General features: G+C 64.4%; 48 protein-coding genes. 19 read left to right on the top strand and 29 right to left on the bottom strand.

Annotated features, from left to right (window positions below; genetic code table 11):
• Positions 1 to 235: 235 nt before the first annotated feature.
• From AC0L3A_RS18220 to AC0L3A_RS18195, 6 genes are all read right to left on the bottom strand, one after another.
• A complete protein-coding gene (locus tag AC0L3A_RS18220; RefSeq protein WP_007593731.1) occupies positions 236 to 940 on the bottom strand; it encodes an ABC transporter ATP-binding protein in 705 nt (234 codons plus the stop codon).
• Positions 924 to 1,655, bottom strand: a complete 732-nt coding sequence (locus AC0L3A_RS18215) for an ABC transporter ATP-binding protein (protein WP_007593737.1) — start codon at positions 1,653 to 1,655, stop codon at positions 924 to 926. The genes AC0L3A_RS18220 and AC0L3A_RS18215 overlap by 17 nt, the downstream gene beginning before the upstream one ends.
• Positions 1,652 to 2,635, bottom strand: a complete 984-nt coding sequence (locus AC0L3A_RS18210) for a branched-chain amino acid ABC transporter permease (RefSeq protein WP_473254869.1) — start codon at positions 2,633 to 2,635, stop codon at positions 1,652 to 1,654. Before AC0L3A_RS18210 ends, AC0L3A_RS18215 begins: the two co-directional genes overlap by 4 nt.
• The gene (locus tag AC0L3A_RS18205; RefSeq protein ID WP_007593739.1) at positions 2,635 to 3,513 is read right to left on the bottom strand and encodes a branched-chain amino acid ABC transporter permease; all 879 of its coding nucleotides are present in this window, start codon (positions 3,511 to 3,513) and stop codon (positions 2,635 to 2,637) included. The genes AC0L3A_RS18210 and AC0L3A_RS18205 overlap by 1 nt, the downstream gene beginning before the upstream one ends.
• 152 nt (positions 3,514 to 3,665) lie before the next feature.
• Positions 3,666 to 4,910, bottom strand: coding sequence for an ABC transporter substrate-binding protein (locus tag AC0L3A_RS18200; protein WP_007593741.1), 1,245 nt, complete (start codon positions 4,908 to 4,910; stop codon positions 3,666 to 3,668).
• An 89-nt stretch (positions 4,911 to 4,999) separates the two neighbouring features.
• Positions 5,000 to 5,815 (bottom strand): putative hydro-lyase, encoded by an 816-nt coding sequence (locus AC0L3A_RS18195; RefSeq protein WP_007593743.1) that lies wholly within the window; start codon positions 5,813 to 5,815, stop codon positions 5,000 to 5,002.
• Between the two features lie 120 nt (positions 5,816 to 5,935).
• Between AC0L3A_RS18195 and AC0L3A_RS18190 the strand changes: the two genes are divergently transcribed.
• The 4 genes from AC0L3A_RS18190 to AC0L3A_RS18175 all read left to right on the top strand — a co-directional run bounded on the left by AC0L3A_RS18190 (position 5,936) and on the right by AC0L3A_RS18175 (position 10,255).
• The gene (locus AC0L3A_RS18190; protein WP_007593745.1) at positions 5,936 to 6,853 is read left to right on the top strand and encodes a LysR family transcriptional regulator; all 918 of its coding nucleotides are present in this window, start codon (positions 5,936 to 5,938) and stop codon (positions 6,851 to 6,853) included.
• 32 nt (positions 6,854 to 6,885) lie between these two features.
• Positions 6,886 to 8,136 (top strand): Zn-dependent hydrolase, encoded by a 1,251-nt coding sequence (locus AC0L3A_RS18185; protein WP_007593747.1) that lies wholly within the window; start codon positions 6,886 to 6,888, stop codon positions 8,134 to 8,136.
• 12 nt (positions 8,137 to 8,148) lie between these two features.
• Positions 8,149 to 9,060, top strand: a complete 912-nt coding sequence (locus tag AC0L3A_RS18180) for an NAD(P)-dependent oxidoreductase (protein ID WP_007593749.1) — start codon at positions 8,149 to 8,151, stop codon at positions 9,058 to 9,060.
• A 121-nt stretch (positions 9,061 to 9,181) separates the two neighbouring features.
• A complete protein-coding gene (locus tag AC0L3A_RS18175; protein WP_007593751.1) occupies positions 9,182 to 10,255 on the top strand; it encodes a malate/lactate/ureidoglycolate dehydrogenase in 1,074 nt (357 codons plus the stop codon).
• Positions 10,256 to 10,449: 194 nt separating this feature from the next.
• Here AC0L3A_RS18175 and AC0L3A_RS18170 read toward each other — a convergent pair whose 3' ends face one another.
• Entirely contained in the window at positions 10,450 to 11,523 is a 1,074-nt protein-coding gene (locus tag AC0L3A_RS18170) for a tartrate dehydrogenase (protein WP_007593753.1), read from the bottom strand.
• 11 nt (positions 11,524 to 11,534) lie between these two features.
• Here AC0L3A_RS18170 and AC0L3A_RS18165 point away from each other — a divergent pair, with 11 nt between their 5' ends.
• The 3 genes from AC0L3A_RS18165 (at position 11,535) to AC0L3A_RS18155 (ending at position 13,989) form a co-directional block, all read left to right on the top strand.
• Positions 11,535 to 11,675 (top strand): hypothetical protein, encoded by a 141-nt coding sequence (locus AC0L3A_RS18165; protein WP_198288235.1) that lies wholly within the window; start codon positions 11,535 to 11,537, stop codon positions 11,673 to 11,675.
• Positions 11,676 to 11,680: 5 nt separating this feature from the next.
• A complete protein-coding gene (locus tag AC0L3A_RS18160) occupies positions 11,681 to 12,457 on the top strand; it encodes an SDR family oxidoreductase (protein WP_007593758.1) in 777 nt (258 codons plus the stop codon).
• A gap of 113 nt (positions 12,458 to 12,570) precedes the next feature.
• Positions 12,571 to 13,989 (top strand): amidase, encoded by a 1,419-nt coding sequence (locus tag AC0L3A_RS18155; RefSeq protein WP_007593759.1) that lies wholly within the window; start codon positions 12,571 to 12,573, stop codon positions 13,987 to 13,989.
• 70 nt (positions 13,990 to 14,059) lie between these two features.
• Here the strand turns inward: AC0L3A_RS18155 and AC0L3A_RS18150 are convergent, their stop codons facing one another.
• Positions 14,060 to 15,166 (bottom strand): amino acid ABC transporter permease, encoded by a 1,107-nt coding sequence (locus tag AC0L3A_RS18150; protein WP_219682666.1) that lies wholly within the window; start codon positions 15,164 to 15,166, stop codon positions 14,060 to 14,062.
• A gap of 2 nt (positions 15,167 to 15,168) precedes the next feature.
• Positions 15,169 to 16,356, bottom strand: coding sequence for an amino acid ABC transporter permease (locus tag AC0L3A_RS18145; RefSeq protein WP_473254868.1), 1,188 nt, complete (start codon positions 16,354 to 16,356; stop codon positions 15,169 to 15,171).
• 86 nt (positions 16,357 to 16,442) lie between these two features.
• On the opposite strand from AC0L3A_RS18145, the gene AC0L3A_RS18140 reads away from it, so the two are divergent.
• The 4 genes from AC0L3A_RS18140 (at position 16,443) to AC0L3A_RS18125 (ending at position 20,493) form a co-directional block, all read left to right on the top strand.
• Positions 16,443 to 17,315, top strand: a complete 873-nt coding sequence (locus tag AC0L3A_RS18140; protein WP_473254867.1) for a MurR/RpiR family transcriptional regulator — start codon at positions 16,443 to 16,445, stop codon at positions 17,313 to 17,315.
• A gap of 3 nt (positions 17,316 to 17,318) precedes the next feature.
• Positions 17,319 to 18,668 (top strand): aspartate aminotransferase family protein, encoded by a 1,350-nt coding sequence (locus AC0L3A_RS18135; protein WP_007593772.1) that lies wholly within the window; start codon positions 17,319 to 17,321, stop codon positions 18,666 to 18,668.
• 12 nt (positions 18,669 to 18,680) lie between these two features.
• Entirely contained in the window at positions 18,681 to 19,694 is a 1,014-nt protein-coding gene (locus tag AC0L3A_RS18130) for an amino acid ABC transporter substrate-binding protein (RefSeq protein WP_007593774.1), read from the top strand.
• 148 nt (positions 19,695 to 19,842) lie between these two features.
• A complete protein-coding gene (locus AC0L3A_RS18125; RefSeq protein WP_007593776.1) occupies positions 19,843 to 20,493 on the top strand; it encodes an aspartate/glutamate racemase family protein in 651 nt (216 codons plus the stop codon).
• Here AC0L3A_RS18125 and AC0L3A_RS18120 read toward each other — a convergent pair.
• A complete protein-coding gene (locus AC0L3A_RS18120; RefSeq protein ID WP_007593778.1) occupies positions 20,490 to 21,137 on the bottom strand; it encodes a TetR/AcrR family transcriptional regulator in 648 nt (215 codons plus the stop codon). The genes AC0L3A_RS18125 and AC0L3A_RS18120 overlap by 4 nt on opposite strands.
• A gap of 135 nt (positions 21,138 to 21,272) precedes the next feature.
• On the opposite strand from AC0L3A_RS18120, the gene AC0L3A_RS18115 reads away from it, so the two are divergent.
• Genes AC0L3A_RS18115 through AC0L3A_RS18095 form a run of 5 tightly spaced genes read left to right on the top strand, consistent with a single transcriptional unit; the run spans position 21,273 to position 26,035 of the window.
• The gene (locus AC0L3A_RS18115) at positions 21,273 to 21,482 is read left to right on the top strand and encodes a ferredoxin (RefSeq protein ID WP_007593780.1); all 210 of its coding nucleotides are present in this window, start codon (positions 21,273 to 21,275) and stop codon (positions 21,480 to 21,482) included.
• 57 nt (positions 21,483 to 21,539) lie between these two features.
• Positions 21,540 to 22,763: a cytochrome P450 gene (locus AC0L3A_RS18110; protein WP_007593782.1), complete on the top strand. Its 1,224-nt coding sequence runs from the start codon at positions 21,540 to 21,542 to the stop codon at positions 22,761 to 22,763.
• A gap of 33 nt (positions 22,764 to 22,796) precedes the next feature.
• The gene (locus tag AC0L3A_RS18105; RefSeq protein WP_473254866.1) at positions 22,797 to 24,119 is read left to right on the top strand and encodes an MFS transporter; all 1,323 of its coding nucleotides are present in this window, start codon (positions 22,797 to 22,799) and stop codon (positions 24,117 to 24,119) included.
• A gap of 3 nt (positions 24,120 to 24,122) precedes the next feature.
• A complete protein-coding gene (locus tag AC0L3A_RS18100) occupies positions 24,123 to 24,785 on the top strand; it encodes a sulfite oxidase-like oxidoreductase (RefSeq protein ID WP_473254865.1) in 663 nt (220 codons plus the stop codon).
• A gap of 26 nt (positions 24,786 to 24,811) precedes the next feature.
• Positions 24,812 to 26,035 carry a bifunctional alpha/beta hydrolase/OsmC family protein gene (locus AC0L3A_RS18095; RefSeq protein WP_007593789.1) on the top strand — a complete coding sequence of 408 codons (1,224 nt, stop codon included), beginning with the start codon at positions 24,812 to 24,814 and terminating at the stop codon, positions 26,033 to 26,035.
• A 10-nt stretch (positions 26,036 to 26,045) separates the two neighbouring features.
• Here the strand turns inward: AC0L3A_RS18095 and pdxR are convergent, their stop codons facing one another.
• Positions 26,046 to 27,476 (bottom strand): MocR-like pyridoxine biosynthesis transcription factor PdxR, encoded by a 1,431-nt coding sequence (pdxR, locus tag AC0L3A_RS18090; protein ID WP_473254877.1) that lies wholly within the window; start codon positions 27,474 to 27,476, stop codon positions 26,046 to 26,048.
• A 101-nt stretch (positions 27,477 to 27,577) separates the two neighbouring features.
• Between pdxR and AC0L3A_RS18085 the strand changes: the two genes are divergently transcribed.
• On the top strand, positions 27,578 to 28,492 hold the full coding sequence (locus AC0L3A_RS18085; RefSeq protein WP_007593794.1) for a DMT family transporter: 915 nt from the start codon (positions 27,578 to 27,580) through the stop codon (positions 28,490 to 28,492).
• Here AC0L3A_RS18085 and AC0L3A_RS18080 read toward each other — a convergent pair.
• From AC0L3A_RS18080 to AC0L3A_RS18005, 16 genes are all read right to left on the bottom strand, one after another.
• Positions 28,471 to 29,529 (bottom strand): YeeE/YedE family protein, encoded by a 1,059-nt coding sequence (locus AC0L3A_RS18080; protein ID WP_473254876.1) that lies wholly within the window; start codon positions 29,527 to 29,529, stop codon positions 28,471 to 28,473. The genes AC0L3A_RS18085 and AC0L3A_RS18080 overlap by 22 nt on opposite strands.
• A 2-nt stretch (positions 29,530 to 29,531) precedes the next feature.
• Positions 29,532 to 30,536, bottom strand: a complete 1,005-nt coding sequence (locus AC0L3A_RS18075) for a quinone oxidoreductase family protein (RefSeq protein WP_007593798.1) — start codon at positions 30,534 to 30,536, stop codon at positions 29,532 to 29,534.
• Between the two features lie 181 nt (positions 30,537 to 30,717).
• Positions 30,718 to 32,049, bottom strand: coding sequence for a phenylacetate--CoA ligase PaaK (gene paaK, locus AC0L3A_RS18070; protein ID WP_007593800.1), 1,332 nt, complete (start codon positions 32,047 to 32,049; stop codon positions 30,718 to 30,720).
• A 28-nt stretch (positions 32,050 to 32,077) separates the two neighbouring features.
• Positions 32,078 to 32,527, bottom strand: a complete 450-nt coding sequence (gene paaI, locus AC0L3A_RS18065; RefSeq protein ID WP_007593801.1) for a hydroxyphenylacetyl-CoA thioesterase PaaI — start codon at positions 32,525 to 32,527, stop codon at positions 32,078 to 32,080.
• A gap of 55 nt (positions 32,528 to 32,582) precedes the next feature.
• Positions 32,583 to 33,665: a 1,2-phenylacetyl-CoA epoxidase subunit PaaE gene (paaE, locus tag AC0L3A_RS18060; protein ID WP_219682679.1), complete on the bottom strand. Its 1,083-nt coding sequence runs from the start codon at positions 33,663 to 33,665 to the stop codon at positions 32,583 to 32,585.
• Between the two features lie 2 nt (positions 33,666 to 33,667).
• Positions 33,668 to 34,171, bottom strand: coding sequence for a 1,2-phenylacetyl-CoA epoxidase subunit PaaD (paaD, locus tag AC0L3A_RS18055; protein WP_007593804.1), 504 nt, complete (start codon positions 34,169 to 34,171; stop codon positions 33,668 to 33,670).
• The gene (gene paaC, locus AC0L3A_RS18050) at positions 34,165 to 34,941 is read right to left on the bottom strand and encodes a 1,2-phenylacetyl-CoA epoxidase subunit PaaC (protein WP_007593806.1); all 777 of its coding nucleotides are present in this window, start codon (positions 34,939 to 34,941) and stop codon (positions 34,165 to 34,167) included. The genes paaD and paaC overlap by 7 nt, the downstream gene beginning before the upstream one ends.
• Positions 34,942 to 35,071: 130 nt before the next feature.
• On the bottom strand, positions 35,072 to 35,359 hold the full coding sequence (paaB, locus tag AC0L3A_RS18045; RefSeq protein ID WP_007593808.1) for a 1,2-phenylacetyl-CoA epoxidase subunit PaaB: 288 nt from the start codon (positions 35,357 to 35,359) through the stop codon (positions 35,072 to 35,074).
• A gap of 10 nt (positions 35,360 to 35,369) precedes the next feature.
• Positions 35,370 to 36,362 (bottom strand): 1,2-phenylacetyl-CoA epoxidase subunit PaaA, encoded by a 993-nt coding sequence (gene paaA / locus AC0L3A_RS18040; protein WP_007593811.1) that lies wholly within the window; start codon positions 36,360 to 36,362, stop codon positions 35,370 to 35,372.
• 76 nt (positions 36,363 to 36,438) lie between these two features.
• On the bottom strand, positions 36,439 to 37,305 hold the full coding sequence (gene paaX, locus AC0L3A_RS18035; protein WP_007593813.1) for a phenylacetic acid degradation operon negative regulatory protein PaaX: 867 nt from the start codon (positions 37,303 to 37,305) through the stop codon (positions 36,439 to 36,441).
• A gap of 92 nt (positions 37,306 to 37,397) precedes the next feature.
• Positions 37,398 to 38,168 carry an esterase/lipase family protein gene (locus tag AC0L3A_RS18030; RefSeq protein ID WP_007593815.1) on the bottom strand — a complete coding sequence of 257 codons (771 nt, stop codon included), beginning with the start codon at positions 38,166 to 38,168 and terminating at the stop codon, positions 37,398 to 37,400.
• 200 nt (positions 38,169 to 38,368) lie between these two features.
• Complete coding sequence (locus AC0L3A_RS18025) at positions 38,369 to 39,655, bottom strand: DUF445 domain-containing protein (protein WP_354127710.1); 1,287 nt, start codon at positions 39,653 to 39,655, stop codon at positions 38,369 to 38,371.
• 169 nt (positions 39,656 to 39,824) lie between these two features.
• The gene (locus AC0L3A_RS18020) at positions 39,825 to 40,280 is read right to left on the bottom strand and encodes a phasin (protein ID WP_007593819.1); all 456 of its coding nucleotides are present in this window, start codon (positions 40,278 to 40,280) and stop codon (positions 39,825 to 39,827) included.
• Positions 40,281 to 40,481: 201 nt separating this feature from the next.
• Positions 40,482 to 41,075 (bottom strand): GNAT family N-acetyltransferase, encoded by a 594-nt coding sequence (locus tag AC0L3A_RS18015; protein WP_007593821.1) that lies wholly within the window; start codon positions 41,073 to 41,075, stop codon positions 40,482 to 40,484.
• A complete protein-coding gene (locus AC0L3A_RS18010) occupies positions 41,072 to 42,154 on the bottom strand; it encodes a PHA/PHB synthase family protein (protein ID WP_007593822.1) in 1,083 nt (360 codons plus the stop codon). Before AC0L3A_RS18010 ends, AC0L3A_RS18015 begins: the two co-directional genes overlap by 4 nt.
• Entirely contained in the window at positions 42,151 to 42,534 is a 384-nt protein-coding gene (locus tag AC0L3A_RS18005) for a hypothetical protein (RefSeq protein ID WP_007593823.1), read from the bottom strand. Before AC0L3A_RS18005 ends, AC0L3A_RS18010 begins: the two co-directional genes overlap by 4 nt.
• Before the next feature lie 170 nt (positions 42,535 to 42,704).
• On the opposite strand from AC0L3A_RS18005, the gene AC0L3A_RS18000 reads away from it, so the two are divergent.
• Together AC0L3A_RS18000 and AC0L3A_RS17995 are read left to right on the top strand one after the other, a co-directional pair.
• A complete protein-coding gene (locus AC0L3A_RS18000) occupies positions 42,705 to 43,619 on the top strand; it encodes an alpha/beta fold hydrolase (protein WP_007593824.1) in 915 nt (304 codons plus the stop codon).
• A gap of 149 nt (positions 43,620 to 43,768) precedes the next feature.
• On the top strand, positions 43,769 to 44,233 hold the full coding sequence (locus AC0L3A_RS17995) for a nuclear transport factor 2 family protein (RefSeq protein WP_007593825.1): 465 nt from the start codon (positions 43,769 to 43,771) through the stop codon (positions 44,231 to 44,233).
• 100 nt (positions 44,234 to 44,333) lie between these two features.
• Here AC0L3A_RS17995 and AC0L3A_RS17990 read toward each other — a convergent pair whose 3' ends face one another.
• Both AC0L3A_RS17990 and AC0L3A_RS17985 read right to left on the bottom strand, forming a co-directional pair.
• The gene (locus tag AC0L3A_RS17990; RefSeq protein WP_007593827.1) at positions 44,334 to 45,008 is read right to left on the bottom strand and encodes a spermine/spermidine synthase domain-containing protein; all 675 of its coding nucleotides are present in this window, start codon (positions 45,006 to 45,008) and stop codon (positions 44,334 to 44,336) included.
• 129 nt (positions 45,009 to 45,137) lie between these two features.
• The coding region (locus AC0L3A_RS17985) for a ferredoxin reductase domain-containing protein (protein WP_473254863.1) at positions 45,138 to 45,629 on the bottom strand (492 nt) is incomplete at its 5' end.

The raw sequence follows: 45,629 nt of genomic DNA, 5'->3' as shown, positions 1-45,629 counted from the left end.
GGCCCTCCGCGCGGCGCCCCCGGTAATGGGGGGGGCCTAAAACCCCTCTCTCCGCCCCCCCCCAAAAAAAAACCTGTCTTTTCCACGGATGCATTTCTGGATTGCTTCGCTGCGCTCGCAATGACGGTTGGCGCTACAGCCCCCGCAATCGTAGCCCGTATGAGCGCAGCGACATGCGGGAACGCTTGCCCCGGATATCGCTTCGCTCATCCGGGCTACGGCAGTGTGCCTGTAGCTACAGCCCCAGATACGCCTTGCGCACGTCGGGATTGCCTTTGATCTCGCTTGCCGCGCCCTGCATTAGCACGCGGCCGGTTTGCAGGATGTAAGCGCGGTCTGCGATTTCCAGGCATTCCGCCATGCGCTGCTCGACGATCAAGACGGTCATGCCGGCGTCGCGGATGCGTTTCACGGCCTGGAAGATCTCGTCGACCAGCTTCGGCATGATGCCCTGCGAGGGCTCGTCCAGCATCAACAGCCGCGGGCGCGTCATCAGCGCGCGGCCGATGGCGAGCATCTGCTGCTCGCCGCCGCTGAGCGTCTCGGCGCGCTGCTCCAGGCGCTCGGAGAGACGCGGAAACAGTTGGAACACGAGATCGAGCGGACTCTCGCGGTCGGCCTCGCCGCGGTAGAGATAGCTGCCGAGGCGCAGATTGTCTCGCACGGAGAGGCGCGGAAACAGTCGGCGGTTCTCCGGCACGTAGGCGATGCCGGTGGCGGTGATGTGGTGCTGCGCCATGCCGTCGAGGCGCTTGCCATCGAACGTCACCGTGCCCGAGCGCGGGCGCTCGGCACCGGCGATGGATTTCAGCAGTGTCGACTTGCCCGCGCCGTTGGCGCCGGCGACGCAGACGATCTCGCCCTTCTGGACCTCGATCGAGACCGCGGAGATCGCGACCAGGCCCTGATAGGCGGTCGTGACTTCACGCACCGACAGCATGACGATCTCCCAGATATGCGCTGATCACCTTGGGATCGCGGACGATTTCAGTGGGCTTGCCCTCGACCAGCACCTTGCCGAGGTCGAGCACGATGGCGCGGTCGACCAGCGGCATCACGATCTCCATGACGTGCTCGACCATCAGCACGGTGATGCCGGCGTCACGCACCTTGCGCACCAGCGCCACACCGGTCTGCGCCTCAGTCGGCGTCAGGCCGGTGAGGACTTCGTCCAGCAGCAGAAGTTTTGGTTCCGTCGCAAGCGCGCGCGCGACTTCGAGGCGGCGCTTTTCGGCCGGCACGAGGTCGCTCGCGAGCACGTTGGCGCGCGCGGCAAGGCCGGTGAATTCGAGCACCTCATGCGCCTTGCGGCGTGCCTCGCGCATCACGGTGTTGCGCACGAGAGCGCCGACGATGACGTTGTCGATAACGGTCATGGTCTCGAAGCTCTTGACGACCTGGAAGGTGCGCCCGACGCCGCGCTGGCAGCGCTCGGCGGCCGGCATGCTGGTGACATCCTCGCCGTCGAACCAGATCGAGCCTTGCGTCGGCGGCAGCACCCCGGCGATGAGATTGAATAGCGTGGACTTGCCGGCACCATTCGGGCCGATCAGACCGACGATCTCGCCGCGGCCGACCGAAATCGAAACGTCGCTGTTGGCGACGAGGCCGCCGAAACGCTGCCAGACGCCGCGGGTTTCAAGCAGTGGGGTCATCGCGTGGCTCCCTTCCGCTTCGCACGAGAGAACAGGCTCACCAGACCCTGCGGCAGGGCGAGCGAAATCAGCACGATTAGCGTGCCGTAGACGATGAGGTCGACGCCGCGGCCGGATCCGCCGATATAGGAGCGCGTCAGCTCCGTCATCGGGATCAGGATCGCCGCCCCTAACACGGGCCCCCAGAGGGTGCCGATGCCGCCAAGCACGGCCGGCAGCGCCATCAGCAGCGAGAACTGGAACCCCATGACGCTTTCAGGATCGATATAGGCGAGAAACTGCGCATAGAAGGCGCCGCCGATGGCAACGAGGAAAGCGGAGACGGCAGCCGCGCCCATCTTGGAGTTGAACACGACGACGCCGAGGCTCTCGGCCGCTTCCGGATTGTCCTTCACCGCGCGCCACCAGAAGCCCCATTTGGAGTCCTCCAGCCACCAGGTGACGAACCAGGCGAGGCAGCACAGCACAAGTGCGAAATAGAAGTATGGCAGCTTGCTGCGCATGAACTGGAATTTCAACCAGCTGTCGCCGCGCACCGGAATGGTGATCCCCATCGCGGCCCCCGCCCATTCCCAATTCTGGAACAGCAGCAAGCCGATCTCGGCGATGACGATGGTCGCGATCACGAAATAATGGCCGCGCAGGCGGAAGAAGGGATAGCCGAGCCCCATCGCGATTGCGGCCGCGACTGCGCCGCCGGCGAGCATGCCGAACCATGGCAGCACGCCGAACTTGGTGAACAGCAGCTCGGTGGTGTAGGCGCCGATGCCGAAATAGAGCGCATGTCCCAGCGAGATCTGTCCGCAATAGCCGGAGAGAATATTCCAGCTCTGCGAGAGCGCCGCATACATCAAAGTCAGGATCAGGATGTTCTGGACGTAGACGTCCTTGATGAACAGGGGAGCGAGCGCCGCCAGGGCGGTCAGCACCGCGGCGATGATGAGGTCGCGGCGGCGCCGCGCGGCAAAATCCTTGTCCATCACATCGATCCGAACAGGCCGCGCGGCCGGATGAAGACGACCAGCAGGTAGACGGCGTAAATGCCGACCGATTTCAGCGAGGGTGGCAGCACCAGCGCGGTGGTGGCCTCGACGAGGCCGACGATGATCCCGCCGGCGAAAGCGCCGAACACGCTGCCGAAGCCGCCGAGCGCGACCGTGACGTAGGCGATCAGCGCAAAGGACGCGCCGACGTCGGGGTAGATATAGAAGAAGCTTGCCATGATCGCTCCGGCGAGGCCGACCAGCGCGGCACCAAGCCCCCAGCCGAGCGCGAACACGCGGTTCTTGTCGATGCCGACGAGAGCCACCGCCCCGGGATCTTCACGGGTGGCCTCCAGCGCGCGCCCGAAATCGGTGCGATGGATGAAGAAGTAGAGCCCGGCGAAGGCCAGGATCGCAACCAGCGCACCCATGAGCTGCGGCTCCGGCAGGAAGACGCCGGCGATCGAGATCGTCTTGCCGCCGAGCCAGGAATGCGGAACGCTGCGATAATCCGGCGTGAAGAAGAACTGCGCGAGGCCGCGCATCACGATGGCGAGGCCGAAGGTGGAGAAGATCTGCACCATGCCCGCATTGGCCTTGGCCCGCATGGCGAAGCGTACGATCAACAAATAGACCACCGCTCCGAATACGAACAGGGCAGCGGCCACCAGCGGCGCCGACAGCAAGGGGTCGATGGCGAAAAACGTGAACAGGAAGAAGCTCACATACATCGCGATCATCAAGAACTCGCCATGGGCGAAGTTCACGACGTCCATCAGGCCGAAGATCAGCGCGAGGCCGACGGCGATCAGTCCGTAGAGCAGGCCCATGAGGAGGCCGCTCGCGAGACTTTGGATAATGGTTTGGGCTGTCAAAAGTCTGTCCCCCCAACTACGTCCTCATCCTGAGGAGCGCGCACCGCGCGCGTCTCGAAGGATGGCCCAGCCCTCGTCCTTCGAGACGCGGGCTGCGCCCGCTCCTCAGGATGAGGGCGGGAGCTACGATCTGTGCTCCCGCCCGCCGTGTCTTACTTCATCGGCCAGATCGCCTCGGCGATCGCGGCCTGCGGCGGGAAGATGGTGACGAACTTGCCGCCGACATATTGCAGCAGCACCGGGTCGGCGTCGTTGTTCTGGCCCATCTCGTCGAACTTGACGCGCTTCCAGGGCATGATGGTCTGCTCGCCCGGGATGTCGGTGGCGGCGAGCGCGTCGCGGATCTTCTCGCCGTCCGTCGACTTGGCGCGGCTGATGGCGTCGGCGAGGATGATCAGGCCCATGAACTGACGCGAGGTGAGATCGTTGAAATCCTTGCCCGACCGCGTCTTGAACATCTCGTTGATCTTGCCGACCATCGGGCGCTTCTGCGCGAGATCGAGCGAGAAGGTGCCGCGCGAGATCACGCCTTCGAGCTTGTCGCCGACGGCGTCATAGAGCGCCTTCTCGGAGAAGCCGGCGTCCTGCGCCACGATCGCGTTCGGCTTGTAACCGAGCTCGGCCATGGTCTTCACCAGCAGGATGCCGTCGGTGGTGTAGCTCGACGGCATCAGCACGTCGGCGTTGGCGCTCTTGAGCTGCTGCACCTCGGCCGAAAGCGAGGGCGAGTTGGCGCGATACTTGATGTCCGCGACGATCTTGTAGCCGCGCTCGCCGGCGATCTTGGCCTGGGCATTGGCGGAATCGGTGCCGAAGATAGTGTCTTCGTGGAACAGCGACAGCGTCTCGATCTTGGTGCCCTTCTTCTTCAAGGCATCGAAGAAGTCGAACATCGCGGCCGAGTACATCTCGTCGTGCGGGGAGGCGCGGAAGTAATATTTCAGGCCGCGGCGATGCAGGCTGGGTGAGGAATTGTCGGCCGAGACGAACGGGATCTGGTAGCGCTCGCAGATCTGGCTGACCGTGACGGCGACCGCGCTCTGATAGGTGCCGATGATGGCGCAGACCTTCTCCTGCGTGATCAGGCGCTCGGCTTCGGCACGGCCCTTCTGCGGATCGGCCTGATGGTCGGCGAACACGAGGCGGACTTTTGCGCCGCCGAGGCCCGGCAGGCCTTCGCCCTTGGCCAGCGGCAGGTCGAAATCCGTGGCCTTGTTGATGACCTCGAGCGCGGTCTCATAGGCCTTCTGCGCATCGACGCCCTGCTGCGCGCTGCCGCCGGAGAACGGATAGATCACGCCGATCACGACTTCCGAAGTCTGTGCGCGCGCTGCCAGCGGCACGAGCGCGGCCGTAGCGGTGGCTCCCAACAATACGTCGCGGCGAGTGATCGTCATGGCAAAGTCCCCTGTTACTGAATTTCGGCTGATCGAATGAAGCGATTGATGGGTGCGGTAAAGCTCGAAGAAGCAGCAAACGCTGCCCACTAAATCACGGCCATGGTCCTGTTCTTGAGATCCGTCACCAGCATCAGGCCCGGCGAATGCGTGATCGCGAACGGCAGCCTGGCAGCATTGATGACCGACTGCGGCGTCACGCCGCACGCCCAGAACACCGGGATCTCGTCGTCTGCAACCGGGACCGGATCGCCGTAATCGGGCTTGGCGATGTCCTTGATGCCGATCAGATGCGGATGGCCGAGATGCACGGGCGCGCCGTGCACGGCCGGATAGCGCGAGGTGATCTGCACCGCGCGGATCGCATCCGCCGGCTTGAACGGACGCATCGACACCACCATGGGACCGGCGAAGGGACCGGACTCGCCGCAGGCGATGTTGGTGCGATACATCGGCACGCGCACATTGTGCTCGATGTGGCGGATCGGCATGCCCTCGTCGAGCAGCGCCTCTTCGAACGAGAAGGAGCAGCCGAGCACGAAGGTCACGAGATCGTCGCGCCAGTGCTTTGTCACATCGGTCGGCTCGTCCACGACCTCGCCGTCGCGCCAGACTCGATAGCGCGGCACGTCGGTGCGGATGTCGAGATCCGCGCCGAGCGCCGGGATGTGCGGACTGCCGACGTCGGACATGCCGATGATCGGACACGGCTTGGGATTGAGCTGGCAGAAGCGGTGGAAGGCGCCGGCATATTCCGCCGGCAGGATCGCCAGATTGCCCTGGACGAAGCCGGGGGCAACGCCGGCGGTGGAGGCGACCAGCCCCTCGCGGTAGGCGAGCCGCGCCTTGCGGCTCGGGAGGGTGTCGGGCGTTTCAGTTTGCTGCACTGCCACCAAAACAGTCATGAGATCGACCTGCCTATAAACTCGACAAAGACAAGCCAACACCACGCGTGCTATAAAGTCTAATCTTCCTTTCTAATCAATATCGATAAATTTCATTTATCGGACGGGAAAATCCTTCCAATGCTGGACTTCAGATCGATCGAGACGTTTCTCTGGGTTGTGAAGCTCGGCAGCTTTCGCGGCGCCGCAGCACGCCTCAACACGACCCAGCCGGCGATCTCGCAGCGCATCGCCCAGCTCGAGCGCGAGATGGGGGTGAAGCTGTTGAACCGCGACCACCGCGTGGCCTCGCCGACGCCGAGCGGCCGGCAGATGATGGTCTATGCGGAGAAGCTGATCGGCCTGCGCGCCGCGATGATCGCCGAGATCGGCGACCGCTCGGCGATGCGCGGCGTGATGCGGCTCGGCGTCGCCGAGACCATCGTGCACACCTGGCTGCCGCGGCTGGTGAAGAGCATGAACGAGGTCTATCCGAACCTGTCGCTGGAGATCGAGGTCGACATCACGCCGAACCTGACCGCGCGCCTGCTTGCGCAGGAGATCGAGCTCGCTTTCGTGGTGGGGCCGCTCTCTGCCTCCGGGGTGCACAATCGCGTCCTCGCCGACTATCCGATCGGCTTTCTCGCCAGCCCCTCGCTCGGCCTTGGCCATGGACCGGTCACGCGGGCCGAGCTGGCGCGGTTTCCGATCATCACGTTTCCGCGGAAGACGCGGCCCTACGAAGTCGTGCGCGAAGTGTTCGACCGGCCGGAGCTGCCGCCGATCCGGCTGCACGCCTCCGCCTCGCTTGCGACCGTCATCCACATGGCGGTCGAGGGTCTCGGCATCGCCGTGATCCCCGACGCCATCGTCGAGAGCGAGCTCGCAGACGGGCGACTGCAACTGCTCGACACCGATCTCAAAATCGCGCCGCTGACATTCACCGCGAGCTGGCTCGCCTCGCCCGACGTCGTGGCGGTGGAGCGGGTCGCAGAGCTTGCATGTCAGATTGCGCAGAGCAGCCTCGCAGTTGACGCGCCCGCGCCGGCGCGTCATTGAAACAGGCGCCGGACAATTGAGAGACTGACCGCATGAGCCGAGCCGCCACCAATTTGCAAATCGATTCCGCCCGCCTCTGGGGCTCCATCCACGAGACCGCGCAGTTCGGCGCGACGGCCAAGGGCGGCGTGCGGCGGCTGACGCTGAGCGCGGAGGACAAGCTGGTGCGCGACTGGTTCCGCAAGGCCTGCGAGGACGCTGGCCTAGAGGTGCACACCGATGCGCTCGGCTCGCAATTCGGCCTGCGCAAGGGTCGCGACATGTCGAAGCTGCCCGTCGGCATCGGCTCGCATCTCGACACCCAGCCCACCGGCGGCAAATATGACGGCATTCTGGGAACGCTCGGTGCGCTCGAAGTGATCCGCACGCTGAACGATGCCGGAATCGAAACCGAAGCGCCGATCTGCGTCGTCAACTGGACCAACGAAGAGGGCTCACGCTTCGCTCCCGCGATGATGGCCTCCGCCGCCTATGTCGGCGACTTCACCACCGACGACATCCTGTCGCGCAAGGACGCCGATGGCACCACCGTCGGCCAGGCGCTCGACGGCATCGGCTATCGCGGCGACAAGCCGGTCGGGTTCCAGAAGCTCGGCTGCTTCGTCGAGCTGCACATCGAGCAGGGCCCGATCCTGGAGGCCGAAGGCAAGACCATCGGTGTGGTCGATTCCGGCCAGGGCGTGCTCTGGTACGACGGCAAGATTTCCGGCTTCGAGAGTCATGCCGGATCGACACCGATGCCGCTGCGGCGCGATGCGCTGGCGACGCTGTCCGAGATCGTGCTGGCGATGGAAGCCATTGCGAGGAAGCACGGGCCGAAGGCAGTCGGCACCATCGGCGAGGCCGTGATCGCAAACCCTTCACGCAACGTCATTCCCGGCGAGATCGCCTTCACCATGGATTGCCGCAGCGCGGATGACGCGATCATGGATGCGCTCGATCGCGATCTTCGTAGCGCGATTGCCGAGATCGCCGCACGCCGCAAGGTCGAGGTGAAGATCGACCTGGTCTGGCGCAAGCCGCCGACGCATTTCGATCCGAAGCTCATTGCAGCGGTGGAAAACGCGGCGAAGACGCTCGGCTACTCCTCTCGCCGCATTACCTCCGGCGCCGGCCACGACGCCTGCAATCTCAACACAATCATGCCCGCCGCAATGGTGTTCGTGCCCTGCAAGGACGGCATCAGCCACAACGAGCTGGAAGACGCTACGCAGCCCGATTGCGCCGCGGGCACCAACGTCCTCATGCACACGGTGCTGGCGATCGCCGGCGTCGCATCCTGACCGGAGAGAATCATGCGCGGAGTTTTCGTCGACGCCAATGAAGCCCTCGCCGTGATCTTGGAGCGGCTGGAGCAACCGGGCGATCCCAAGGTGCGGATCCACAGGGATCCCGACATCAAGCCCGAGCAATATCCCGAGATCCTCGACGGCGCCGAGATCGCGATCGTCGACCACACCGCGCTGCCGACCGATGTCGCAAAGAAGTGCGCGGGGCTGAAGCATGTCGTGTTCCTCGGCACCGGCGCGCGCAGCTACATGAACCCGGAGGAGCTCGCTGAGCTCGGCATCTCCGTGCACCTGATCAAGGGCTATGGCGACACGGCGGTGGCGGAATGCGCGATCGCGCTGATGTGGGCTTCGGCCCGCGTCATCGCGATGATGGACCGCGAGATGCGCGGCGGAAACTGGCTGCGCGAAGACGGCATGCAGCTCACGGGCAAGACGCTCGGCCTGATCGGCTTCGGCGGTATTGCCGCGGAGGTCGCGCGCATTGCCTCGGGCAGCGGCATGAAGGTGATCGCCTGGAACCGCTCGCCGAAGAGCTATCCGGGCGTGGAATTCGTCGATCTCGATTCGGTGTTGGCGAGAGCAGACGTCGTATCGCTGCATCTGCTGCTCAACGACGAGACGCGCGGCATGATCACCCGCGAGATGATCGCGAAGATGAAGCCGGGCGTCATCCTCATCAACACCGCCCGCGCCGCCGTCGTCGACGAGGCCGCCATGATCGATGCGCTGAAGTCGGGCCACATCCGCCATGCCGGCCTCGACGTCTTCAACATCGAGCCATTGCCCGGCGATCATCCGCTGACCAAGCTGCCGAACGTAACGTTGTCGGCGCATTCGGCGTTCCGGACCCCGGAGGCGAGCGAGAACCTCATTTATGCGGCGTGGGAGCACTGCCGCCGGATCGTGAAAACGTAGGGTGGGTTAGCGAAGCGTAACCCACCACCCTCGACGTTCGCGAAGACAGAAGAGGTGGGTTACGGCTTCGCCTAACCCACCCTACGCACCGCAATCTTGGAAAGGGATAAGAGCGCCAACAATGGCCGACTATCGCACCATCAAGGCACAGCCGCTCATCGAAGCCATCAGTGCCATCGTCAAGGCCGGCGGCTCCACGGACCGCGAGGCCGAGCTCGTGTCCACCAATCTGGTCGAGGCCAACCTCAAGGGACACGACTCGCACGGCGTCGGCATGATCCCGCGCTATGTCCAGAGCGTCACCACGGGCGGCCTCGCCGTGAACCGGCACGTCAAGGTCGTGCTCGACACCGGTCCGCTGCTCACGCTCGACGGCCTCACCGGCTACGGGCAGGTCATCGGCCATGAAGCGATGGAGCTCGCAGCCGAGCGCGCCAAGCGCAACGGCGTGTGTCTCGTCGGCCTCTCGAATTCACATCACATCGGCCGCATCGGCCACTGGGCCGAGCAGTGCATCGACCACGGACTGGTCTCGATTCACTTCGTCAACGTGATCTCGCGCCCGATCGTGGCGCCCTGGGGCGGCAGCGATGGGCGCCACGGCACCAACCCGTTCTGCGTCGGCATCCCGCGCGCGGGCAAGGACCCCATCGTGCTCGACTTCGCCACCAGCAGGATCGCGCAGGGCAAGACCCGCGTCGCCCACAACAAGGGCGTCGAGCTCGAGCCCGGCACCATCATCGATAACGAGGGCAAGCCGACCACCAACCCGCGCTACACCGTGATCCCGCCGTACGGCGCCATCCTGCCGTTCGGCGAGCACAAGGGTTCGGGACTCGCGCTGGTGTGCGAAATCCTCGGCGGCGCGCTCTCCGGCGGTCAGGTGGTCAAGGGCCCGTCCGATGGCAAGTACAACGTCCTCAATGGCATGCTCTCGATCATCATCGATCCGGCCAAGCTCGGCACCGCGGAGAATCTCGCGCGCGAAGTCGAGAGCTTCGTCGCGTGGCACACGGGCTCACCGCCGGCCCCCGGCGTCGACAAGGTGAAGATCGCCGGCGAGCCCGAGCGCGAGACGAAGAAGAAGCGGCTCGCGGAAGGCATCCCGGTCGATCCGACCACCTGGCGGGATATTTTGCTGGCTGGGAAAACGTTTGGGCTGGATCAGGCGGCGATCGAGAAGATCGCGGGGTAGTGAGACAGAGCACGCGGCTCTTCCCTTCTCCCCTTGTGGGAGAAGGTGGCGCGAAGCGCCGGATGAGGGGTCTCTCTCCACGAAGAGAAATGCACAATTGAGAGGTCTGTCTCCGCGGAGACAACCCCTCACCCGTCTTCGATGCTTCGCATCGAAGCCACCCTCCCCCACAAGGGGGGAGGGACAGGAGCGCTCTAATCCACCATGTCCGCGACCGCCTTGCCGCAAGCCGTGGTGTCGGCGTTGCCGCCGAGGTCCTTGGTGCGGAGCGTGCGCTCGGCCAGCGTGCGCTCGATCGCATCGACGATCGACTTGCCGGCTTCCTTCTCGCCGAGATGTTCGAGCATCATCGCGCCGGACCAGATTGCGCCGATCGGATTGGCGATGCCCTGCCCCGCGATGTCGGGCGCCGAGCCGTGCACCGGCTCGAACACCGACGGGAAATTGCCCTCGGGGTTGATGTTGCCTGATGGCGCGATGCCGATGGTGCCGGTGCAGGCCGGGCCGAGATCGGACAGGATGTCGCCGAACAAATTGGAGCCGACCACGACGTCGAACCAATCCGGGTGCAGCACGAAATTCGCCGTCAAAATATCGATGTGGTACTTGTCCCACTTCACGCCCGGAAACTTCTTCGCCATCGCCTCCACGCGCTCGTCCCAATAGGGCATGGTGATGGAGATGCCGTTCGACTTGGTCGCCGACGTCAGGTGCTTCTTCGGCCGCGACTGCGCGAGTTCAAACGCGAACTTCAGGATGCGATCGACGCCGATGCGGGTCATCACCGTCTGCTGCGTCACGAACTCACGGTCGGTGTCCGGGAACATGCGGCCGCCGACGGAGGAATATTCGCCTTCGGTGTTCTCGCGCACCACCCAGAAATCAATGTCGCCGGGCTTGCGGTTGGCCAGCGGCGACGGCACGCCCGGCATCAGCCGTACCGGGCGCAGATTCACATACTGATCGAACTCGCGGCGAAACTTGATCAGCGAGCCCCACAGCGAGACGTGATCCGGAATCTTGGCCGGCCAGCCGACCGCGCCGAAATAGATCGCGTCATGCTTGCCGATCTTGTCCTTCCAGTCGTCCGGCATCATCTGGCCGTGCTTCTCGTAATAGTCCCAGGACGAGAAGTCGAAATGATCGAAATGAAGGGACACCCCGTGCCTCTTCGCCGCGGTCTCCAGAACGCGCAGACCCTCCGGCATCACTTCCTTGCCGATGCCGTCGCCAGGAATGACCGCGATCCGGTATTGTTTCTTGCTCATCGAGAACGTCCTTGATTGCTCCGGCAGCCGCCGCCTTTTTGACCGCACTGCAATGGACCAAACGCGGCGGCAGTGCAACGCTGCACTGCAATGTTGACCATGGCGCGGCCGACCGCCTACTGATTTTATTCCCGTTCCTCTCCTGCGAGTGACTCCCATGGATCTGCATCTGCGTGGCAAGCGCGTCCTGATCACGGGCGCGTCCAAGGGCATCGGCGCAGCTGCCGCCGAGGCCTTTGCCGAGGAAGGCTGCCATCTCCTCCTCGCCGCCCGCAACGGCGATCAGCTCAAGGCTCTGGCCGAGCGCTTGCGCTCGGCGCACCAGATCGATGCCGCCACGAGCATCGTCGATTTGCGCAAGAGCGAGGATTTGACGCGGCTCGCCAAGGAAGCCGCCGACATCGACGTGCTCGTCAACAATGCCGGCGACATTCCCGGCGGCTCCATCGACAAGATCGACGAGGCGACCTGGCGGCACGCCTGGGAATTGAAAGTGTTCGGCTACATCAACCTCACGCGCATGATCTATCCGCAGATGAAGGCGAAGGGCGGCGGCGTGATCGTCAACGACATCGGCGCCGCCGGCGAGAAATTCGACGCCAACTACATTTGCGGCAGCGCCGGCAATGCCGCCCTGATGGCCTTCACCCGCGCGCTCGGGGGCAAGAGCCTCGCCGACAACATCCGCGTGGTCGGCATCAATCCCGGCCCTGTCGGCACCGATCGTCACGTCACCCTGCTGAAGACCCGGGCAAAGCACCAGTTCGGCGACGAGAGCCGCTACAAGGAATTCCAGAAGAGCCTGCCGCTCGGCAGGCCTGCGCATGCGCGCGAGATCGGCGACCTGATGGCGTTCCTGGCGTCGGATCGCGCGGGCTACACGTCCGGCGTGATCTACACGGTGGACGGCGGCATCAGCGCGGGCTGGGGTTGATTAATCTCGTCATTGCGAGCGCAGCGAAGCAATCCAGAATCTTTCCGCCTTGACAGACTGGATTGCTTCGCTGCGCTCGCAATGACGCTTGAACAAGTACAGGAGTAAAATAGTTGTCTCAAGAGTTGATCCGCGAAACCGCCTGCACCGTCGTCGACAAGCTGCGGTCCGGCGACGTCTCGCCGCTGGAACTGTTGGATGTGCTGGAGAAGCGTATCGGCGAAGTCGACGGCAAGGTCAACGCGCTGCCGACGCTGTGCTTCGATCGCGCGCGGGATAGCGCAAAGGCGCTGATGCGGAAGCCGGCCGGTGCGCGCGGATTACTCGCAGGCCTGCCGGTGCCGATCAAGGATCTGACCGACGTTGCTGGCGTGCTGAACACCCAGGGCTCGCCGATCTTCAAGGACAATGTGCCCAAACAGTCCGACCTCATGGTGGAGAACCTCGAAGGTAACGGCGCGGTCGTCTACGCCAAATCCAACACGCCGGAATTCGGTGCGGGCGCCAACACCTTCAACGAGGTGTTCGGCGCAACGCTCAATCCCTGGGATACGTCCAAGTCGGCAGCCGGCTCGTCAGGCGGCGCGGCCGCTGCGCTCGCGACCGGCATGGCCTGGCTCGCGCAGGGCTCGGACATGGGCGGCAGTCTGCGCAGTCCGGCAGCTTTCTGCGGCGTCGTGGGGATGCGGCCGAGCATCGGCCGGGTCGCGCATACTCCAAAATCAGCCATCGATCGTAATCTCGGCGTCGTCGGTCCGATGGCACGCAACGTCGAGGATCTCGCGCTGCTGCTCGACGCCATGAGCGGCGACTATGCCGCCGATCCGCTGTCGCTGCCGGCGCCGTTGACCTCGTTTCTCTCGGCGGCGCAGTCAGGCAGCAAACCGAAGCGCATCGCCTACTCGCCAGACCTCGGTATCACGCCGGTCGATCCCGAAGTCAAAGCAATCACGCGAAAGGCGGCGGAACGCTTTGCCGAAGCCGGCGTCATCGTCGAGGAGGCACATCCGGACTGGCGCGAGGCGCATGAGTGCTTCCACGTGCTGCGCGCGTTCGACTTCGCGATCAGCAAGGCACAGCTGCTGCGCACCAAGCGCGACCTGCTCAAGCCCGAAGTGATCTGGAACATCGAGGAAGGCCTCAAGCTTACGATCGAGCAACTCGAACGCGCCGAGGCGCAGCGCGTCGGCATGACCGCGCGTGCGGTCGAGTTCTTCAAGAGCTACGATCTGCTGCTGGTACCGACCACCATCGTGCCGCCCTTCCCGATCGAGCACCGCTATGTCGCCGAATGCGCCGGCAAGAAGTTCGACAATTACGTCGAGTGGCTCGGCATCGTCTATGCGATCACGCTCGCCTGCTGTCCCGCGCTTTCGCTGCCCTGCGGCTTCACGGCGTCGGGCCTGCCGGTCGGACTGCAGGTCGTCGGGGCTCCGCGCGCTGATGCGCAGGTGATCGCCGGCGCGAAGACGCTGGAGGATATCTTGGGCGTGCGTGGCACGACGCCAATTGATCCGCGGGTGAAGAACTAGGTCTCCGCTCTCGTGCCCCGGATGCGGCGCAGCGTTTCGCGTAGCACCTTGTCCGGGACAAGAGAGATACTCACCTTTCGCTTGCCGCCTCCAGGCTCCGGCTATACCGCGACATCGCGAAGCAGAAGACAAAATAGATCCCGGCGACGAAGATGTAGACTTCGACGGAGAATTGCTGCCACGCCGGATCGATGATCGCGGTCTTGGCCGTCGTCAGCAGGTCGAAGATACCGATGATCAGGACCAGGCTGGTGTCCTTGAAGAACGCGATGAAGGTGTTGACCAGCGGCGGGATGACGTGACGGATCGCCTGCGGCAGGACGATCAGCCGGTTCTTGCGCCAGTATGACAACCCGAGCGCATCGGCGGCCTCGTATTGCCCGCGGGGCACGGCCTGGAGGCCGCCGCGAATGACTTCGGCCAGGTAAGCGCCCGCGAACAGGATGATCGCGACCTGCGCGCGCAGGAGCTTGTCGATGTTGAATCCGTTCGGCATGAACAGCGGAAACATCACGCTCGCCATGAACAGCAGACTGACCAGCGGCACGCCGCGGATCAGCTCGACATAGAGCACGCTGAGCGAGCGGATCGCCGGCAGTTTTGAGCGCCGGCCGAGTGCGACCAGGATGCCGAGCGGGAAGCCGAAAGCCAGACCAAAGGTCGCCAGGATCAGCGTCACCGGGAGGCCGCCCCAACGGTCCTGCGAGACGAACGACAGGCCGAGTATGCCGCCCCACATCAGCATGCTGATCAGCGCGAGAGCGGCGATCCAGAGATAGGCCAGCTCGCGCCGCCATAAGGCGCGGCGGGTGGAGAGATAGAACAGGGCGATGAACAGCAGCACCGCCAGCGCCGGCCGCCACTGCTCGTCGAACGGATAGGTGCCAAACAGGATGAAGCGGTATTTCTCGGGGATGATCGCCCAGCATGCACCGACGCCGCGTACCGCGCGGCAGGCGCTGGAATCGTTCGCCGGGGTGAGCCAGACCGCATTGGCGATGCCCCACTGCGCGAAGCTAAAGAGGCCCTTTGCGAGCACTGCCAGCAACACGACCGAGAGAATGCCGTTCGGGATAGACGAGAACAAATTGGTGCGCAGCCAGCGCAGCACCGGATTGCCGATCTGCGGGCGGCGGGCGGCGCGCGGTACTTCCGGAATGTCGGCGATCGCCGTCATGGTCAGCGCTCCACCAGCGCGATGCGCGAATTGTACCAGTTCATGAAGAAGCTGATGCCGAGGCTGATGGTGAGAAACACCGCCATGATCAACGCAATGGCCTCGATCGCCTGCCCGGTCTGGTTCAACGTCGTGTTGGCGATCGAGACCACGTCCTGATAGCCGATCGCCACCGCGAGCGAGGAGTTCTTGGTCAGGTTGAGGTACTGGCTCGTCATTGGGGGCACGATGACGCGTAGCGCCTGTGGCAGGATGATCTGCCGCAGCATGAAGCTCCGGCGCAGTCCCAGCGCATTGGCGGCATCCCACTGGCCGCGCGGCACCGACTGGATGCCGCTGCGCACGATCTCGGCGATGAAGGCCGAGGTGTAGGTGACGAGCGCGATCAGCAACGCGAAATATTCCGGCGCGAGCGTCAGCCCGCCGACGAAGTTGAAGCCGCGCAGCTCCGGCCATTCGATCGTCCAGGACACGCCGAGAAGCACGGACACCGCCGCAGGCAGCACAACAAGCAAGCCGAGTCCAAAAGGCCAGGACGGCCGCGGCTTGCCGTCGCGCATTTGCTGCGCGATGAGCCGCCGCCGGATGACGTAGAACACGACAAGCCCGAACACTGCCGCGCCGAGCACGCAAAGCTGCGGCGTCCCGATCGGAATCGCCGGCAGGATCAACCCGCGATTGGACAGGAACACGCCCTCGATCGGCCGCCATGCCGCGCGCGCTGCCGGCAGCGCCTGCATCAGCACGTACCAGAACAGGAGCTGGAGCAGCAGCGGGATGTCGCGGAGCGTTTCGACATACACTGCGGCGAGCCGCGACAGCAGCCAATTGACCGACAGCCGCGAGATGCCGATCACCGTGCCCAGGATGGTTGCAAGCACGATTCCGATCACGGCAACGCGCAGGGTGTTGGCGATGCCGACGACGAAGGCCCAGAGATATGAGTCTCTCGGATTGTAGGCGAGCAGGCTGTCGGAGATGGGCATGCCGGCCTCACGGCCGAGGAAGGCAAAACCGGTCGTAATGCGGCGCGCGGAGAGATTGGTGACCGTGTTGGACCAGAGAAAGGCGATGACCGCGACTGCGATCCCGACCACCAGGGCCTGCCAGAACAGGCCTTTCAGCTCGCGTTGTCCGAAAGCGCCAAAGAAGCGGCGGCGCGGCGGCGGTCTCGGAGCGTCTGACGTCACAGCACAAAAATCCTTCTCAAGACGACGATTTCCGGCGGCGTACGTCAAGTGTTGCACCAAACTCCACTTTGTGCAACAAATGTTTCATGGCCGAGCCCGCGAAATCCTCGCCGCTGAGCGAACTGCGCATTGCATTGCCATCGCTTCCGATGCGGTTGCAGGAGGTCGGGCGTTTCGTCGCGGCCAACGATTACGACGCCACCACGCGTTCGATGCGCGATCTCGCGGCGGTTGCCGGCGCCGATCCCGCCGCGTTCACGCGGCTTGCCAAAGCGATCGGTTATTCGGGCTGGGATGAATTGCGCGCGGCGTTGACGGAGGCGCGGCGCCCCTCGCAGATCGCGCCCTTCTCCGGCCGCGCCAGGAGCCGCCGCCACGGCCCGAACGCCGATGTCGCGCTCGTCACCGACAAGCTCGAGGCCGAGGCCGCCGGCCTTCCGCGCATCCCGGCCCAGCCGATTGCCGAGGCGGCGCGCGCGCTCCACGACGCCAAGCGGATCTGGATCACCGGCTACCGAAGCTGCCGCAGCGTCGCGGAACTGCTGAATTACGAGCTCCGGCTGTTTCGTCCCGAACAGGTGCAACTCGTCGGCGCGGCCGGCCCCGACGATCTCGACCTCGGCGCATTCCGGCCCGGCGAAGCTGTCATCGTCATCGGCTTCATGCCCTACACACATGCCAGTGTCCGGGTCGCGCAGGCCGCCTATCGTGCCGGCGCGGCCCTGATCGCGATCGCCGATAGCTCTTCGGCGCCGATGGCTGAAGGCGCCGACCACGTGCTGCTGTTCGAAGCGGCTTCCTCTCCCGGCTTTTTCCCGAGCCTGACCGGCGCCATTGCGATCGCCCAATCGCTCGCGGCCGTGACGTTCTCGCTCGGCGGCACGGCCGCGAAGAAGCGCCTGGAGAATACCGAGGCGCGGCTGGCCGCGGCTTCAACTTACGTATCAGAGAAAGGTTGACCCATGGCCGCTCGCACCAGCCGCGTGCTGCATCGCTCGCTGCGCGAAACGCCGCCCAAGGCAATCGGCGGCGAAGGCGTCTATCTCTTTGCCGAGGACGGACGCCGCGTGATCGATGCCTCCGGCGGCGCGGCGGTCTCTTGCCTTGGCCACCAGCATCCACGCGTCATCGCGGCGCTGACGAAGCAGGCCTCGACACTGGCGTACGCCCACACGGCGTTCTTCTCGTCCGAGCCGGCCGAGGCGCTGGCCGAGAGGCTGGTCGGCCATGAGCCCGGCGGCCTCGCCTACGCCTATTTCGTCAGCGGCGGGTCGGAAGCGGTCGAAGCCAGCATCAAGATCGCCCGGCAATATTTCATCGAGCGCGGCGAGCCGCAGCGGCAGCATTTCATCGCCCGGCGCCAGAGCTATCACGGCAATACGCTCGGCGCGCTGGCTGCCGGCGGCAATGCCTGGCGGCGTGCGCCTTATGCGCCGCTGCTCTCCGACGCCTTCAGCCACGTGACCCCGGCCTTCGCCTATCACGAGAAGCACGATGGCGAATCCGATGCGCAATTCGTCGCCCGGCTTGCGGCCGAACTCGAAGCCGAGTTTCAGCGCCTCGGTCCCAATACGGTCGCCGCGTTCCTCGCAGAGCCCGTCGTCGGCGCCACCGCAGGTGCCGTGACCGCGCCGGACGGTTATTACAGGGCGGTCCGCGAGATCTGCGACCGACACGGTGCCCTGCTCATCCTCGACGAGGTCATGTGCGGCATGGGCCGCACCGGCACCACGCATGCATGGGAGCAGGAAGGCGTGGCACCCGACATCCAGGCGATCGCCAAGGGCCTCGGCGGCGGCTACCAGCCGATCGGTGCAATGCTCACCAGTGGCAAGATCATCGACGCCATTCGCGCCGGCTCGGGCGCCTTCCTGCACGGCCACACCTATCTGGCGCATCCCCTCGCCTGCGCTGCCGCGCTCGCGGTGCAGGACGTGATCCGCGAGGACGGCTTGCTCGACCGGGTCAAGGAGCGCGGCAAGCAGCTCGAGCAGCGGCTCACCGAGCGTTTCGGTAACCACCGCCATATCGGCGACATCAGGGGCCGCGGCCTGTTCTGGGCGATCGAGCTTGTCGCCGATCGCGGCAGCCGGACCTCGTTCGATCCCGCGCTGAAGCTGAACCAGAAGATCAAGGCGGAGGCCCTCGCCGACGGCCTCGGCTGCTATCCCGGCGGCGGCACCGTGGACGGCGTCCGTGGCGACCACGTGCTGTTGGCGCCACCCTATATCGTTTCGGCTGACGAGATCGATCTGATCGTCGACAAGCTCGGCACGGCTGTCGACAACGTATTGCGTCGTGTCAATCACTGAGGGGAGAATAACATGATGAGGAAAGTGGTTATCATAGCCGGCGTGCTCGCGGCATCGACCGTGGTCGCATCGGCGGCGACGCTCGACACTGTGAAGGGCCGCGGCACGCTGATATGCGGCGTCAGCGCCGGTTTTGCCGGCTTCTCCGCGCCGGACTCGCAAGGCAATTACAAGGGTCTCGATGTCGATTATTGCCGCGCGCTCGCCGCCGGCGTGCTCGGCGATGCCAGCAAGGTGCGTTACGTCTCGCTGACCGCGCAGAACCGCTTCACCGCGCTCCAGTCCGGCGAGATCGACGTGCTCTACCGCAACTCGACGCAGACCTATCTGCGCGGCGTCACGCTGGGCCTGCGGCAAGGCCCAATCAACTTCTACGACGGTCAGGGCTTTGTGGTGAAGAAAGACCTCGGCGTGAAGGAGATCAAGGACCTCAAGGGCGCCACCGTCTGCGTCGCGCAGGGCACCACGCATGAGGTCACGCTCGGCGATTACGGCCGCGCCAACGGCATCGACTGGAAGCCGCTGGTGTTCGACCGCGTCGACACCATGTACCAGACCTTCTTCGGCGGCCGTTGCGATGCCATGACCCAAGACGCTTCCGCGCTCGCAGGCGCCGTGACGACCGCGGCGCCGAACCCGGCCGACTACGTCGTGCTGCCGCAGACCATCAGCAAGGAGCCGCTCGGCCCCTTCACCCGCAATGGCGATGAAGTCTGGAGCGACATCATCACCTGGCTGCATTACGGCTTGATCGAGGCCGAAGAGCTTGGCGTCACACAAGGCAATGTCGACGAGATGGCGAAGTCGCAGACGCCCGCGATCCAACGCCTGCTCGGTGCCTCCGGCGATCTCGGCTCCCGGCTCGGGCTCGACAACAAATGGCTGGTCACGGCCATCAAGGCCACCGGCAATTACGGCGAGATCTACGAGCGCAATGTCGGCAAGGCGAGCCCGCTCAAGCTCGAGCGCGGCCTCAACGGCCTCTGGAGCAAGGGCGGCTTGATGTACGCGGTGCCGTTCAAGTAAACGCCTCTCGTGTCCCGGACGCGCTGCAGCGTGCAACGCTGCTGCGCAGAGCCGGGACCCAGCGGCCACAATGGGCCCCGGCTCTGCGGCGCAATACTCCGCATTGCGCCGCGTCCGGGGCACGAGATCTACCAGGTAGTAACGTTCAATGCCGACGTCCCTTCGCATCGCCCTGATCCACGCCCTCAAGCATTCCATCGCCCCGATCGAAGCTGCGTTCGCGAAGGCGTGGCCGGAAGCGCGGCTGATGAACCTGCTCGACGACAGCCTGTCGGCGGATCTGGCGCGTGAGGGCAAGCTCAATGATGCCATGACCGAACGCTTTCTTGTGCTCGGTCGCTACGCCGCGGCGACAGGCGCGGATGCGATCCTGTTCACCTGCTCGGCCTTCGGTCCCTGCATCGAGGCGGTTGCGCGCGCGCATGCGCCGATGCCGGTGCTCAAGCCGAACGAAGCCATGATCGAGCGGGCAGTGACGATGGGCCGGCGTATCGGCCTGCTCTCGACCTTCGCGCCGACGCTGGCCTCGATGCCGCCGGAGTTTCCTGCCTCTGTCCAGGTCGTGCCCAAACTTGCCGAAGGCGCGCTGGCCGCACTCGACCGTGGCGACCGCGCTACGCATGACCGGCTGATCGTGGAATCCTCACATGATTTGCGCGATTGCGACGTCGTCGCGCTCGCGCAGTTCAGCATCGCGGCAACTGCGCCCCTCGTTGCAGAAGCTACCGGTCGCCCTGTCGTGACCACGCCTGACAGCGCCGTCGAGAAGCTGATGAAGCTGTTGGCGGCGAAGGCTTAAGCGCCGGCCTTTTTCCGGCGTCGCGCGCCCTTGATCGCCGCCGCAAGCGCGGCCTTCGTTTCGCTGACAAAATCCTCGACAAGGTCCTCGCGCGTGGCATGGGCCGCCTCGCCGGTGAACAGCCCCTGCTCGGCCAGCATCACCACGCCATGCAGCGCCGCCCAGATCTTGAGCGCCTGCCGCTCGCGCAGGTAATCGACTGCCGGAGCTTCCAGTGCCTCGATCACGAGCGCAAACGTTTCGCGTGTCGCTTCGTGCAGCTCGCTGCCTTTCGCCGCACACGACACCGTGCGCGAAGCGAACATCAAGCGGTAGATGCCATTGCGGCGTAAGCCGAAATCCAGCGTCGCCTGCGCCAGCAGCGACAGCTTCGATCGCTTCGACGGCTTTGCCATCGCCGCACGCAGAAGCGCGCTGAGCTGCCGGAACGCCTCCGCCGTCACCGCCGCAAGCAGCGCCTCGCGATCGGCGAAATGCCGGTAGGGCGCCGGCTGCGAGACACCCAGCTGCTTTGCCAGCGCCTTGATGCTGATCGCCTCCGTCCCGCCCTGCTCGGCTTCGCGCAGCGCGGCCTTGATCAAGGCGTCGCGGAGATCGCCGTGGTGGTAGGTATTCTCGGGCTTGCGGGCAAGTTGTGAACGCATGTTGCGCAGAGCCTATAAGTTTGCGCTTGACAGGGGAAGCCTGCCGCGAATGTAATAGCCTATAACTTGAACAAAAACGCAAATGGGAGCGCGCGCCGCCTTCGGGCTGGAGCGCACACGACCGAGGAAGCCGCCATGACAGAGCGACTGAGGGTTCACGTCGATCCCGACAGATGCCAGGGGCACGCGCGCTGCAACGCGCTGGCGCCGGAGCTGTTCGAGCTCGACGAATACGGCAACGCCCACGAGGCCGGCGACGGCACGGTCCCACCCGGCCTCGAAGACAAGGCCTGGCTTGCCAAATCCAATTGTCCGGAAATCGCGATCGACGTGATCGAGGAGTAGCGCGTCCCGCCTCTGCCCGCGTGCCTTCCGCGACCACGAGCCCCAAGGGATTTCGAGATGTCCGACATCAGCCAGCCCGCCGCCCATCCGCCCGTGACCGACTGGGTCCATGATTTCGACCACACCGATCCGCAATGGACGGAAGATCCCTTCCCGATCTGGGACGAGCTGCGCGCCGCAAGCCCGGTCGTGCATACCGAGCGCTTCCTCGGCTGCTACCTGCCGACGACCTATGAAGCGGTGCGCGAGATCGCCAATGACAGTGAGCATTTCTCCTCACGCCGCATCATCGTCCGTGACGTTCGACCGGAGATCACCAGCAGAAACTCCGCCCCGCCGATCACGTCCGATCCGCCGGTGCACAAGCCAGCCAAGCAATTGCTGCTGCCGCCGTTCACGCCGGACGCGATGAAGAAGCTGGAGCCGCGGGTGCGCGCGATCTGCAACGAGTTGATCGACGGTTTCATCACGGAAGACCGACTGGACGCGGCAGAGCGCTACACCAAGCACATTCCGGTTCGCGCGATCGCACACATGCTCGGCATCCCCGAGACAGACAGCGATCTCTTCATCCGCTGGATCCACATGATCCTGGAACTTGGCATCAAGGATGAAAACACGCTGCTCCAGGCCGTGCAGGAGATGACCGTCTATTTCAGCGCCCACATCGAGGCGCGCAAGACCAAGCCGACCGACGATCTTATTTCCTACCTGATGAATGCCAGGGACAAGGACGGCAATCCGCTCGAGGATTCGCATGTGCTGGGCTCGTTGCGCCTGCTCCTGATTGCCGGCATCGACACCACCTGGAGCGCGATCGGCTCCTCGCTCTGGCACCTCGCCCGGACGCCCGCCGACCGCGAGCGCCTGGTCGCCGAGCCCGGGCTGGTCCCGACCGCGGTGGAAGAGCTGCTGCGGGCCTATTCGCCGGTGACGATGGCGCGCGAAGTGGTCAAGGAGACAACGGTCTCAGGCTGCCCGGTCAAGCCGGGCAACATGGTGCTGCTGTCCTTCCCGGCCGCCAACCGTGACCCGAAAATGTTTCCGGATGCTGACAAGGTCGTGATTGATCGCCGCGAGAACCGCCACGCCGCGTTCGGCCTCGGCATCCACCGCTGCGTCGGCTCGAACCTTGCGCGCATGGAGATGCAGGTTGCGCTGGAGGAATGGCTGAAGCGAATTCCGGACTTCGCCCTCGATCCGGCAGGCACGGTGACCTGGTCACAGGGAACCGTCAGAGGCCCCCGCCAGTTGCCATTTTTGCTTGGAAAGGCGATGTAGACCTCTCCAAAGAGCAATACCGAGAGGCCGGACGTGACTGAGCAAATAACCCGACCGGCTTCCGACCATATTGACGTCGCCGACGCCAAGCGCCGGATCAAGGCGATCTTCATCGGCTCGATCGGCAATCTCGTCGAGTGGTACGACTTCTACGCCTATACCGCGTTCGCGCTCTATTTCGCTCCCGCCTTCTTTCCCGGCAACGATCCTGTCGTCCAACAATTGAATGTCGCCGTCGTATTCGCGGCGACATTCCTGATGCGGCCGTTGGGCGGCTGGCTGTTCGGCTATATCGCCGATCATTACGGGCGGCGCATCTCGCTGACGCTGTCGGTCGTCTTCATGTGCTTCGGCTCCCTGATCATCGCGTTGACGCCGACCTACGCCACGATCGGCTTCGCCGCGCCGGTGATCCTGGCGCTCGCCCGCGTCATCGAAGGCTTGAGTCTCGGCGGCGAATACGGCGCCAGCGCCACCTATCTCAGCGAGGTCGCCGACCCCAAGCACCGCGGCTTCTATTCGAGCTTTCAATACGTCACCCTGATCGGCGGCCAGCTCACCGCGATCATCGTGCTGCTGCTTCTGCAAAAAATCTTCCTCACGCCGGAGGAACTGAGAGCCTGGGGCTGGCGCATCCCGTTCGCGATCGGTGCTGCGCTCGCGATCTTTGCTGCAGTGATGCGGCGCAATCTGCACGAGACTGAAGCGTTTGAAGAGGCCAAGAAGGTGGTGAAGCCGACCGGCTCGATCACGAACCTGCTGAAGTATCCGCGCGAGCTTTTGCTCGTGGTCGGCCTGACCGCCGGCGGCACCGCCGCGTTCTACACCTTCACCACTTACATGCAGACCTTCGTCAAGCTTTCGGTGGGGCTGACCGAGGACCAGACCACTTTCGTGATCTTCGGCACGCTGATCTTCGCAACCATCCTACAGCCGATCTATGGCGCCATCTCCGACAAGATCGGCCGCAAACCGCTGCTGATCTCCTTCGGCGTCGCCGGCACGCTCGCAACCGTGCCGCTGCTGATGACGCTGAAGGAGACCAAGTCGCCCTTCATCGCGTTCATCCTGATCTGCGGGGCCTGGCTGTTCGTCGCCGGATACACCTCGATCAACGCCGTAGTGAAGGCCGAGCTGTTCCCGACCAATGTCCGCGCCCTCGGCGTCGGCCTGCCCTATGCGATCACCGTCTCGATGTTCGGCGGCACGGCGCCCGCGATCGCGCTCTATTTCAAGAGCATCGGGCATGAGGAGTGGTTCTACTACTATCTCGCCGGCGTCATCTGCCTGTCACTGATCATCTATTCCACCATGCGCGACACCAAGCACGCCTCCGCGATGCATCGCCACGAGTAGCCGATGGCCGAAGACAACGAGCCGCCCGACAGCAAGCTGACGCGCACCAAGGAGAGATGGGCGCGCGAAGGCCGTTTTTTGACCGGCAAGATCGCGCGACCGGAAGATCAGCGCCTGCCGCCCGGCCAGCATCTGACAAAAGACTGGCCGGTGCTCGATCTCGGCGTCGTGCCGCCGGTTTCGCGCGAGCGCTGGCGGCTCGATGTCTTTGGCGCGGTCGAGAACCCCGTGTTCTGGACCTTTGCCGAGTTCGTCGCCCAGAACCAGGCGCAGTTCACCTCCGACATCCACTGCGTCACCACCTGGTCGCGCTACGACAATGAGTGGGAGGGGCTCGCCACGCGCGAGCTGCTCGCGGCCTGCCGGCCGCGCGAGGACGCGCGCTTCGTCGTGTTGCATTCTCACGACGGCTACACCACCAACCTCGCGCTGGACGACTTTGCCGCCGAGGATGCATTGCTCGCCCATAGCTGGTCCGGTGAGCCATTGTCGGACGAACATGGCGGCCCGGTGCGGCTGGTCGTGCCGCATCTGTATTTCTGGAAAAGCGCCAAATGGGTTCAGTCGATTGAATTCCTGACCGAGGACGCTCCGGGCTTCTGGGAGGTCCGCGGCTATCATAATCGCGGCGATCCCTGGGCAGAGCAGCGCTATTCGGACGATTAGGTTCAAGCAAGGACGGGGGAAAGCCCATGTCGACGGAACGCTTTCAGTTCACGGGCGAAGGCGGCCATCAGCTTTCGGCCACGCTCGAATTGCCGGACGGCGAGCCCGGGGCCTTCGCGCTGTTCGCGCATTGCTTCACCTGCGGCAAGGACACGCTGGCCGCCAAACGCATCTCGGTCGCACTCGCAGCCAAGGGTATCGCGGTGCTGCGCTTCGACTTCACCGGGCTCGGCTCCAGTGAAGGGGATTTCGCCAATTCGACGTTTTCCTCCAACGTGGCCGATCTCGTGCGCGCGGCCGATCATCTGCGTAGCGTCCGCAAGGCGCCGTCAATCCTGATCGGTCACAGCCTCGGCGGCGCCGCGATCCTTGCGGCAGCAGGACAAATCCCGGAAGCCAAGGCGGTTGTGACCATTGCGGCACCATCCGATCCCGCCCACGTCACCGGCCTGTTCAAAGAGCATCTCGACGACATTCGCATGCAAGGTGAGGTCGAAGTCTCGCTTGCGGGACGCCCGTTCCGGATCAAGCGCGAATTCCTCGACGATATCGCCGAGCACGAGCTGATGAAGGACGTCACCGGCCTGCACAAGGCGCTGTTGGTCATGCATTCTCCGCTCGACGATACCGTCGGCATCGACAATGCGACGAAGCTCTTCGTCTCCGCTCGGCATCCCAAGAGCTTCGTCTCGCTCGACCACGCCGATCATCTGCTGAGCAAGCCGGCCGACGCGCTCTACGCAGCCGACGTGATCGCGGCCTGGGCGAGCCGGTACATCGACACGGCGAAGCCTGCGAAGGCGATGGATCTCCCCGAGGCACCGCGCCGGGTCGTGGTGCAGGAGACCCGCAAGAGCAAGTTCAACCAGGTCGTCACCGTCGGACCGCATCAGCTCATCGCGGACGAGCCGGTCGCCGCCGGCGGCGAGGATGCCGGCCCTGGTCCCTACGATCTCCTGCTCGCTGGCCTCGGGGCCTGTACTTCAATGACCATGCGTCTCTATGCCGACCGCAAGTCGCTGCCGCTCGATCGTGTCACCGTCTCGCTGAAGCATTCCAAGATCTATGCAAAAGACTGCGCGGAGTGCGAGACGCGCGATGGCATGCTCGACCAGATCGAGCGCGACATCGCGATGGACGGCGCGCTCGATCCCGAGCAGCGCAAGAAATTGATGGAGATCGCCGACAAGTGCCCGGTGCACCGGACGCTGACCTCGGAAATCCGCATCGTGACCAAGGCTGTGGACTAGCGCGATTGCGCTAGAAGCACGACGCCATCGTCCGCAATGCCGCGGTGATCTCGCTTTCGCGCCAGGCCGCGAAGCCGAGCAACAGACCGTGATCGCGCGGCCTGCCCAGTGCCAAGCCGGACAGGGCACGCGTTTCAACGCCCGCTTCGACCAGCCGCTTGACCGCCGTCTGATCGGCGCGACCGCGCTTGAGGCGCGCAACGAGCTGAATGCCGCCCGGGGGCACTTCGGCAGAGAGCACGTCGCCCAAATGGCCGGCTAGTCCCTCCACGAGGTGATCGCGGCGGGCGTGATAGAGCCGGCGCATCCGGCGCAGATGCGCCAGGAAATGCCCGTCGGCAATGAACTCGGCCAGCGCCTCCTGGATGTGGCTCGCGGCGATCAGTCCGATGTGCCGCTGTACGATCTCGAGAGTACCGACCAGGGCCCGCGGTACGACGAGATAGCCGAGCCGGATGTCCGCGGTCATGACTTTGGAGAACGTGCCGACATAGAACACGCGGCCATGGGCATCGAGTCCTTGCAAGGCCGGCACCGGCCGGCTGTCGTAGTGGAATTCGCCGTCGTAATCGTCCTCCACGATCCAGGTCTTGCCGGGCCTGCTCAGGCCAAGAAATTCCGTGCGGCGCGATAGCGACATCAGGCGACCGGTCGGGTGCTGGTGCGACGGCGTCATGAAGATCAATGTCGGGGTCGCCATCCCCGGAATCCGCTGCATGCCCTGCTCGTCCAATCCTATCCCGGTCACGCGCGCACCGGACGCGCGGAAGGCGGCGGCGGCGCCGGGATAGCCGGGATCCTCGACCCAGACCTCGTCACCGGGCGTGATGAGGGCAGCCGCAATCAAGGTCAGCGCAGCCTGTGCGCTCGGCAGAATCAGGATCTGATCCGCCGTCGCGCGCACGCCCCTGCTGGTCGCGAGATAATGCGCCAGCGCCTCGCGCAGGCGCGTCCGGTTGACCGGTCCGAGCTCGCGCTTCGCCGCGCGCACGGCGCTGCGGCGCAGGCAACGCGCCCAGACCTCGTTTGGAAACTCCCTGAAATCGCCGTGCCCGGGACGCAAGGGTCTTAGTCGCGCCTGATAAGACATCGGCCAGTCGGTCTGCGTGAGGCTCGACGCCCAGGGCGAAAGCCGCGGCTTGCCAGGGCGCATGCGAGATGCGACGGCGCCCGCCTCTGCGACGCGCTCGCCCCCGTCGACCGTGACCATCGGACGGCGGCCGCGCGAGGCTTCGAGATATCCCTCGGCGGCGAGCTGCTCGAACGCATAGCTGACGGTGTTGCGCGAGACGCCGAGATCGCTCGCAAGCCGGCGGCTCGACGGCAGCGTGCGGCCTTTGCCGAGACGGCCCGTCGCGATCAAGCTTCGGAGCTGGCTCGTCAGTTGAGCCACCAGCCCCTCGTCGTCGGACCGGTTCAGGTCGATCAGAGCGGAGATCATGCTTTCCGGAACTGGCACCTTAATCCTTTCCGATCTGGCACTTTTTCAGGCGCCAAGCGGGATGCTATTCGCTGGACTGGACTGCTTCAAGGACCTCCGAGATGAACTCCCTTTCCCCCCGCGCGGCCGTCGGCCTGTTCCTCATCGTCGTGCTGGCCTGGGGCGTGAACTGGTCGGTGACGAAGCAGCTCGTCCAGTTCCTCCCGCCCCTGTGGACGTCGGCAATCCGGAGCTGGATCGCGCTGGCCGGATTGTTCGCGATCCTCGGATTGAGCAACAATCTGGTGATCCCGGAGCGGCGCGACATTCCGGTAATCCTCAGCGTCGCACTGCTGCACATGACGGTGTTCTCGGTGCTGGTTGCGACTGGTGTGCGCTTCCTGCCGGCGAGCAAGGCCATCGTGCTGGGCTACACCACGCCGCTCTGGGTCGCGATCGCCGCGCCGCTGCTCGGGAAGGACACGCTGACCGCGCCAAAGCTGGCCGGCGCCTTGCTCGGGCTGATCGGCCTTGCCGTGATCCTGAATCCGGCATCGATCGACTGGACCAACACCAACGTCGTACTCGGCGCCGGCATGATCATCCTGGCCGCGATTTCATGGGCCGCGAACATCATCTACATCCGCGCGCATCGCTGGATCGCGTCCCCGCTCCAGCTTTTGATCTGGCAGGTGCTCGTGGCGACGATCGTGCTGACGGGATCGGCGGCCGTCACGCACGGCCTGCCGCACGCGGAATGGTCGTGGAGGCTCGTGCTGCTGTTCCTGTATTCCGGCTTGATCGGGACGGCGCTGGCCTATTGGGCGATGTCGATGGTCAACAAGAGCATCTCGGCGCTGACGACGTCACTCGGCACCACCGGGACGCCACTCGTCGGCATCGCCAGCGCTGCAATCCTGCTGGGTGAGCCGATCGACATGAGTCTTGTGATTGCGGCCGCGCTGATCGTTACCGGCATCGGTCTCGCAACGCTCGGCGATCGTCTGCTGCGCGGTCAGGCCACCGCGAGAGGCTGAACGCGCAGCATCCCGCGCAGGCCAGCCGTCGTGCCGAGCAGGATGCCGGCGACGGCGACGAACGACCCCAGCGCGAGCGTCGACACGCCGGTGAGCCCTTGTCCGATCGAACAACCGAACGCCATCACGCCGCCGATGCCCATCAGCGCGGCGCCACCCGCCGATCGCAGCATGTGGCGTGGCGAGGAATAGCCTTCGAGATGGAAACGGCCCGTCGCAAGCGCGGTGACCAGACTGCCGGCGAAGACGCCGGCAACTGTCGTGATGCCGAAGTTCAGCGTCAGGCCGGTCGAGAGCATGGCATATTGCAGGCTGTCCGCGATCGGCGCGACGAAGGTGAGCGATGTCACCGGCACGGGGTTGAAATCATCCGCGCCGAGATAGCCGGTGACGAACCAGCCTCCGGCGACGAGGAGACCGACGATGACGCCGGCCGCAATCTGGCCGGGCGAACGCCGGAACGCTGGGTGCGCGAAAGCAAACAGGATCAGCACAACGACGACGACAGCAGCAGCCATCGCGCGCGAAACCGCTTCAGCCGGACCGAACACGGCCAACAGTGACGGCAGCGAATTCACGTTGACCGTGGTTTGCGAGGCCTGGACCAGCGCGATGCGCGCCGGCGCGATCAGGCCCTTGAGCGTCATCTGCGCGGCCATGGCGAGCACGACCACCACGACGAAGGAGCGGAGATTGCCGCGACCGAGCAGCACCAGCGCGCGCGAACCGCAGCCGTTCGACAGCACCATGCCGTAGCCAAACAGAAGTCCGCCGAGAAACAGCACCGGCACCGAAAAGGACTGTTGCAGGTAGATCGATTTGCCGAGATCTACCATGCCGTTGCCGGCGAGGAATTGGCTCGCTGCGGTCGCGACCGCGATCGCCAGCGCATAGGTTCGTACCAACCGCCCATCCCCGTCCGATAGCCAGCCGCGCATGCTGCTCATCAGGCAGAAGCCGCCGAGCAGGCCGACGGCGCCGTAAACCAGGCCAATGACGAGGCCGGCGAGGATGACGAGCTGGGTGGACGATTCCATCATCAAGGCTTCAGGATCACGCGATCCCGCGACGAGCCGGCAACGGCGACATAGGCCTCCTTCGCGCGTTCGAGCGGATAGACGGCGTTCGCCTTGATGGGGAACGGTTTCAGGTGCCCGCTCGCGAAGCCCTGGCCGAGGTCACGCAGCACAGCGCCCGTCGCGATCGACGACAGGCCGAGCGTGTCGATGCCGACATAGGTGTGTTGCCCGCGGTAGAATTCGAGGATGTTGAACTGCACGATGCGGTCGATCGCGGCGATCAGGATCTGGCGGCCGCGAAGCGCGAGCGATTTGTGCGCCGCCTGGAAATAGGGATCGCCGACCGTGTTGAAGACGATGTCGGCGCCTCTACCGTCGGTCAACTCGCGCACGCGTGGCGCGACGTCGGTCGCGGAAGCGTCGATCACCTCGACGGATGCGTTGGTGTGGCCCTCATAAGGTTCCGCCTTGCGCACCACGCCGATGACACGCGCGCCCTGCCAGGTCGCGATCTGCACCGCAGCTTGCCCGACCTTGCCGTTGACGCCGAACACCAGCACCGTTTCGCCGGGCTTTGGAATGCCGACGCGGCGAAAACCCTCCATCGCGGTGACAAAGGGCACGCCGATGCCGGCGGCCTCCTCCCAGGACACGGTCTTCGGCTTCTCCACCACCGCGTCGGATTCAACGACGAGATGGCTGGCGTGAGTGCCGTCGCGACGAATGCCGAGATCACCGGAGGAGCCGAACACCTCGCGGCCGATCGTACCGGCCGGCCCGTCCATCACTACCCCGGCGTAATCGCGGCCGGGCGTGCGCGGAAACACGGCATAGGGCATCAGCCCGGTCGCGGCCTTGACGTCGGAGGGATTGACGGCAGCGGCCTTGATCTCGATCAGCAGATCATTCGGACCGCGAGCAAGCGTCTCACGCTCGACCGCCGGCGCGATCATAGCCGCGCTTTCGGCCTTGGCATTGAGGCGCACGCAGCGCGCGTCGACGGCTTTGGGAACGGCTGTTGACATGGAAAGACCCGCGATTTCTCGCGGGCCTTGTCGCCCTTGAAGAGACCCAAGTCAACCTGCCTCCCCTCATCCTGAGGAGCCGCGCCAGCGGCGTCTCGAAGGATGAAGGCCCGCATTGCAGCATCCTGGCCTGCATGGTTCGAGACGGCGCTACGCGCCTCCTCACCATGAGGGGTAAGACCTAATCCTTCGGCCGCTTGTCGTAGAGGCGCTTGGCCTTGCCGAGCGAGCGCTCCAGCGTGGCCGGCGCAACCACGCTCACCCTGGAGCTGATGCCGATGGTGTTCTTGATGTGCGTCGAGATCCGACTCGCATGGTCGAGGAGACCCCGGCCGTCCCAACTCTCCGGCCGCGCCTCGGCAATGATGGTCAGCTCGTCCATGCGGCCTTCCCGGGTCAGCTCCAGAATGAAATGTCCGCCGCACCAGTCGGTGGCGAGGAGAACCTCCTCGATCTGGGTCGGGAACAGATTGACCCCGCGCAGGATGATCATGTCGTCGGAACGTCCCGTGACCTTCTCCATCCGCCGCATGCCCGGTCGCGCCGTGCCCGGCAACAGCCGCGTCAGGTCGCGGGTGCGATAGCGGATCACTGGAAAAGCTTCCTTGGTGAGCGAAGTAAAGACCAGTTCGCCCTTCTCCCCGTCGGGCAGCACCGCACCGGTGTCGGGGTCGATCACTTCGGGATAGAAATGATCCTCCCAGATATGCAGTCCGTCCTTGGTCTCGATACATTCCTGCGCAACGCCGGGCCCGATCACCTCGGAAAGACCGTAGATGTCGGTCGCGTCCATGTCGAAGGCGTCTTCGATCTCGCCGCGCATGGCATTGGTCCAGGGCTCCGCGCCGAAGATGCCGACCTTGAGCGAGCACTGGCGCGGATCGAGCTTTTGGCGCTTGAACTCGTCGAGGATCGCAAGCATGTAGCTCGGCGTCACCGTGATGATGTCGGGCCGGAAGTCGTTGATGAGCTGCACCTGTCGTTCTGTCATCCCGCCGGAGATCGGCACCACGGTGCAGCCGAGCTTTTCGGCGCCATAGTGCACCCCTAACCCGCCGGTGAAGAGGCCGTAGCCATAGGCATTGTGGATGATCATGCCGGTGCGGCCACCGGCGGCGCGGATCGAGCGCGCCATCACGTCCGACCATGTGTCGATATCGCGTTGCGTGTAACCCACCACGATCGGTTTGCCCGTCGTGCCGGAGGACGCATGCACGCGCACCAGCTTCTCACGGGGCACGGCAAACATGTTGAAGGGATAATTGTCGCGCAGATCCGTCTTCACCGTGAACGGAAATTTCGCAAGGTCCGAGAGCTCTCGAAAGTCCGACGGATGCACGCCGGCCGCGTCGAAGGCCTTGCGATAATGCGCGACGTTGTCGTAGGCGTGCTTCAGCGACCAGGCCAGCCGCTCCGTCTGCAGCGCCATGATCTCGTCGCGCGATGCGCGCTCTTGCGCATCCAGCTCGGCCTTATAGGTGTTGCCACCTTCCTTGAGCCTCGTCAGAGCCATCCTCGTTTCCCCGTATCATTGCTTTTCGTTATTGATCCTGCGCCGGCAGCCAATTTCCGGGAATGGCCCGCGAATGCCCGCGGAATTCGGCGATGACTGTATCGCCGGCGGTGACGCGCACGTCATAGATGCCGGAGCGGCCGCCGCGCGTAACCTCGCGGGCCTTTGCGATGAGGCGATCGCCGAGCTTGCCCGGCTTGATGAAGGTGATCTGGCCCTGCGCCGCCACGACGCGGTCGTTGTGCGAGTTGCACGCGAAAGCGAAGGCGGAATCGGCCAGCGTGAAGATGAAGCCACCGTGGGCGATGCGCTGGCCGTTGACCATGTCCGGCCGTACAGTCATGGCGAGCGTCGCATAACCTGGTCCGATCTCGACGATCTCCATGCCGAGTCCTTTGGAGGCATCGTCCTCCGCCCACATCGCATTGGCGCAGGCGCGGGCAACATCCTCGGGCGACAAGGCGGCTTTGACGTTCACGCGCTTCTCCCGTCCGATTGTTTGGACACGATGTTCTGCTGCCTGGCTAAAACTGTCAAACGTGGTCGTAATCGACCACGACCCGCTCCGACGATGGCTTGGCCTGACAGGTCAGGACAAAGCCAGCCTTCAGCTCCCAGGGTTCCAGCGAGTAGTTGATGTCCATCGGCGCCTCGCCCTCCACCAGTTTGGCACGGCAGGTCGAGCACATGCCGCCCTTGCAGGCGAAGGGCAGATCGATTCCGGCGCGCAGTGCGGCATCGAGGATCGCCTCGTCCTCGGCGACCGGCACGTCGCGGCGCTTGCCGTCGATGATCAGCGACGCGATCGCTTTCGGCGGCGCGTCCGGCGCAACGATCTTCTTCGGCCGCGGCTTGCCGCCGAACTCCGATACGAAGCGCTCGACGTGGATGCGCTCGTCCGCGATGCCGAGCCCTCGGCAGGTCGCCTCGATGTCCTCGCTCATGCCGGACGGACCGCAGATGAAGACGTGGTCGACGCTTTCCGCTGGTACCAGCGAGCGCAGCAGCACCCTCACCTTGTCGCCGTCGAGCCGGCCGTGCAGGATCGGAATGTCCTGTTCCTCGCCGGAGATGACGTGGAAGATCGAGAGCCGGTCGATGAAGCGATCCTTGAGCTCTTCGAGCGCCTCGAGGAACATGATGTTGTCCGTCGTGCGATTGCCGTAGAACAGGAAGAATTGGCTGCCCGGCTCGCGCGCAAGCGTGCCCTTGACGATCGAAAGGATCGGCGTGATGCCGGAGCCTGCGGCAAAGCCGACATGGATGCGGCTAGCGCCCGTCGGCGGGATCACGCCGAAACGTCCCGTGGGCGTCATCACGTCCAGCGCGTCGCCGCACTTCAAATCGTCCGCTGCCCAGCTCGAAAACGCGCCACCATCAACCTTCTTGACCGCGATGCGTATCTCGCCGTCGTCGGGCCCGGAGCAGATCGAATAGGAGCGGCGCACTTCCTCGCCATCCAGCATGGTGCGGAGTGTGAGGTATTGGCCGGGTGTGAAGGCGTAGTCGGTCGCAAGCTCCGCCGGGATGGCGAATGTCAGCGATATGGCGTCCGACGCCTCGCGGCGGAGGTCGTTGACGGCCAGGCGATGGAAGCGTGGTGCGGCTGCTGACATGATCAATGACACTTGAAATAATCGAAGGGTTCGCGGCAGGCTCTGCAGCGCCAGAGCGCCTTGCAGGAGGTGGAGCCGAATTCGGACAGCAGCTCGGTATCCGCCGAGCTGCATTGCGGGCACACAACGGCTTGCTCGCCGAACAGCGCGCGGCGTGAATTCGAGGCCTGCGGCGGCGCGATGCCGTAGGCGTGAAGCTTCCGGCGGCCCTCTTCACTCATCCAGTCCGTGGTCCAGGCCGGGGACAGCACGGTGCGGACCTTTGGACGATGGAAACCAGCGCGCTCCAGCGCGACCTCGATTTCGAGCGCAATCATATTCATGGCCGGGCAGCCCGAATAGGTCGGGGTGATCGCGATCTCGACGTGATCGCCGTCGACAACGACATCGCGGAGCACGCCGAGATCGGCGATGGTCAAAACCGGAATTTCGGGATCGACCACGCTCGCCGCGGCGTCCCAGGCCCGTTGGCGCAGTTCGTTATGGGGCTCCAGCACCGTCACCATGTCTGCCCCGGGAAAGTGCGCTGTATCGATTGCAGCTCGGAGAGAAGATGGCCGAGATGCTCGCTGTGCCGGCCCACGCGGCCGCCCTGCTGCATCCAGTCGTTCTGCGGCAGCTTGAGCATTGCTTCGCCGATCACATCCGAGAGTGTCGTCAGCCAGCGACCCCGCAAGGTCCCTGGGTCTACGGCGATACCGGCATGGATCAAGGCGCGCTCGCCGTCGTCGACGGCAAACATCTCGCCGGTGAACGCCCAGAGATGATCGATCGCAGCCTGCGCGCGGGCATGGCTCTCGTCGGTGCCGTCGCCGAGCCGGATGATCCACTCCGAGGAATGCCGCAAATGATAGGCGCTCTCCTTCTCCGACTTGGCGGCAATGGCCGCGAGTGTCGTATCGCGCGAGGTCATCATGGCGCGCCAGTAGAGATCGGCGAAGGCGGAATAGAAGAACTGCCGCACCAGCGTCTGGGCAAAGTCGCCGTTCGGCTGCTCGAGGAGCAGCAGATTGCGATACTGCCTGACATCGCGAAGGTAGGCGAACTTGTCTTCGTCGTTGTCCTTGCCTTCGGCTTTGGCTGCGTAGGTGTAGAGCTCGCGGGCCTGGCCGATCAGGTCGAGCGCGATGTTGGAGAGCGCCATGTCCTCTTCCAGCATCGGCGCGTGCCCGCACCATTCCGACAGCCGGTGGCCGAGGATCAGCGCATCATCGGCGCGGCGCAGCGCGTACAGCACCAGCGGTGTTTCGGAGACCTGGATGTTGGCGACGGGCATCTGTCCTATCCACTTGTTCCAACCTCATCCTGAGGAGGCGCGAAGCGCCGTCTCGAAGGATGGGCCGCGGGTCACGGGCCTTCATGGTTCGAGACGCCGCTTCGCGGCTCCTCACCATGAGGAGAAAGAGCTACATGTGTCCTACTTCCTCAGGCACTTCATAGAACGTCGGATGACGGTAGATCTTCGATTCCGCCGGCTCGAACATCATGCCCTTCTCGGCGGGATCGCTCGCAGTGATCTCGGTGGATGGCACGACCCATATCGACAGGCCCTCGCCGCGGCGGGTGTAGATGTCGCGGGCGGCCTGCAGGGCCATGGTGGCGTCGCTCGCATGCAGCGATCCGACATGCTTGTGCGCGAGCCCGTTGCGGCTGCGAATGAAGACTTCCCACAGCGGCGTGTTCGGCGTGGCCATCGTGATCTCCCTACTCTGCCGCTTGTGCAGTTCGACGCTGCGCGCGCTTTGCGGCGTAGCTAGCTGCCGCCTCGCGGACCCAGGCGCCCTCGTCGTGCGCCTTACGGCGCGCAGCCATCCGGTCACGGTTGCAGGGGCCGTTGCCGGCGAGCACCTGCTTGAATTCGGTCCAGTCGATCTCGCTGTAGCGCCAGCGCCCGTCGGCATCCTGAATCATGCCGGGATCGGGAATGGCGAGGCCGAGATATTGCGCCTGCGGCACGGTGGCATCGACGAATTTCTGGCGCAGCTCGTCATTGGAGAAGCGCTTGATCTTCCATTTCGTCGAGGTGTCGCTGTGCTGGCTGGTGGCATCGGGCGGGCCGAACATCATCAGCACCGGCCACCACCACCTGTTCAAGGCATCCTGCGCCATCGCCTTCTGCTCGTCCGAGCCGCGGCACAGCGTCAGCATGATCTCGTAGCCCTGGCGCTGATGGAACGACTCCTCCTTGCAGACGCGGATCATCGCGCGCGCATAGGGACCGTAAGAGCAGCGACACAGCGGGATCTGGTTCATGATCGCGGCGCCGTCGACCAACCACCCGATGGTGCCGATGTCGGCCCAGGTCAGCGTCGGATAGTTGAAGATCGAGGAATATTTGGCTTTGCCCGCGAGCATGGCGTCTACCAGCTCTTCGCGCGACGTGCCGAGCGTCTCGGCCGCAGCATAGAGATAAAGCCCGTGGCCGCACTCGTCCTGCACCTTGGCGAGCAGCGCGGCCTTGCGACGCAAGGACGGCGCGCGCGTGATCCAGTTGCCTTCGGGCAGCATGCCGACGATTTCGGAATGAGCGTGCTGGGAGATCTGGCGCGTCAGCGTCTTGCGATAGGCCGCCGGCATCCAGTCGTTCGGCTCGATGCGCTCCTCGGCATCGATGCGCGTCTGGAACTGCGCAGCCTTGGCCGCATCCTCGAGGCCGCGATCATCGGTCTCGGCCGTGTTCAGCGCCTGGGTATACATGCGCATCCTCCCGTTTTATTGAGAGGCAATATATAACAAGAATTATCTCATGCAAGATATTTCTGTAACATAACGATCAAGCCTCAAATCTTCGTTCCAGCAGTTTTCGCGCCGGCGGCAATGGCCCCTTTTCATTGGTTCCATGACCATCAAGCCATTGTTCCGATGGGGCAAGCAGCGCGCGATAGATGTCGCCGCACAGCGCGCGGGCAGCCCTGCCCGGCCAGTCCGCCGGAAGCAGGCTTTCGGGCAGGAGCGGATCGCGCAGCACGACCCGGCGGTAATGGTGGATCAGGAGGATGCGCGCCGTGAAGGCGTCGGTCTCGGACAAGCCCGTGCCGCGCGCGATCGCGGCGCGCAGCGGCTCGAACGTCTTCATGAACTTGAGATAGGCGTCCGCGGTGCGATCCAGCGGCCAGCTCGCACTGAGTAGCCGGCGACCACTGTCATCCTCGGCCGAGACTTCCAGACGGATGGCGCCCGCGGCCTCATCCGGCACTGCCACACCTGACGGGGCGACCCACACGCCCGGCAGCGGACTGCCGAAGCCGGCATTGCGGAGCGCCTCGCGCGAGGCATCCCGATCCTCGCCATTGCCGATCAGAAGCAGCTCGAAGCGCCCGGTCCAGTCGGATGGCGGCGGATCGTAGATATGGCGTGTCGCAGCCCCGAAGATCTGGCGGCCCTTGTCAGCCAAGCGGTAGAAGCTATTGCGGCCGACCTTTTCGCGCGTCAGCCAGCCATCGGCGGCAAGCCGCGACATCGCGGTACGCACCACGCCGCTGTCGATGTCCAGGCTCTCGAAGAATTCCAGCAGCGTGCCGAGCCATACCGAGCCGCCACGCGGCACGATGGCATCGCCGAACACGGTGATGACGATAGAGCCGGTGCGCGACGGCTCGCGCTTGAGCTGCTCGATGATGCGGGACAACGGATGCGCCATGCGCGAGGCATAGCGCGTTTGGTGCGGGCGCGACAATGGACCGGTGCGACGGCCTTCTCCCTCGCCCCGTTCTTACGGGGAGAGGCAAAGAACTACCGATGCGGATCGGGATAGACCACGCTGCGCCAGCCGCTGCGGTCGAAGGGACGCCAGCTGCCCTCCCTCTGCGCAAGGCGATCAGCCACCGCGAAGACAGCGGCGGGATGATGGCCCATGCCGCAATGGCTGCTCTCGATCTCGATGCTCTCGGTCTGCGCGCCCGTCTTCTCCATGCAGCCCTGCCAGGCGCAGACGCCGTCGGTGCGGCTGAAGATCGCCGTGGTCGGCACCGGCGGCGGAACGGCGAGATCGCCGCCGAACTGCGGATCGACCTCGTCGGACTTCCGTCCGCTCGCCCATTCATAGACGCGCCAGGCATTGGTCGAATGCGGATCGCCGGCAAAGGGGCTGCCGAGCGTGATCACCTGGCGTACGCGGTCGGGCATCATCTTGGCGAGCTGGCGCGCATAGAGACCGCCGAGGCTCCAGCCGACCAGGCTGATCTTGCGGCCATGCCTGTCGCTCAGCTCCTGAACCAGATCCACCATCGCGTGCTGCACGCCCTCGCGCAGGCCGTAATTGCGGCCCTGGCGCCAGCCGCTCACCGCATAGCCCTTGCCCGACAGAAACGTGCGCAACGCGCGCGTGGACCCGTCGGAGGCCACGAGGCCCGGTAGCACCAGCACCGGATGGCCATCGCCGCGCGGCGCAAGGCTCAGCAGCGGCAGCGCGCCGAGGAATGCGCCGAACTCGTGGATCGCTCGCCCTTCCAGGAACATCAGGGTACGAGACGGCGGGCTCAGCGTCTGGGCGGTAGCGGTCATCAATGGTCCCTCGGAAGAAATGCTGAAAAGATCACCGGCTGCGAGGCCGGCAAATGGGTATGAATTCCAACACGCCAGCTTTTCGAACGTTCCGCAGCGCACCATGAATCAGCTAGGCAGCGGGTTCCCGACATTCAAGCGGGTGAAACCCGGGGCCACAATAGGCCTGCGCGTTAATGCTGGCGTCCGTGACGCAAAAGTCACAACAATCGAAGCAGGAATTCTACGGAGTAAAGCCCAAGGCCCGCGAGCCCGCCGATCAGCGAGCCGTTGAAGCGGATGTATTGCAGGTCGCGGCCAATGTTGATTTCGATCAGCGAAATCAGCTGCGCCATGTCCCACGATTTCACCTGGTCGGAGATGAAGGTCGAAACGCCGCTCTTCTGGTCCGCGACGAAACTGCGCAGCACCGCGACCAGACCCTTGTTGATCTCGCCGCGAAGCTCGGCATCGCCGGCGAGCGCTTCGCCCGCCGCGACACACATGCCGGCGAGATGATGCTGCAGCACCTGCGTCTCGCCGCTTGCACTACGCTCGATGAAGGACCGCGTGTTGGCCCAGACGGTGCGGGCGAGATCGGCGAGCTCGGGACGCGCGAGCAGATCGCGCTTCAAACCGTCGATGCGGTCGATATAGGCCTGGTCGGTGCCAAGCCGATCGACGAAGCTCAGCACCATGCGGTCGAACTCGCCGCGGAACGGATGTTTGGGATCGCTGCGCACTTCATTGAAGAACGCGGTGGCGGAGGCCACGATCTTGTTCACCAGAAATTTGTCGGCCCGGTAGAGCCTGAGCAGGGTCGGCAATTCCGCGCGCACCTTCTCGCGGATCATCGCCATCGTCTCGGTCTGGTTCAGCGTCTCGTGCATCACGCGCAGGAGATCGTCGAACAGGATTTGGTGGCGTCCCTCGGCAACGAAGCCGCGCAACGTGCCGGCCGCGAGCGGCGCGAGGTCGATCGCCTGGAGCTGCGATGACATGCGGCGAAGGATGAAGGTCATCAGGCCCGAGCTTTCCGTCGCAGAAACCGCCTCCGGCAGCAGGCGCAGCGCAAAGCGCGCGAGGTCATCGCTACGCTTGCGATCGCGCAGCCAGTCGGCGACGAAGGAGCCGAAATCGATCTCGTTCAGCTTGGCCTCAACGGGAGCAGCCTCGAGGAAATGCACCTGGATGAATTCGCCGAGCTTGTCGGCGATGCGGGCCTGATTGCTCTGGATGATCGCGGTGTGCGGGATCGGCAGGCCCAGCGGCCGCTTGAACAGCGCGACGACGGCATACCAATCGGCGAGCCCGCCGATGGTGGCGGCTTCGGCGAAGGCTGCGATGAATCCGAACACGGGATGCACGGGCAGCAGCCATTTCGCGATGACGAACAGGACAAGCGTCGAGCCCAGCACCAGCGTCGCCAGCGCTTTCACGCGGCGCAATTCGGCCGCGCGTTCTGCGTCGCCGGGGGAATCGAAGGAGAAGGTGGCGGGTGGAGTCATGATTCACCAAGGTTACGTCATTCCGGGACGGTCCGCAGGACCGGACCCGGAATCTCGAGATTCCGGGTTCGCCCTTTGGGCGCCCCGGAATGACGACCGATGATGACGCGGCGCAAAAAACAAGGCCCGCCGAAGCGGGCCTCAAATTCAGTTTTTCGTCTCAGGCAGATCAGGCGGTCTTGTTGTAGACCTTGGCGAAATTGTCCTGAGCGGACTTCGCACCGTTGGCGGCGAGCTTGCCGAAATAGTCGGTGGTCGCCTTGGCGCGCGAGACGAACGCTTCGCCGCGGGCGCGGAGCAGGCCGGACTGGATCTCGATAGCTTCGCTGAACGACTTGGCGGACGCGAGCTTGTCGATGCCCGCGAAGAACGCGTCGGCGTCCTCGTAGATCGCCTGCTGGATGTTGCGGCTGATCTTGCCGGCTTCGGTGACGGACTCGGTCACCGCGTTTTCGACGGCGGCAGTCACGCGCTCGGAGCCCGCGAACACCTCGGCAGCACGGTCTTTGGCGGTATTGGCGGACTTCTTGACGAACTCGCGGGCGGCCTCGGGAACTTCCAGGTTCTGGATGTTCTTGAACGCGTCCTTGAAGCCTTCGAAAGCGGTGTTGGTTTCGGTGGTCATTGGGGTCTCTCCATCCTCATTGGTTGAGCTATGGGCTCACCCCGTCCGTTTTGGCCCGGGGCACGGCTTATATGGCATAGTTAATTGTGCGATGCAATATCCATATTGCACTGCGATATCACGAACTGTGAACGGCCTTAATGAGAGGCAGTCTGGCGCCTCCCTGACCATCCAGGTTCCCAGACACCCGCTGAGAGGTTCTCAGTGCTGGACGGCACCGGGCAGCCCATAGGCCTCCATCTGGGCCTGGACCTGCGCGATGTTGTGCCCGAGCACGACGATATCGTGGGTCTTGCCATCGACGTCCCGGACGTGATCGCGCAGCAGAGCCTCGGCCTTGAAGCCGAGGCTCTCGAACAGCGTGATCGCCGCCTGCTGATCGACCGTCATTTGGACCGAGAGCTTCTCGAGGCCGGCGCCGAGCGCGAGTGCGAACGTCTCCTGAGACAGCGTCCGTCCCACCCCCTTCCCGCGCACGTCGAGCGAAACCACCATCCGGATCTCGCCGACATGGGGCGACCAGGAGTGCGGATCGCGCACCAGCGTGCCGCAGCCGACGACCGTGCCGCCCCTGACCGCGAGCAGGCTCGTGATAGCGCCGCGCTCGATCTCCTTGACCCATGCGGAGAGCACCTTCGGCTCACTGATGTTGCGCGGCAGGAACAAAAGGTCGTGGGTCGGCAGGCCCTTGCCGAAGGCGAGCACCGCGGCTTCGTCCGCGGGCGACATCAGGCGGATCTCGATATCGCCGGCGTCCGTCTTGACGTGACGCGGATAGGAACGCTGCTCACTCATGTCGATCTCTTCCCCAGCCAGGAATCCAGTTTCGGCCATAGCCGCTTCACCGCATTGGCGCCGGCGACGAGCGAGACGTGACCGCCCTTCAGCATCACCTCCTCTTTGTCCTCGGACCCGATCTTGGCGATCAGGTGCTTTGCTGCCTCATACGGCACGATGTGGTCATGCTCGGCGACCGCATGCAGGAACGGCACCTTGATGTCCTCGAGCTTCGCCGCACGGCCGCCGACCGACATGGTGTCGTTGAACAGCTTGTTGTCCCACATCAGGTCCTTGGTGATGGTGCGGAAATATTCGCCGGCCAGCGGCAGCGTGTCGGTCGCCCAGCGGTCGAACATCCGGTAGGATTTGACGAACTCGTCGTTCCAGATGTTTTCCCAGAGCTGGATCTGGCTGACGGTACGCGAGGCTGGGCGCAGCATCTCGAACGACGACAGGATCATCTCGGGCGGCACGTTGCCGACGCTGTCGACGAGGCGATCGACATCGAAATAGCGACGGTCGGAGAAGTTCGAGAACAGTTTCATCTCGCGAAAGTCGATCGGCGTGGTGAAACAGATCAAATTCTTCATCGGCCCGTCCCTGTGGATCGAGCCGTAGAGCAGCGACAGCACGCCGCCGAAGCAATAACCGATGACGGAGACGTCCTGTTCGCCGGAATCCTGCTGCACGCGGCGGATGCAGTCCGGGATGAAGTCGAGGACATAGTCCTCCATGCGGAGGCTCTTCTCCTCCGGCCGTGGCGCGCTCCAGTCGAGCATGTAGACGTCGTAGCCGCGCTTCAACAGGAACTCGATGAAACTCTGGCCGGGCACGAGGTCGAGAATGTAACCGCGATTGGTGGTCGCCATCACGATCAAGATCGGAATTCGATAGATCTCATCGGACATCGGCCGATAATGGTAGAGGCTCATCGTGCCGCGCGAATGCAGCACGTCCTTCGGAGTCGAGCCGAGCGTGGGACCGGACGTCGAGAAATATTCGACGCCCTTGATGCTGCGCTGGATGGCGCGTTGCACCTCGGACTGGATGCGCTCCGGGATTCCTGCGAAGTCTAATCCGGCGGGTGCATTCATGTCTGCTCTCCGCCTTCAGATGGCGGGCGCTTGGTGCGCGGCGGGCGCATTGCGGTGTCGGAGCCCTGAGAAATGCCGGAACTTGCCGCCATCTGGCTCAGCATCGACTTGATCTCACCGATCTGTCCTTCGATGGACTGCAGCCGTTCCGCAAGGCCGGTGACCTGGTCCCGGCTCGGCAGATTCATGGAGACCAGATATTTCTCCATGAGATCGCCGAGCTGCTTCTGAGCACCTGCAGCAACGCCGCCGGCTCGGTTCACGGCTTGCGAAAACTCGGGCGACGACATGGCCTGATTGGCGAAGGAGTTGAACCCCTTCTCCATCTCGCCAATCATCTTCTGCCACATGGCAACGGGGTCATTGCTCTTATCGGTCATCGGCGTCCTCCTGAGATCGAGAGCTTCGATGCCCTTCCTTTTTCGCCATACCACACCGTTGCGCGGTGCCGGTCAACCGGCAAGCAGCGGGTCCGGTGTCGCGGACGCGGCTTCATCGCGAGGAGAAACCGTGCGATACAGCACTGATCAAAAGCCGAGGGAACGCACCCGTGAACGCCTATCAGCCGCCGCAAACCGTCCACGCCAACGGCATCGACATCTGTTACGAGACTTTCGGCAACGACAGTGCCGAGCCGCTGCTGCTGATCATGGGGTTAGGCGCCCAGATGATCCACTGGGACGATGCGTTCTGCGAGCAGCTCGCCGCGCGCGGCTTTCGCGTCATCCGGTTCGATAATCGCGACATCGGCAAGTCAAGCCATCTCGCAGGCGGCAAGCGTCTGACGCCGCTCGAGCTGTTGAAGCTCCGCTTCCTCAGGATTCCCGTTGCGGCCACCTACAAGCTGATCGACATGGCGAAAGACACGGTCGGGCTGATGGACGCACTCGGCATCAAGTCGGCGCATCTGGTCGGGGCGTCCATGGGCGGCATGATTGCGCAAGAAGTGACGTTGTCGTTTCCCGAGCGCGTGCGCTCACTGACATCGATCATGTCGACGACCGGCAATCCGCGCGTGCCGCCCCCGACACGTGAGGCCGCCGCGATGCTGATGGCGCCGCCGCCGCGCAGCAAGGAGGAGTTTATCGCCCGTTACGGCCAAACCTGGAACGTGTTGCGGGCCGGGTCCTTTCCGGAGGAAGAGGCGCTCGATCCCGGTCGTGCCGAGCGCGTGTTCGCGCGGGGGCTCAATCCGGCCGGCGTCGGCCGGCAACTCCGCGCCGTGCTCGCCTCCGGCAGCCGCAAGGAGCGGCTGCACGGCGTCAAGACGCCGACGCTCGTGATCCACGGCACCGTCGATCCGCTGGTCCGCCCCGAGGGCGGCAGGGACACGGCAGAGTCAATTCCGGGCGCCAAGCTGCTGATGATCGACGGCATGGGCCACGCGCTGCCGATGCGGTTCTGGCCGGAGATCATCGGCGCCATCGCCAAGCACGCGCATGGCGCAGCGGCGCAGGCGGCGTAGATTGATCGGCACAGAAGGTCTCCTCGCGGTGACCATGTGAGCTGCCGGTTACTCTCTTAACGCGTGCCGGAACGAAAGCTATACAGGCGTCCTTCAATCGCCGAGAACCTCACTCGCCAACAAAGAGGCTGCGGCCTCTCGGAGTTCACATGCATCTCATCGTCCGGTCAGCCGCAATCGTCGCCGCTTCAGTCCTCACGCTGTCCCTCGCCGGTGGCGTCGCGATGGCGGGTAGCGCGCAAGAAGAAGCCAATCGCAAAACTGTGCTTGCGTTCTACGAGAAGGGGCTCAACCAAAAGGACGCCGATGCAGCCCTCGCCCATGTCGGCGACCGCTACGTCCAGCACAACCCAAACGCGGCAGATGGTCCGGACGGCTTCCGAAAATTCATCGGCTTCCTCCGGGAGAAATTCCCGAACTCGCACAGCGAGATCAAGCGCAGCTTCGTGGATGGCGACTACGTGATCCTGCACGTTCACGCGGTTCGCGAGCCCGGCAGCAGGGGCAACGCGATCGTCGACATCTTCAAGCTGGAGAACGGCAAGGTCGTCGAACACTGGGACGTCGTTCAACCGATCCCGGAAAATCCGGCGAACAACAACACGATGTTCTAGCTCGGAGCCGTAGCCCGGATGGAGCGCAGCGCAATCCGGGTTCTTGCGTGGATCGACCGTCCCGGATTTCGCTGCGCTCATCCGGGTTACAAATAGCCGCCTAGCTCTTCCTGGCCATCCAGATCACGTGACGTGCGCCACCGCCTCTTCCGGTAGCGCGGATATTGACTTCGTTGACCTCGAAGCCGGCGCTGCCGAGCCGCTTGGTGAAGGCCGGGTTGGGCCCCGAGGACCAGACCGCGAGCACGCCTCCCGGCCGCAGCGCCGTCTTCGCTGCCTTCAATCCGCTCGCATTGTAGAGCGCATCATTGCCCTTCCGGGTCAGCCCTTCTGGCCCGTTGTCGACGTCGAGGAGGATGGCATCGAATGCCGACCGCTGCGCCCGGATGATTTCGCCAACGTCGGTTTCCCGTATGCTCACCCTGACATCATCGAGACTGTCGCCGAACACCTGCGCCATCGGGCCCCGCGCCCAGGCGACCACCGCCGGCACGAGCTCGGAGACCACAATCTTCGCCTTGCTTCCGAGCACGGTCAGGGCCGCACGCAACGTAAAGCCCATGCCCAGGCCGCCGATGAGGACGACGGGTTTTGCGACCGTCTCGATCTGCTTCGCCGCGAGTGTGGCGAGCGCGGCCTCCGAGCCTGACAGGCGGTTGTTCATCAGCTCGTTGGTGCCGAGCTTGATGGAAAACTCCTTGCCTCGCCGCATCAGGCGAAGCTCTTCATCGGAGCCGGGGATCTTGGCGGTGTCGATCTTTTCCCAGGGAATCATGCGGAAGCTTTAGCACGATTTCCTTCGTAGCTTCGTAGCCCGGATGGAGCGAAGCGCAATCCGGGAAGCGCGCGCGTGAGGAAAAATCGCCCCGGATTTCGCTGCGCTCCGTCCGGGCTACGAACCGGCCTACCCTCCCGCCCACACGTCCAGCACATACCGGTTCTTCGCGCCCATCTCCTCGATCCAGCGCGCGGCCGTGGCGGCATCGCTGCCGCTCTTCTCGCGATGGATCGCGACCAACGCCGCCTTCACGTCGGGCTCCATCTTGCTGCCGTCGCCACAGACATAGACCATCGCGCCCTGCTCGATTAGCGGCCAGACCTTGTCTTTCTGCGCGGCGAGGACGTGCTGCACATAGGTCTTCGGTCCTTCCGCACGCGAGAACGCGGTGAACAGCTCGGTGATGCCGCTTGCTGCTAACGCCTTCAACTCGTTCGCGTAGAGAAAATCCTGGTCGGGATGCCGGCAGCCGAAAAACAGCATGGCCGGGGCGCGCGCGGCGCCCCGGGGCGTGCGCGCGGCGCGCGCCGGGGGGGGGCCGCCGCCCGGCGCCCAAACCCGGCCCCGGCCCCGCAGGACAAAACGCCCCGCCCGCGCGGCCGGGGGCCGGCAGCCCGC

Source organism: Bradyrhizobium sp. MI1.3, assembly GCF_055811695.1.
Note: the sequence above shows the minus strand (reverse complement) of the source record. Positions and strands in the feature narration are given on the sequence as shown.

Excerpts from the sequence above, each read along its gene's own strand:
- paaE (WP_219682679.1), bottom strand. The coding sequence starts at position 33,665 with ATGTCAGCAGCCGCACCACGCTTCCATCGCCTGGCCGTCAACGACCTC.
- paaC (WP_007593806.1), bottom strand. The coding sequence starts at position 34,941 with ATGCCCGTCGCCAACATCCAGGTCTCCGAAACACCGCTGGTGCTGTAC.
- paaB (WP_007593808.1), bottom strand. The coding sequence starts at position 35,359 with ATGGCCACGCCGAACACGCCGCTGTGGGAAGTCTTCATTCGCAGCCGC.
- AC0L3A_RS18110 (WP_007593782.1), top strand. The coding sequence starts at position 21,540 with ATGTCCGACATCAGCCAGCCCGCCGCCCATCCGCCCGTGACCGACTGG.
- AC0L3A_RS18220 (WP_007593731.1), bottom strand. The coding sequence starts at position 940 with ATGCTGTCGGTGCGTGAAGTCACGACCGCCTATCAGGGCCTGGTCGCG.
- AC0L3A_RS18010 (WP_007593822.1), bottom strand. The coding sequence starts at position 42,154 with ATGAATGCACCCGCCGGATTAGACTTCGCAGGAATCCCGGAGCGCATC.
- AC0L3A_RS18140 (WP_473254867.1), top strand. The coding sequence starts at position 16,443 with ATGGCCGAGCCCGCGAAATCCTCGCCGCTGAGCGAACTGCGCATTGCA.
- AC0L3A_RS18020 (WP_007593819.1), bottom strand. The coding sequence starts at position 40,280 with ATGACCACCGAAACCAACACCGCTTTCGAAGGCTTCAAGGACGCGTTC.
- AC0L3A_RS17990 (WP_007593827.1), bottom strand. The coding sequence starts at position 45,008 with ATGATTCCCTGGGAAAAGATCGACACCGCCAAGATCCCCGGCTCCGAT.
- AC0L3A_RS18215 (WP_007593737.1), bottom strand. The coding sequence starts at position 1,655 with ATGACCCCACTGCTTGAAACCCGCGGCGTCTGGCAGCGTTTCGGCGGC.
- AC0L3A_RS18025 (WP_354127710.1), bottom strand. The coding sequence starts at position 39,655 with ATGACTCCACCCGCCACCTTCTCCTTCGATTCCCCCGGCGACGCAGAA.
- paaK (WP_007593800.1), bottom strand. The coding sequence starts at position 32,049 with ATGGCTCTGACGAGGCTCAAGGAAGGTGGCAACACCTATAAGGCCGAG.
- pdxR (WP_473254877.1), bottom strand. The coding sequence starts at position 27,476 with ATGATCTCCGCTCTGATCGACCTGAACCGGTCCGACGACGAGGGGCTG.
- AC0L3A_RS18170 (WP_007593753.1), bottom strand. The coding sequence starts at position 11,523 with ATGAGCAAGAAACAATACCGGATCGCGGTCATTCCTGGCGACGGCATC.
- AC0L3A_RS18135 (WP_007593772.1), top strand. The coding sequence starts at position 17,319 with ATGGCCGCTCGCACCAGCCGCGTGCTGCATCGCTCGCTGCGCGAAACG.
- AC0L3A_RS18080 (WP_473254876.1), bottom strand. The coding sequence starts at position 29,529 with ATGGAATCGTCCACCCAGCTCGTCATCCTCGCCGGCCTCGTCATTGGC.
- AC0L3A_RS18115 (WP_007593780.1), top strand. The coding sequence starts at position 21,273 with ATGACAGAGCGACTGAGGGTTCACGTCGATCCCGACAGATGCCAGGGG.
- AC0L3A_RS18185 (WP_007593747.1), top strand. The coding sequence starts at position 6,886 with ATGAGCCGAGCCGCCACCAATTTGCAAATCGATTCCGCCCGCCTCTGG.
- AC0L3A_RS18150 (WP_219682666.1), bottom strand. The coding sequence starts at position 15,166 with ATGACGGCGATCGCCGACATTCCGGAAGTACCGCGCGCCGCCCGCCGC.
- AC0L3A_RS18200 (WP_007593741.1), bottom strand. The coding sequence starts at position 4,910 with ATGACGATCACTCGCCGCGACGTATTGTTGGGAGCCACCGCTACGGCC.
- AC0L3A_RS18005 (WP_007593823.1), bottom strand. The coding sequence starts at position 42,534 with ATGACCGATAAGAGCAATGACCCCGTTGCCATGTGGCAGAAGATGATT.
- AC0L3A_RS18120 (WP_007593778.1), bottom strand. The coding sequence starts at position 21,137 with ATGCGTTCACAACTTGCCCGCAAGCCCGAGAATACCTACCACCACGGC.
- paaD (WP_007593804.1), bottom strand. The coding sequence starts at position 34,171 with ATGGTGACGGTGCTGGAGCCCCATAACGAACTGCGCCAACGGGCCTGG.
- AC0L3A_RS18100 (WP_473254865.1), top strand. The coding sequence starts at position 24,123 with ATGGCCGAAGACAACGAGCCGCCCGACAGCAAGCTGACGCGCACCAAG.
- AC0L3A_RS18195 (WP_007593743.1), bottom strand. The coding sequence starts at position 5,815 with ATGACTGTTTTGGTGGCAGTGCAGCAAACTGAAACGCCCGACACCCTC.
- AC0L3A_RS18125 (WP_007593776.1), top strand. The coding sequence starts at position 19,843 with ATGCCGACGTCCCTTCGCATCGCCCTGATCCACGCCCTCAAGCATTCC.
- AC0L3A_RS18095 (WP_007593789.1), top strand. The coding sequence starts at position 24,812 with ATGTCGACGGAACGCTTTCAGTTCACGGGCGAAGGCGGCCATCAGCTT.
- AC0L3A_RS18175 (WP_007593751.1), top strand. The coding sequence starts at position 9,182 with ATGGCCGACTATCGCACCATCAAGGCACAGCCGCTCATCGAAGCCATC.
- AC0L3A_RS18015 (WP_007593821.1), bottom strand. The coding sequence starts at position 41,075 with ATGAGTGAGCAGCGTTCCTATCCGCGTCACGTCAAGACGGACGCCGGC.
- paaA (WP_007593811.1), bottom strand. The coding sequence starts at position 36,362 with ATGTATACCCAGGCGCTGAACACGGCCGAGACCGATGATCGCGGCCTC.
- AC0L3A_RS18085 (WP_007593794.1), top strand. The coding sequence starts at position 27,578 with ATGAACTCCCTTTCCCCCCGCGCGGCCGTCGGCCTGTTCCTCATCGTC.
- AC0L3A_RS18030 (WP_007593815.1), bottom strand. The coding sequence starts at position 38,168 with ATGACCGCTACCGCCCAGACGCTGAGCCCGCCGTCTCGTACCCTGATG.
- AC0L3A_RS18160 (WP_007593758.1), top strand. The coding sequence starts at position 11,681 with ATGGATCTGCATCTGCGTGGCAAGCGCGTCCTGATCACGGGCGCGTCC.
- AC0L3A_RS17995 (WP_007593825.1), top strand. The coding sequence starts at position 43,769 with ATGCATCTCATCGTCCGGTCAGCCGCAATCGTCGCCGCTTCAGTCCTC.
- AC0L3A_RS18210 (WP_473254869.1), bottom strand. The coding sequence starts at position 2,635 with ATGGACAAGGATTTTGCCGCGCGGCGCCGCCGCGACCTCATCATCGCC.
- paaX (WP_007593813.1), bottom strand. The coding sequence starts at position 37,305 with ATGGCGCATCCGTTGTCCCGCATCATCGAGCAGCTCAAGCGCGAGCCG.
- AC0L3A_RS18130 (WP_007593774.1), top strand. The coding sequence starts at position 18,681 with ATGATGAGGAAAGTGGTTATCATAGCCGGCGTGCTCGCGGCATCGACC.
- AC0L3A_RS18180 (WP_007593749.1), top strand. The coding sequence starts at position 8,149 with ATGCGCGGAGTTTTCGTCGACGCCAATGAAGCCCTCGCCGTGATCTTG.
- AC0L3A_RS18075 (WP_007593798.1), bottom strand. The coding sequence starts at position 30,536 with ATGTCAACAGCCGTTCCCAAAGCCGTCGACGCGCGCTGCGTGCGCCTC.
- AC0L3A_RS18190 (WP_007593745.1), top strand. The coding sequence starts at position 5,936 with ATGCTGGACTTCAGATCGATCGAGACGTTTCTCTGGGTTGTGAAGCTC.